At 65.2% G+C, this 57,039-nt stretch carries 52 protein-coding genes and 1 tRNA gene (2 of these 53 only partly in view); 33 read left to right on the top strand and 20 right to left on the bottom strand.

Annotated features, from left to right (window positions below; genetic code table 11):
• A protein-coding gene (locus ACIQLF_RS14020) for a YihY/virulence factor BrkB family protein (RefSeq protein WP_400299465.1) crosses the window boundary here: on the top strand, positions 1 to 825 show its 3' portion. It extends 309 nt beyond the left edge of the window; 825 of the gene's 1,134 nt are visible here — the last part of the coding sequence; its start codon lies off the left edge, out of view; the stop codon is at positions 823 to 825.
• A 207-nt stretch (positions 826 to 1,032) separates the two neighbouring features.
• Complete coding sequence (locus ACIQLF_RS14025; RefSeq protein WP_400299468.1) at positions 1,033 to 2,037, top strand: matrixin family metalloprotease; 1,005 nt, start codon at positions 1,033 to 1,035, stop codon at positions 2,035 to 2,037.
• 74 nt (positions 2,038 to 2,111) lie between these two features.
• Here the strand turns inward: ACIQLF_RS14025 and ACIQLF_RS14030 are convergent, their stop codons facing one another.
• From ACIQLF_RS14030 to sdhC, 4 genes are read right to left on the bottom strand one after another with little or no spacing between them, the layout of a single operon-like run.
• Positions 2,112 to 2,894, bottom strand: a complete 783-nt coding sequence (locus tag ACIQLF_RS14030; protein WP_400299470.1) for a succinate dehydrogenase iron-sulfur subunit — start codon at positions 2,892 to 2,894, stop codon at positions 2,112 to 2,114.
• Positions 2,894 to 4,681, bottom strand: coding sequence for a succinate dehydrogenase flavoprotein subunit (gene sdhA, locus ACIQLF_RS14035; protein ID WP_400299472.1), 1,788 nt, complete (start codon positions 4,679 to 4,681; stop codon positions 2,894 to 2,896). The genes ACIQLF_RS14030 and sdhA overlap by 1 nt, the downstream gene beginning before the upstream one ends.
• Before the next feature lie 53 nt (positions 4,682 to 4,734).
• On the bottom strand, positions 4,735 to 5,181 hold the full coding sequence (locus ACIQLF_RS14040) for a succinate dehydrogenase hydrophobic membrane anchor subunit (RefSeq protein ID WP_400299475.1): 447 nt from the start codon (positions 5,179 to 5,181) through the stop codon (positions 4,735 to 4,737).
• A 3-nt stretch (positions 5,182 to 5,184) separates the two neighbouring features.
• Entirely contained in the window at positions 5,185 to 5,580 is a 396-nt protein-coding gene (gene sdhC / locus ACIQLF_RS14045; protein ID WP_400299477.1) for a succinate dehydrogenase, cytochrome b556 subunit, read from the bottom strand.
• A gap of 251 nt (positions 5,581 to 5,831) precedes the next feature.
• Between sdhC and ACIQLF_RS14050 the strand changes: the two genes are divergently transcribed.
• The 19 genes from ACIQLF_RS14050 to ACIQLF_RS14140 all read left to right on the top strand — a co-directional run bounded on the left by ACIQLF_RS14050 (position 5,832) and on the right by ACIQLF_RS14140 (position 27,915).
• Positions 5,832 to 6,944, top strand: coding sequence for a mannose-1-phosphate guanylyltransferase (locus ACIQLF_RS14050; protein WP_400299480.1), 1,113 nt, complete (start codon positions 5,832 to 5,834; stop codon positions 6,942 to 6,944).
• A gap of 182 nt (positions 6,945 to 7,126) precedes the next feature.
• A complete protein-coding gene (locus ACIQLF_RS14055) occupies positions 7,127 to 8,353 on the top strand; it encodes an amidohydrolase (protein ID WP_400299482.1) in 1,227 nt (408 codons plus the stop codon).
• A 229-nt stretch (positions 8,354 to 8,582) separates the two neighbouring features.
• Positions 8,583 to 9,701 carry a BMP family protein gene (locus ACIQLF_RS14060; protein ID WP_400299484.1) on the top strand — a complete coding sequence of 373 codons (1,119 nt, stop codon included), beginning with the start codon at positions 8,583 to 8,585 and terminating at the stop codon, positions 9,699 to 9,701.
• A gap of 208 nt (positions 9,702 to 9,909) precedes the next feature.
• Positions 9,910 to 11,454, top strand: a complete 1,545-nt coding sequence (locus ACIQLF_RS14065; protein ID WP_400299486.1) for an ABC transporter ATP-binding protein — start codon at positions 9,910 to 9,912, stop codon at positions 11,452 to 11,454.
• The gene (locus ACIQLF_RS14070) at positions 11,451 to 12,734 is read left to right on the top strand and encodes an ABC transporter permease (protein ID WP_400299488.1); all 1,284 of its coding nucleotides are present in this window, start codon (positions 11,451 to 11,453) and stop codon (positions 12,732 to 12,734) included. The genes ACIQLF_RS14065 and ACIQLF_RS14070 overlap by 4 nt, the downstream gene beginning before the upstream one ends.
• Positions 12,731 to 14,023, top strand: a complete 1,293-nt coding sequence (locus ACIQLF_RS14075; RefSeq protein WP_400299490.1) for an ABC transporter permease — start codon at positions 12,731 to 12,733, stop codon at positions 14,021 to 14,023. Before ACIQLF_RS14070 ends, ACIQLF_RS14075 begins: the two co-directional genes overlap by 4 nt.
• Positions 14,024 to 14,030: 7 nt before the next feature.
• On the top strand, positions 14,031 to 14,432 hold the full coding sequence (locus ACIQLF_RS14080) for a cytidine deaminase (RefSeq protein WP_400299493.1): 402 nt from the start codon (positions 14,031 to 14,033) through the stop codon (positions 14,430 to 14,432).
• Positions 14,433 to 14,496: 64 nt separating this feature from the next.
• On the top strand, positions 14,497 to 15,810 hold the full coding sequence (locus ACIQLF_RS14085; protein ID WP_400299495.1) for a thymidine phosphorylase: 1,314 nt from the start codon (positions 14,497 to 14,499) through the stop codon (positions 15,808 to 15,810).
• Between the two features lie 192 nt (positions 15,811 to 16,002).
• Positions 16,003 to 16,719 (top strand): DedA family protein, encoded by a 717-nt coding sequence (locus ACIQLF_RS14090; protein WP_400299496.1) that lies wholly within the window; start codon positions 16,003 to 16,005, stop codon positions 16,717 to 16,719.
• A gap of 98 nt (positions 16,720 to 16,817) precedes the next feature.
• Complete coding sequence (locus ACIQLF_RS14095; RefSeq protein WP_400299834.1) at positions 16,818 to 18,017, top strand: adenosine deaminase; 1,200 nt, start codon at positions 16,818 to 16,820, stop codon at positions 18,015 to 18,017.
• 246 nt (positions 18,018 to 18,263) lie between these two features.
• Complete coding sequence (locus ACIQLF_RS14100) at positions 18,264 to 18,962, top strand: MazG nucleotide pyrophosphohydrolase domain-containing protein (RefSeq protein WP_400299498.1); 699 nt, start codon at positions 18,264 to 18,266, stop codon at positions 18,960 to 18,962.
• 98 nt (positions 18,963 to 19,060) lie between these two features.
• Positions 19,061 to 20,341, top strand: coding sequence for a phosphopyruvate hydratase (gene eno, locus ACIQLF_RS14105; RefSeq protein WP_400299500.1), 1,281 nt, complete (start codon positions 19,061 to 19,063; stop codon positions 20,339 to 20,341).
• A 145-nt stretch (positions 20,342 to 20,486) separates the two neighbouring features.
• On the top strand, positions 20,487 to 21,392 hold the full coding sequence (locus ACIQLF_RS14110) for a septum formation initiator family protein (RefSeq protein ID WP_400299502.1): 906 nt from the start codon (positions 20,487 to 20,489) through the stop codon (positions 21,390 to 21,392).
• A 33-nt stretch (positions 21,393 to 21,425) separates the two neighbouring features.
• Complete coding sequence (locus tag ACIQLF_RS14115; protein ID WP_400299505.1) at positions 21,426 to 22,130, top strand: DUF501 domain-containing protein; 705 nt, start codon at positions 21,426 to 21,428, stop codon at positions 22,128 to 22,130.
• A gap of 13 nt (positions 22,131 to 22,143) precedes the next feature.
• Entirely contained in the window at positions 22,144 to 23,094 is a 951-nt protein-coding gene (locus tag ACIQLF_RS14120; protein ID WP_400299507.1) for an exopolyphosphatase, read from the top strand.
• Between the two features lie 27 nt (positions 23,095 to 23,121).
• A complete protein-coding gene (locus ACIQLF_RS14125; protein ID WP_400299510.1) occupies positions 23,122 to 24,630 on the top strand; it encodes a S8 family serine peptidase in 1,509 nt (502 codons plus the stop codon).
• Between the two features lie 65 nt (positions 24,631 to 24,695).
• Entirely contained in the window at positions 24,696 to 26,069 is a 1,374-nt protein-coding gene (locus ACIQLF_RS14130) for an NAD(P)/FAD-dependent oxidoreductase (RefSeq protein ID WP_400299513.1), read from the top strand.
• 146 nt (positions 26,070 to 26,215) lie between these two features.
• Positions 26,216 to 26,297, top strand: a tRNA-Leu gene (locus ACIQLF_RS14135).
• Positions 26,298 to 26,634: 337 nt separating this feature from the next.
• The gene (locus tag ACIQLF_RS14140) at positions 26,635 to 27,915 is read left to right on the top strand and encodes an ABC transporter substrate-binding protein (RefSeq protein WP_400299514.1); all 1,281 of its coding nucleotides are present in this window, start codon (positions 26,635 to 26,637) and stop codon (positions 27,913 to 27,915) included.
• Positions 27,916 to 28,010: 95 nt separating this feature from the next.
• On the opposite strand, the gene ACIQLF_RS14145 is transcribed toward ACIQLF_RS14140, so the two are convergent.
• From ACIQLF_RS14145 to ACIQLF_RS14160, 4 genes are read right to left on the bottom strand one after another with little or no spacing between them, the layout of a single operon-like run.
• Positions 28,011 to 28,796 carry an ABC transporter ATP-binding protein gene (locus ACIQLF_RS14145; RefSeq protein WP_400299516.1) on the bottom strand — a complete coding sequence of 262 codons (786 nt, stop codon included), beginning with the start codon at positions 28,794 to 28,796 and terminating at the stop codon, positions 28,011 to 28,013.
• Positions 28,793 to 29,845 carry an ABC transporter ATP-binding protein gene (locus ACIQLF_RS14150; RefSeq protein WP_400299519.1) on the bottom strand — a complete coding sequence of 351 codons (1,053 nt, stop codon included), beginning with the start codon at positions 29,843 to 29,845 and terminating at the stop codon, positions 28,793 to 28,795. The genes ACIQLF_RS14145 and ACIQLF_RS14150 overlap by 4 nt, the downstream gene beginning before the upstream one ends.
• Entirely contained in the window at positions 29,842 to 30,822 is a 981-nt protein-coding gene (locus ACIQLF_RS14155) for a branched-chain amino acid ABC transporter permease (RefSeq protein WP_400299522.1), read from the bottom strand. Before ACIQLF_RS14155 ends, ACIQLF_RS14150 begins: the two co-directional genes overlap by 4 nt.
• Before the next feature lie 14 nt (positions 30,823 to 30,836).
• The gene (locus ACIQLF_RS14160) at positions 30,837 to 32,108 is read right to left on the bottom strand and encodes a branched-chain amino acid ABC transporter permease (RefSeq protein ID WP_400299524.1); all 1,272 of its coding nucleotides are present in this window, start codon (positions 32,106 to 32,108) and stop codon (positions 30,837 to 30,839) included.
• Positions 32,109 to 32,588: 480 nt separating this feature from the next.
• On the opposite strand from ACIQLF_RS14160, the gene ACIQLF_RS14165 reads away from it, so the two are divergent.
• From ACIQLF_RS14165 to ilvA, 4 genes are all read left to right on the top strand, one after another.
• The gene (locus tag ACIQLF_RS14165) at positions 32,589 to 33,404 is read left to right on the top strand and encodes a Bax inhibitor-1/YccA family protein (RefSeq protein WP_400299527.1); all 816 of its coding nucleotides are present in this window, start codon (positions 32,589 to 32,591) and stop codon (positions 33,402 to 33,404) included.
• 118 nt (positions 33,405 to 33,522) lie between these two features.
• Positions 33,523 to 33,681 (top strand): hypothetical protein, encoded by a 159-nt coding sequence (locus ACIQLF_RS14170; RefSeq protein ID WP_400299529.1) that lies wholly within the window; start codon positions 33,523 to 33,525, stop codon positions 33,679 to 33,681.
• Between the two features lie 122 nt (positions 33,682 to 33,803).
• A complete protein-coding gene (locus ACIQLF_RS14175; RefSeq protein WP_400299836.1) occupies positions 33,804 to 34,943 on the top strand; it encodes an AI-2E family transporter in 1,140 nt (379 codons plus the stop codon).
• A gap of 72 nt (positions 34,944 to 35,015) precedes the next feature.
• On the top strand, positions 35,016 to 36,266 hold the full coding sequence (ilvA, locus tag ACIQLF_RS14180) for a threonine ammonia-lyase (protein ID WP_400299532.1): 1,251 nt from the start codon (positions 35,016 to 35,018) through the stop codon (positions 36,264 to 36,266).
• A 259-nt stretch (positions 36,267 to 36,525) separates the two neighbouring features.
• Here ilvA and greA read toward each other — a convergent pair whose 3' ends face one another.
• Together greA and ACIQLF_RS14190 are read right to left on the bottom strand one after the other, a co-directional pair.
• Complete coding sequence (greA, locus tag ACIQLF_RS14185; protein WP_400299534.1) at positions 36,526 to 37,020, bottom strand: transcription elongation factor GreA; 495 nt, start codon at positions 37,018 to 37,020, stop codon at positions 36,526 to 36,528.
• Between the two features lie 250 nt (positions 37,021 to 37,270).
• Positions 37,271 to 37,672: a DUF4307 domain-containing protein gene (locus ACIQLF_RS14190; RefSeq protein WP_400299535.1), complete on the bottom strand. Its 402-nt coding sequence runs from the start codon at positions 37,670 to 37,672 to the stop codon at positions 37,271 to 37,273.
• A 113-nt stretch (positions 37,673 to 37,785) separates the two neighbouring features.
• Here ACIQLF_RS14190 and mca point away from each other — a divergent pair, with 113 nt between their 5' ends.
• From mca to ACIQLF_RS14205, 3 genes are all read left to right on the top strand, one after another.
• Positions 37,786 to 38,703 (top strand): mycothiol conjugate amidase Mca, encoded by a 918-nt coding sequence (mca, locus tag ACIQLF_RS14195; protein ID WP_400299538.1) that lies wholly within the window; start codon positions 37,786 to 37,788, stop codon positions 38,701 to 38,703.
• Between the two features lie 49 nt (positions 38,704 to 38,752).
• Complete coding sequence (locus tag ACIQLF_RS14200; RefSeq protein WP_400299539.1) at positions 38,753 to 39,025, top strand: hypothetical protein; 273 nt, start codon at positions 38,753 to 38,755, stop codon at positions 39,023 to 39,025.
• Positions 39,026 to 39,090: 65 nt separating this feature from the next.
• Positions 39,091 to 41,235: a thioredoxin domain-containing protein gene (locus ACIQLF_RS14205; RefSeq protein ID WP_400299541.1), complete on the top strand. Its 2,145-nt coding sequence runs from the start codon at positions 39,091 to 39,093 to the stop codon at positions 41,233 to 41,235.
• Here the strand turns inward: ACIQLF_RS14205 and ACIQLF_RS14210 are convergent.
• Positions 41,232 to 41,921 carry a hemolysin III family protein gene (locus ACIQLF_RS14210; RefSeq protein ID WP_400299543.1) on the bottom strand — a complete coding sequence of 230 codons (690 nt, stop codon included), beginning with the start codon at positions 41,919 to 41,921 and terminating at the stop codon, positions 41,232 to 41,234. The two genes, ACIQLF_RS14205 and ACIQLF_RS14210, sit on opposite strands and share 4 nt — an antisense overlap.
• A 173-nt stretch (positions 41,922 to 42,094) precedes the next feature.
• On the opposite strand from ACIQLF_RS14210, the gene ACIQLF_RS14215 reads away from it, so the two are divergent.
• Complete coding sequence (locus tag ACIQLF_RS14215; RefSeq protein WP_400299546.1) at positions 42,095 to 42,856, top strand: isoprenyl transferase; 762 nt, start codon at positions 42,095 to 42,097, stop codon at positions 42,854 to 42,856.
• Between the two features lie 114 nt (positions 42,857 to 42,970).
• Here ACIQLF_RS14215 and ACIQLF_RS14220 read toward each other — a convergent pair whose 3' ends face one another.
• From ACIQLF_RS14220 to ACIQLF_RS14235, 4 genes are read right to left on the bottom strand one after another with little or no spacing between them, the layout of a single operon-like run.
• Positions 42,971 to 43,702, bottom strand: coding sequence for an amino acid ABC transporter ATP-binding protein (locus ACIQLF_RS14220; protein WP_400299548.1), 732 nt, complete (start codon positions 43,700 to 43,702; stop codon positions 42,971 to 42,973).
• Positions 43,702 to 45,210: an ABC transporter substrate-binding protein/permease gene (locus tag ACIQLF_RS14225; RefSeq protein WP_400299549.1), complete on the bottom strand. Its 1,509-nt coding sequence runs from the start codon at positions 45,208 to 45,210 to the stop codon at positions 43,702 to 43,704. The genes ACIQLF_RS14220 and ACIQLF_RS14225 overlap by 1 nt, the downstream gene beginning before the upstream one ends.
• Before the next feature lie 6 nt (positions 45,211 to 45,216).
• On the bottom strand, positions 45,217 to 46,197 hold the full coding sequence (gene hutG, locus ACIQLF_RS14230) for a formimidoylglutamase (protein ID WP_400299552.1): 981 nt from the start codon (positions 46,195 to 46,197) through the stop codon (positions 45,217 to 45,219).
• A complete protein-coding gene (locus ACIQLF_RS14235; RefSeq protein ID WP_400299554.1) occupies positions 46,194 to 46,952 on the bottom strand; it encodes an IclR family transcriptional regulator in 759 nt (252 codons plus the stop codon). The genes hutG and ACIQLF_RS14235 overlap by 4 nt, the downstream gene beginning before the upstream one ends.
• A 631-nt stretch (positions 46,953 to 47,583) precedes the next feature.
• Here ACIQLF_RS14235 and ACIQLF_RS14240 point away from each other — a divergent pair.
• The gene (locus ACIQLF_RS14240; RefSeq protein ID WP_400299557.1) at positions 47,584 to 48,969 is read left to right on the top strand and encodes a PhoH family protein; all 1,386 of its coding nucleotides are present in this window, start codon (positions 47,584 to 47,586) and stop codon (positions 48,967 to 48,969) included.
• Positions 48,970 to 49,011: 42 nt separating this feature from the next.
• Here the strand turns inward: ACIQLF_RS14240 and ACIQLF_RS14245 are convergent, their stop codons facing one another.
• Positions 49,012 to 49,857 (bottom strand): hypothetical protein, encoded by an 846-nt coding sequence (locus ACIQLF_RS14245; protein ID WP_400299559.1) that lies wholly within the window; start codon positions 49,855 to 49,857, stop codon positions 49,012 to 49,014.
• Between the two features lie 139 nt (positions 49,858 to 49,996).
• On the opposite strand from ACIQLF_RS14245, the gene ACIQLF_RS14250 reads away from it, so the two are divergent.
• Positions 49,997 to 50,515 (top strand): prepilin peptidase, encoded by a 519-nt coding sequence (locus tag ACIQLF_RS14250; RefSeq protein ID WP_400299560.1) that lies wholly within the window; start codon positions 49,997 to 49,999, stop codon positions 50,513 to 50,515.
• A 53-nt stretch (positions 50,516 to 50,568) separates the two neighbouring features.
• A complete protein-coding gene (locus ACIQLF_RS14255; protein WP_400299562.1) occupies positions 50,569 to 51,039 on the top strand; it encodes an NUDIX hydrolase in 471 nt (156 codons plus the stop codon).
• Between the two features lie 76 nt (positions 51,040 to 51,115).
• Here the strand turns inward: ACIQLF_RS14255 and ACIQLF_RS14260 are convergent, their stop codons facing one another.
• Together ACIQLF_RS14260 and ACIQLF_RS14265 are read right to left on the bottom strand one after the other, a co-directional pair.
• The gene (locus ACIQLF_RS14260; protein ID WP_400299565.1) at positions 51,116 to 52,825 is read right to left on the bottom strand and encodes an MDR family MFS transporter; all 1,710 of its coding nucleotides are present in this window, start codon (positions 52,823 to 52,825) and stop codon (positions 51,116 to 51,118) included.
• Positions 52,826 to 52,890: 65 nt separating this feature from the next.
• Entirely contained in the window at positions 52,891 to 53,577 is a 687-nt protein-coding gene (locus ACIQLF_RS14265) for a TetR/AcrR family transcriptional regulator (RefSeq protein WP_400299568.1), read from the bottom strand.
• 209 nt (positions 53,578 to 53,786) lie between these two features.
• On the opposite strand from ACIQLF_RS14265, the gene ACIQLF_RS14270 reads away from it, so the two are divergent.
• A complete protein-coding gene (locus ACIQLF_RS14270) occupies positions 53,787 to 55,034 on the top strand; it encodes an FAD-dependent oxidoreductase (protein ID WP_400299570.1) in 1,248 nt (415 codons plus the stop codon).
• A 100-nt stretch (positions 55,035 to 55,134) separates the two neighbouring features.
• Here the strand turns inward: ACIQLF_RS14270 and ACIQLF_RS14275 are convergent, their stop codons facing one another.
• A complete protein-coding gene (locus tag ACIQLF_RS14275) occupies positions 55,135 to 56,547 on the bottom strand; it encodes a class II fumarate hydratase (RefSeq protein ID WP_400299573.1) in 1,413 nt (470 codons plus the stop codon).
• A 157-nt stretch (positions 56,548 to 56,704) separates the two neighbouring features.
• Positions 56,705 to 57,039 carry the 3' portion of a carbonic anhydrase gene (locus ACIQLF_RS14280; protein WP_400299575.1) on the bottom strand. The gene runs 304 nt beyond the window's last position, so the window shows 335 of its 639 coding nt (coding positions 305-639); the start codon falls outside the window, past its right edge; it ends in the stop codon at positions 56,705 to 56,707.

Genomic DNA, 57,039 nt, shown 5'->3' on the forward strand with positions numbered 1-57,039 from the left:
CTGTATGCGCGCCGCCGAGGCCCGTTGCTGGCCGCCGGGGGAGCCTACCGCATGTTCTTCTCGATCGCCGCGATGCTGGTTGCGGGATTTGCCGTGCTCGGCATGGTGGCAAGCGACAACCCGGTCTTGCGCGACGGCATCATCGAGATGGTCGCCGCCAGCACGCCGGGCCTGATCGACACCGGCAACGGCGGGCTGGCAAAGCCCGAGGACCTCCTGGGCCTGGGCGGCTTCGGGCTGACCCTCGTCATTTCGCTAGCCGCCCTGGTCTTCACTTCCCTGGGCTGGCTGGCCGGGCTCCGCGAGGGCATCCGCATCATCCTGGGGTTGAACCGGGACAGGTCCAACCCCGTGGTCTCCAAGCTGCGCGATGCGCTGTTGCTGATGGTGTTGGCCGTGGCCCTGGTGGCTTCCAGCGTGCTGGCCATTGCCAGCTCGTCCATGATCGATTCGCTGGCCGACCTGCTTCACCTCGGCAGCCTCTGGACGGGTGCACTGACCAAGATCGGCTTTGTGGTGGCGATGTTCGCGCTGGACTGCGCCACGGCCTGGGTCCTGCTGCGTGTCGCATCGCGTGTCGTCATGATCCGGGGCGCCCTCTGGCCCGCCGTGATGCTGGCGGGCGCCGGGGCCACCACGTTGCGCTTTTTCTCTGCCATGCTCCTGGCCTCGCTGACCAACAACGTACTGCTGGCGCCCTTCGCGGTGATCCTTGGCCTCTTCGTCTGGTTCAACCTGCTCAGCCAGGTGTACCTGATAGCGGCGGCCCTGGTCGGGGTGCGGGCCGCGGACCTCAAGCGCGAGCGCGCAAAAACCGCGGTCTAGGCCGGATCCGGGGAGGGCTCCGGGGCAAGGTACCGGCGGTCGCCGCTGAACCGCCCCGCGTGCGGTTTGCCGTGCGGGCAGGGCCACAGGTCCCGTGGAGCCGGGGTCGCACGAGCGTCGGGATCCCACTGCCCAAGCACCCGGAACTCGGATAGACTGCGGAAAACCGGTCCTTGGGGGACCGGCTGTCTGCACCTTGGGGGATGCATGCCAGACCAGACCAACGATCAATCGAACCACGGAAGCGCCCACGGACCCGGGTCCGAGCGCGCCTACGGGCAGTTTCCGGTCCCGCGTTCCGCCTCGGGCAGGGTCCCGCAGTGGGCCGTCGAGGAGGCCCGTCGGCGGCAGGATCCCGATTTCACGGTGCCAGCCGCCCCGGGCAAGAAGCCACGGCGCCGCAGGAATGCCGGGGCATGGCTCCGTCCGGGCGCGAGGCGCAATTTCATGGTGGGAGCGGGGATCGTGGTGGCCCTCTACTCATCCACCGTGGTCCTGGAGGACCACGTCATCCCGGTGCTGCAGTCGAACCTGCCATGGTCCGATGTTCCGCCGCGGGGCGTGGAGGCGGCCGCGAAGCCCCTGGGCACCCCGCCCGCGGCGCAGGATTCCACGGGATACCAGTTGCATCCGTCGCCGGACAAGAAGCAAAAATTCGTGGCCTACGATCCCTGCCGCCCGATCCACTACGTCATCCGCCCGGACGGGGCGCCGGCGAACGCCGAAAGGCTCGTCCACGAGGCGGCCGAGGCCGTGTCCGCGGCCAGCGGCCTCCGCTTCGTTTACGACGGCACCACCACCGAGGCCCCTTCCGCCCAGCGACCCCAGTACCAGCCCGAGCGCTACGGCAAACGTTGGGTGCCCGTGCTGGTGACATGGTCCTCGCCCGCCGAGATCCCGGCACTGGCGGGGGACGTCGCCGGGCTGGGTGGCAGTTCGTACATTTCGGCGAAGGGCACGCCGCTTGTCTTCGCTGCCGGCCAAGTCAATCTCGACGGGCCCGACGTGGCCGCGATGATGGGCCACCCGCAGGGAACGGAGCACGTGCGGGCCGTCATCATGCACGAATTCGGGCACGTGCTGGGACTCGACCACGTCAAGGACCCGAACCAGCTCATGTTCGAGGGCCCCAGCTACCGGACGAGCTTCGCCCCGGGCGACCTCGCCGGGTTGGCGAAGCTGGGCACCGGTGCCTGCGTTCCACAGCTGTAGCCAAGCCCGGGTAAACGAAGAGTGGTCCGGCTCCCCGAAGGGAACCGGACCACTGGCGCCAACCTAGTTGAAAACTAGATGGAGCGCGACAGGATTGCCTGCTTGACCTCGGCGATTGCCTTGGTCACCTGGATGCCACGCGGGCATGCTTCGGAGCAGTTGAAGGTGGTGCGGCAGCGCCACACGCCTTCCTTGTCGTTCAGGATCTCCAAACGCATGTCGCCTGCATCATCGCGCGAGTCGAAGATGAAGCGGTGTGCGTTTACGATTGCTGCCGGGCCGAAGTACTGGCCGTCGGTCCAGAAGACCGGGCAGGAGGAGGTGCAGGCGGCGCAGAGGATGCACTTGGTGGTGTCCTCGAACTTCGCGTGCTCCTCGGCGGACTGGTATCGCTCGGCCGAAGGTTCGTGGCCCTTGTTGACCAAGAACGGCATGATCTCGCGGTAGGACTGGAAGAACGGTTCCATGTCGACGATGAGGTCCTTTTCAAGGGGCAGGCCCTTGATGGCTTCAACGGTGATCGGCTTGGAGTGGTCCAGGTCCTTGAGCAGGGTCTTGCAGGCCAGGCGGTTGCGGCCGTTGATGCGCATGGCATCGGAGCCGCAAATGCCGTGGGCGCAGGAACGACGGAACGAGAGTGATCCGTCGTGCTCCCACTTGACCTTGTGCAGGGCATCCAGCACGCGGTCGGTGCCGTACATGGTCAGCTCGAAGTCTTCCCAGTAGGCGTCTGCGGTGGTCTCCGGCAGGTACCGGCGAACGCGCAAGGTGATGTTGAACTGCGGAATTTCTCCGCCGCCGCCAACACCGGGCTTCAGCTCAATCTTCGATGCTGGTTCCGGAAGTTCCGTGCTCATTAGTACTTACGCTCCATCGGCTGGTAACGGGTAAAGACAACGGGCTTGGTTTCCATGCGGATACCTTCAATGCCCTCGGTGGCTGCAGCCTCATCCTTGTAGCACATGGAGTGCTTCATGAAGTTCTCGTCGTCGCGATCCGGGTAGTCCTCGCGGTAGTGTCCGCCGCGGGATTCCTTGCGGTACAGCGCGGCAGCGGTCATGACCTCTGCCATGTCCAGCAGGAAGCCAAGCTCAATGGCCTCGAGCAGGTCGAGGTTGAAGCGCTTGCCCTTGTCCTGGACCGAAACGCTCTTGTAGCGTTCGCGCAGCTCTTCGATGACCACGAGGGCCTCGGTGAGCGACTTCTTGTCACGGAACACCTGGACGTTGGCGTCCATGATGTCCTGCAGCTGCTTGCGGATCGGGGCCACGCGCTCGGTTCCGGTGGAGGAGAGCATGGATTCGATCTGCGTGGTGGTGAACTTCTCCGGGTCTTCCGGAAGGTCCACGAACTCGGCGCCCAGTGCGTACTTGGCGGCCGAGATGCCTGCGCGCTTGCCGAAGACGTTGATGTCCAGCAGCGAGTTGGTGCCGAGGCGGTTGGAGCCGTGGACCGAAACACAGGCAACTTCGCCGGCGGCGAAGAGACCCGGGATGACGGTGTCGTTGTCCTGGAGGACCTCGGTCTGGACGTTGGTCGGGATGCCACCCATGGCGTAGTGCGCCGTCGGGTAGACCGGAACCGGATCGGTGAACGGCTCGACACCCAGGTAGGTGCGGGCGAACTCGGTGATGTCCGGAAGCTTGGCTTCGATGTGGGCCGGCTCCAGGTGGGTCAGGTCCAAGAGGACGTAGTCCTTGTTCGGACCGCAACCGCGGCCTTCGCGAACCTCGTTGGCCATGGCGCGGGCGACGATGTCACGCGGTGCCAAGTCCTTGATGGTCGGTGCGTAGCGCTCCATGAAGCGTTCGCCTTCCGAGTTGCGCAGGATGGCGCCTTCGCCACGTGCACCCTCGGTGAGGAGGATGCCCAGGCCGGCCAGGCCGGTCGGGTGGAACTGGAAGAACTCCATGTCTTCCAGCGGGATGCCGTTGCGGAAGGCAATGCCCATGCCGTCACCGGTGAGGGTGTGGGCGTTGGAGGTGGTCTTGAAGACCTTGCCGGCTCCGCCGGAGGCGAAGATCACGGACTTGGCCTGGAAGACGTGAAGCTCGCCGGTGGCCAGGTCGTAGGACACGACGCCGGCAACGCGCTTCTGCTTGTAGGCGGTTCCGTCTTCGCGGAATGCATCTTCCTCAACCAGCAGCAGGTCCAGCACGTAGTACTCGTTGTAGAACTCAACGTTGTGCTTGACGCAGTTTTGGTAGAGGGTCTGCAGGATCATGTGACCGGTGCGGTCTGCTGCGTAGCAGGCGCGGCGGACGGCGGCCTTGCCGTGGTCGCGGGTGTGGCCACCGAAGCGACGCTGGTCGATCTTGCCCTCGGGCGTGCGGTTGAAGGGCAGGCCCATCTTTTCCAGGTCGAGCACCGCGTCAATGGCTTCCTTCGCCATGATCTCCGCAGCGTCCTGGTCCACCAGGTAGTCGCCACCCTTGATGGTGTCAAAGGTGTGCCATTCCCAGTTGTCTTCTTCTACGTTGGCCAGTGCTGCACACATGCCACCCTGTGCCGCACCGGTGTGCGAACGAGTTGGGTAAAGCTTGGTGAGAACGGCCGTACGTGCGCGCTGGCCGGATTCGATGGCCGCGCGCATGCCTGCGCCGCCAGCTCCGACGATCACGACGTCGTACTTATGTACCTGCATACCTGATGCTCTCTTTTCTTGAATTCTTTACTTCAGCGAACGGGCGCCGAAGGTTACTTGCAAGCCGCGATTTCGGAACCGGCGATGCAAGGATCGAAGGTGAAGATCACCAGGGTGCCGAGAACGACAATGATGATGGTGGCGACGTAGAGGATGCCCTTGAGCCACACGCGGGTGGCAGGCTTCTCGGCGTAGTCGTTGATGATGGTGCGCACGCCGTTGGTGCCGTGGAGCATGGCAAGCCAGAGCATGGCAAGATCCCAGAACTGCCACACCGGGTCGGCCCACTTGCCGGCGACGAAGCCGAAGTCGATGGCGTTGATGCCATCGCCAACCATGAGGTTGGTGAAGAGGTGGCCGAAGATCAGGACGACGAGGGCCACGCCGGAAAGGCGCATGAAGAGCCAGGCAACCATTTCGAAGCTGCCGCGCGACTTGTTGGCGCGGGAGTACTTCGGGTCAAGACGCTGGCTGCGCGGGGCAGCGATTTGTGTCGACATGGATTAGTGACCTCCAAAGGCGATGGACAGGTGGCGAATGGAGAATGCCAACATGGTGATGACCCACAGGGCCAAGACGCCCCAGAGCATCTGGCGCTGGTACTTGGTTCCCTGCTTCCAGAAGTCCACCAGGATCAGGCGCAAGCCGTTGAAAGCGTGGAAGACGATGGCGGCGACAAGGGCGGTTTCACCCAAGGCCATGAGCGGGTTCTTATACGTGGCCATGACAGCGTCATACGCGTCCGGGGCAACCCGGACCAGAGACGTGTCGAGCACGTGAACCAGCAGGAATAAGAAAATAACGACACCTGTAATGCGATGCCCCACCCAAGACCACATGCCTTCGCGGCCGCGGTAGAGGGTGCCTGACGAAGTCTTCGACACTGAATTAACCTCCATGACTCGCAATGGCGCATGTGTATCTTCCACACAAAAAATTGACGCCGGAGTGCGAGCGTTCCTTGCCCGATCTTAGACCACCTAGGGCTGGCGTGCCCATTGTTTCCCTTTGTTGTGTGAGTAGGCTCACCGATCACGGTGATACATTGACAAAACCCCGGAGAATTGCGCGAATTAGAATAGGTTTTAGTGTCGTATTCCTGGCGGGCCTATCAGCGCATTCCCAGCCTTAATCAACTACCGTTAGTCGGATGAACGCTGAACTCTTGGCTCGATTCCACGGTGTGATTCCGGCAGGTGGAGTCGGAACACGACTGTGGCCGCTATCGCGTGCCGCAGCCCCCAAATTTCTCCACGACCTTACCGGGTCCGGATCCACGCTGATCCGCGCCACCTACGAGCGGCTGATCCCGCTTGCTGGCGGGAACATCATGGTTGTCACCGGCCGTGCCCACCGCACCGCGGTGATCGCCCAGCTCCCCGAAGTGAGCGACCTCGACCTTGTCCTTGAGCCGGAACCCAAGGACTCGGCCGCAGCCATCGGCCTGGCCGCCGCGATCCTGTACCGGCGCAACCCCGAAACCATCATGGGTTCCTTCGCCGCGGACCAGGTCATCCGCCCGGTCGAGGTCTTCCAGGAGGCGGTGCTCGAGGCCATCCACACGGCCGCCACGGGCAAGATCGTCACCATCGGCATCCGTCCGACGCTTCCCTCGACGGCCTTTGGTTACATCCGTGCCGGTGAACGACTGGATATTTCCGGGGCGCCGACCGCACGCGACGTTGTCGAGTTCGTCGAAAAGCCTGACGGGGACACCGCGCGCCGGTACCTTGCCGACGGGGGATACCTCTGGAACGCGGGCATGTTCGTGGCGCCGGTGTCGCTGATGCTCAAGCACCTCGAGCGCAGCGAACCGGAGTTGTATGCGGGCCTGACGGAAATCGCGGCAGCCTGGGAAACCCCGGCCCGCGACGAGACCATGGACCGCATCTGGCCCAACCTGCCCAAGACCGCAATCGACTACGCGGTTGCCGAGCCGGCCGCCGCGGCAGGCGACGTTGCTGTCATCCCCGGCGTCTTCGACTGGGACGACGTGGGGGACTTCGCGGCGATCGGCCGCCTGAACCCGGCCAGCGAAGAAACCGGCGTGACGGTGATCGGCGACGTCAAGCGCGTCTATTCGGACAACGCCACGGGCGTGGTGGTCACCGATTCCAAGCGCGTGATCGCGCTCATCGGCATCCATGACGTGGTAGTCGTTGACACCCCCGACGCGCTGCTGGTGACGACCAAGGAGCACGCGCAGTCCGTGAAGAACACCGTCGACACCCTGAAGAAGAACGGCGTCATGGACGTCCTCTGACCCGGGAGCACAAACGCAGCGGGAACCGGACCTCGGCAATGCCGGGGTCCGGTCCGTTTTCCGGACGCCCGCGCTAGCAAGGGTGGGGGCAGCGCACCGCCCGCCCCAACACGCAACACTGCAACATTTGCACGCAAAGCGGGATGCTGCAGACCCCAGCCAGTATTGTCGTTCATGTGCGCATGAGTATTGAACAAAACCAGCAGATTCCCTCGGTCAAGCCCTGGGTGGCCCCGCTCCTTGGCGAGCTGGTGGACTTCCGCCGCGAACTGCACGCCAACCCCGAACTTTCGTTCGTGGAATACAAGACCACCGAGCGCATCCTCGCCCAGCTGCGGGCCGTCGGCCTGGATCCCGTCGCGCTGGAGGAAACCGGTGCCTTCGTCGACGTCGGAACCGGCCCGATCGCGCTGGCCCTGCGCGCCGACATCGATGCCCTGCCGATCCTCGAGGAAACCGGGCTCGAGTACGCCTCGGTCGTCAACGGCGTGGCTCACTCCTGCGGCCACGACATCCACACCACGGTCATGCTGGGCGTCGCCAAGGTGCTCAAGTCCCTTGACGACGAGGGCAAGCTCAACGGCCGCATCCGCGTGATCTTCCAGCCGGCCGAGGAAAAGATGCCCGGCGGCGCACTCTCCGTCATCGCGGCGGGCGTCCTCGACGAGGTGCCGCGCATCCTGGCGCTGCACTGCGAACCGCGCATCGACGCGGGCAAGATCGGCACGCGCATCGGCGCGATCACCAGCGCCAGCGACACCATCAAGATCGAGCTCACCGGCCGCGGCGGACACACCTCGCGCCCGCACCTGACCGAGGACCTGGTCTTCGCGATGAGCCAGATCGCCATCAACGTACCGGCCGTGCTGGGCCGCCGCATCGACGTGCGTTCCGCCGTTTCGGTGGTCTGGGGGCAGATCCACGCGGGAAGCGCACCCAACGCCATTCCGGCGACCGGCTACCTGGCCGGAACCATGCGCTGCCTTGACGGCGAGGCGTGGGAGGGTGCCGGCGACCTGCTGGACGAGGTCGTGCGCCAGGTCGCAGCCCCCTACGGCGTCGAGGTGAAGCTCGAACACACCCGCGGCGTGCCTCCGGTGATCAACAACGAGGACGAAACCGACCTCATCGAGGATTCGGCCCGCGCCGAGATCGGTTCCGCAGCCATCGTGCTGACCCCGCAGTCGATGGGCGGGGAAGATTTTGCCTGGATGACAAACAAGGTCCCCGGATCCATGATGCGGCTGGGCACACGCACCCCCGGAGGGGAAACCTACGACCTGCACCGTGGCGACTACATCCCTGATGAATCGGCAATTGAGGTCGGCGTTACGGTCATGGCGGCGGCAGCGGTGAGGGCCATCGCCCAGCTGAACGGGGCGGTGGAGGGAGCTACGTCAAGCGCTTAGAGTGTTATGCGCTTGTAACATTTGGGGGCTCGAACGGGGCACTTTGGGCGCTAGGCTAGGTGGACGTGAAGTCGTCGTTTCCGAAACCCCGTTTCCGGGTTGCGGGACGGATGCGATTCACCACCCGGTGCCTAGCGGCAATGCAACAGACACGATTTCGTGTGGAACACAAGATATTTGCGTCCCCGGATCGTCACCCGTAGCTCGTAACCCAATGGAGGGAACCTACATGCGCAACATGAAGCGCAAGTCCGGAGTGGCCGCGGCCATTCTCGGCATTTCTGCACTCGTTTTGACTGGCTGCGGCGCGGCTCCGGAGGCTGCCCCCTCAGGTTCGGCAGCACCGAGCGCCGGCGGCTCGGCCGCGGCAACCGACTTCACCGGTTGCATCGTTTCCGACTCCGGTGGATTCGACGACCGTTCCTTCAACCAGTCCTCCTACGAGGGCCTGATGCAGGCGAAAGCCGATCTGGGCATCCAGGTGAAGAAGGCCGAGTCGAAGGCAGCAACCGACTTCGCCCCGAACCTGAACTCGATGGTCAAGGGCGGCTGTGACATCACCGTCACCGTCGGCTTCCTGCTCTCGGACGAGACCAAGAAGGTTGCCGCAGCGAACCCGGAGAAGCACTTCGCGATCGTTGACGACAACGCCATTGACGCCAAGAACGTCAAGCCGATCATCTACGACACGGCCCAAGCCGCTTTCATGGCCGGCTACCTCGCGGCAGGCATGTCCGAGACCGGCAAGGTCGCCACCTACGGCGGCATGAACATCCCGACTGTCTCCATCTTCATGGACGGCTACGCCGATGGCGTTGCCTACTACAACGAGAAGAAGTCCAAGAACGTTGAGGTTCTGGGCTGGGACGTTGCCAAGCAGAACGGCACCTTCACCGGTGACTTCGAGAACCAGGGTGCCGGCAAGAACACCACGCTGACCTTCGCCAACGAAGGCGCCGACGTGATCATGCCGGTTGCAGGCCCGGTCGGCCTGGGCACCATGGACGCCGTCAAGGACCTGAAGGCCAGCGGCAAGGACGTCAAGGTCATCTGGGTCGACGCCGACGGCTTCGAATCCCTGGCCTCGGGCAACGAATTCGTCCTCTCCTCGGTCATCAAGGAAATGGGCAAGTCCGTCGAAGACGTTGTCGCCTCCGACGTTGCCGGCAAGTTCGACTCCACCCCGTACGTTGGAACCCTCGAAAACGGCGGCGTCTCCCTCGCCCCGTTCCACGATTTCGATTCCAAGGTCCCGGCCGAGCTCAAGAGCGAGCTCGACCAGCTGAAGGCCGACATCATTTCGGGCACCGTGAAGGTCGAATCGCTTTCCAGCCCGAAGACCAAGTAACACAGCAACAAGGCAGCAAGCCAAACGCGCCGTTCCGGCCCTTTTCCCGCCCCTGCGGGAGAAGTACAGGACGGCGCGTTTGGTTGTGCCCATCAACGGCATTCCGCCTCAGGCCCGTTTTGACTAGGGTAGAGAGCGCGGGACCCACTTCAAGACGACACCCCCCGGCCCTTGTTGGGCCGGATGAGAAGGAAAACGGGTAGCAGACGTGAAACTCGAGCTTCGGGGCATCACCAAAAGATTCGGCAACTTCACTGCCAACGACCACATCGACGTCATCGTCGAGTCCGGCCAGGTCCATTCCCTGCTCGGTGAAAACGGGGCCGGTAAATCGACCCTCATGAACGTTCTTTTCGGCCTCTACGAGGCCACCGAGGGCCAGATCCTCATCGACGACAAGCCAGTGAAGTTCAACGGCCCCGGCGATGCCATGGCCGCCGGGATCGGAATGGTGCACCAGCACTTCATGCTCGTACCCGTCTTCACGGTCGCCGAGAACGTCGCCCTGGGTAACGAGGACACCGGCCCGGCAGGCATCCTGGACCTCGAGAAGACCCGCGCCCGCATCCGCGAGATTTCCGACCGCTACGGGTTCGGCGTCGATCCCGATGCCGTCATCGAGGACCTGCCCGTTGGCGTGCAGCAGCGAGTGGAGATCATCAAGGCACTGGTCCGCGACGCCAAGGTGCTGATCCTCGACGAGCCCACCGCGGTGCTCACCCCGCAGGAAACCGACGAACTGCTGAACATCATGCGGCAGCTGCGCAACTCCGGCACCGCCGTCGTCTTCATCTCGCACAAGCTGCGCGAGGTCAAGGCCATCTCCGACACCATCACGGTGATCCGCCGCGGCAAGGTCGTCGGCAAGGCCGATCCGGGCGCCTCGGCCTCCGAGCTCGCCGCCCTGATGGTCGGCCGTTCGGTCTCGCTGAACCTGGACAAGGACGCGCCGAAGCTCGGCGAGGAAACCTTCAAGATCACCGACCTTTCGGTGCTCGCCTCCTCCGGCCAGCTGCTGCTGGACTCCGTGAGCTTCGGCATCTCCCAGGGCGAGATCCTCGCCGTGGCGGGCGTCCAGGGCAACGGCCAGACCGAGCTGACCGAGTCCATCATGGGCCTGATGGACCACGTGAGCGGTTCCATCAAGCTCGGCGGCAAGGAACTCGTCGGACGCACCGTCAAGCAGATCATCAACTCCGGCGTCGGCTTTGTCCCCGAGGACCGCAGCACCGACGGCGTCATCGGCACCTTCACGGTCGCCGAGAACCTGGTGCTGAACCAGTACGACAAGGCGCCCTACGCCCGCGGAATGAACATGAAGCCCGCGGTGATGCTGAAGAACGCGCTGAAGAAGATCACCGAGTTCGACGTGCGCACCCAGGGTCCGGACGCCGAGGCCGGGACGCTTTCGGGCGGCAACCAGCAGAAGGTCGTCATGGCCCGCGAGCTTTCCCGCCCGCTGAAGCTGTTCATCGCCTCCCAGCCGACCCGCGGCGTGGACGTCGGATCCATCGAATTCCTGCACCGGCGCATCGTCGCAGAGCGGGATTCGGGCACCCCGGTGTTGATCGTCTCCACCGAGCTCGACGAGGTCGTCGAGCTCGCCGACAGGATTGCCGTGCTTTACAAGGGCAAGCTGGTCGGCATCGTCCCGGGGGACACCCCGCGTGACGTCCTGGGCCTGATGATGGCCGGGGCAAGCAACGAAGAAGCCGAATCCCAAAGCGCCACTGAAGGCAAGGAACGAGCATGAGCACCACTCCAGACCTGCCACCGGCAGAACACACCGACATCCTGGAGACGCCGCCACCGGCGCCCGTGGTGCACCACCACACCGAACCCGGCGAGCCGCTGCTCAAGCGCATCATGACAGGCAACGGCCTGGTCTCCGTGCTGGCCATCCTGCTCTCGCTGCTGGTCGGCGCGATCCTGATCGCCTTCACCGACGAGCGCGTCACCTCCACGGCCAGCTACTTCTTCAGCCGCCCCAGCGACATGCTGACCGCCGTGTGGGACTCGGTCTCCGAGGCCTACATCGCGCTGTTCCAGTCCAGCATCATCAACACCTCGGCCGAGAGCTTCTCCGACGCGATCTACCCGCTGACCGAGACCCTCACCATCGCCACCCCGCTGGTCCTGGCGGGCCTCGGCGTGGCCCTGGCGTTCCGCGTCGGCCTGTTCAACATCGGCGCCCAGGGGCAGATCATCCTCGGCGCGACGCTGGCCGGCTGGGTCGGCTTCACCCTTGACCTGCCGGTGGGCATCCACCTGGTGGTCGCGGTGCTCGCGGGCATCGTCGGCGGCGCACTCTGGGGCGGCATCGCCGGTTTCCTCAAGGCACGCCGCGGCGCGCACGAGGTGATCGTGACGATCATGCTCAACTACATCGCCGTGTACCTGCTGCTGTACCTGCTCTCCACCCCGGCGTTCCAGCGCGAGGGTTCCAACAACCCGCTCAGCGACCCGGTGGCCGAATCCGCCGCGTACCCGCTGATGTTCGGCGCGGACTTCCGCCTGCACTACGGCTTCCTGGTGGCGCTGGCCGCAGTGGCCTTCACTTGGTGGCTGCTGAACCGCTCCACCACGGGCTTCGAGATGCGCGCCGTGGGCGCCAACCCGGTCGCCGCGAAGACCGCGGGCATCAACGTGGGCCGCGCCTACCTGCTGTCCATGCTGATCGCCGGCGGCCTTGCCGGCCTGGCAGGCACCGCCCAGATCCTGGGCACCGAGCGTTCGCTCTCCGGCGGCATCGCGGCAAGCTTCGGCTTCGACGCGATCACCGTGGCACTGCTGGGCCGCTCCAACCCGATCGGCACGCTCTTCGCCGGGCTGCTCTTCGGCGCCCTGCGCGCCGGCGGCGTCGGCATGCAGGCCAACACCGGCATCCCGATCGACATCGTGCTGGTGGTCCAGTCCTTCATCGTGCTGTTCATCGCGGCCCCGCCGCTGGTGCGTTCGATCTTCCGGATCGGCACGTCCAAACCCAAGAACAAGAAGTCGGCCGCCAAGGCAGCCACCGGAGGTGCAGCATGAGCCACGCAACCATCGCCAAGGCGCCCGAGGCCGCCGCGGCACAGACCGCGGTGATCCGTTCCTGGGCCGCCCCGGCCACCTACATGGTGCTGGGCCTGCTGTCCCTGCTCGGGTTCGCCATCGGCAGCCCGAACGCCGACGCCCGCTTCCGCATCACTGACGGCTCGCAGAAGATCTCCGTCCCCGACATGGTGCTCGGCACCACGTTCGTGGGCTGGGCCGGCGCCGTGGTGATGCTCGGCATCGCCGCCTACGCGTTTGTCCTGGTGCGTGCCGGGCGCAAGCCCGCACGCTGGATGATGCCGGTCTTCGCGGCCGCCTTTGTCATCTCCTTCCTGGTCTGGGCGATCGGAAGCGCCGACACCCCCAACGTGTACCTCTCCGGCCTGATCGCCGGATCCTTCACGCTTGCCACACCGCTGATCTTCGGCTCGCTCTCCGGCGTGCTGTGCGAGCGGGCCGGTGTCGTGAACATCGCCATCGAGGGCCAGCTGCTGGCCGGCGCCTTCTGCGCCGCCATCGTCGGCTCGATGACCGGCTCGCTGTTCGCCGGCGTGCTCGCGGCGGTCGTCGGCTCGGTGCTGGTGTCCATGGTGCTGGCCGTCTTCGCCATCAAGTACCGGGTCAACCAGGTCATCGTCGGCGTGGTGCTCAACGTGCTGGTTGCGGGCCTGACCAGCTTCCTGTTCTCCACCGTGATGGTCACCGACCCGGAGAAGTACAACGAGCCCCCGGCGTTCTCGGTGATCCGCATCCCGCTGCTGGCCGACATCCCGATCTTCGGCCCGATCTTCTTCAACCAGACGATCCTGGGCTACGGCATGTACCTTGCCGTGTTCGTCGTCTGGTTCGGGCTGTTCAAGACACGCTGGGGCCTTCGGGTGCGCGCCGTCGGCGAGCACCCGAAGGCCGCGGACACCGTGGGCATCAAGGTCAACTCGCTGCGCTTCTGGAACGTGGTGCTCGCGGGCGTCGTCGCCGGCGTCGGCGGCGCGTTCTTCACGCTGGTCACCTCCTCGAGCTTCAACAAGGAAATGACGGCCGGACAGGGCTTCATCGCCTTGGCCGCGCTGATCTTCGGCCGCTGGAACCCGATCGGCGCGTTCTTCGCGGCGCTGCTCTTCGGTTTCTCGCTGAACCTCTCCTTCGTGCTGACGATCCTCGGCACCCCGGTGCCTAGCCAGTTCATGCAGATGCTGCCGTATGCGGTGACGATCTTCGCGGTCGCCGGACTGGTCGGCAAGTCCAAGGCGCCAGCGGCCGTCGGCGAACCGTATGTGAAGGAATAACGGGCCCATGGAACCGACAACCATCGACCCGGCCACCTGGGAAACTCTCCGGGTGGCTGCGGTCGCGGCCATGGAACGGGCCTACGCGCCGTACTCGAAGTTCAAGGTCGGCGCCGCGGCGCTGACCGAGGACGGGCGGATCGTCTCCGGCTGCAACGTAGAGAACGCGGCCTACGGGGTCACCCTGTGCGCCGAATGCTCCATGATTGGCGAGCTCTTCGCCACCGGTGGCGGCAAGCTGCGGGCCTTCTACTGCGTCGACGCGTCCGGCGGGCCGCTGATGCCGTGCGGCCGCTGCCGGCAGCTGCTGTCCGAGCACCGCGGGGACAACCTGGAACTGATGACCCCGCGCGGGATCCAGACCATGGACCAGGTGCTGCCCGACGCTTTCGGGCCGCACAACCTGTAAACCATTTGCCCCGTCCACCTCATGCGAGGCGGGCGGGGCAAACTCTTCACCCAAGGGAGCATTCATGAGCACGGAGAACTTTGACGCGGTCGACATCATCCGCATCAAGCGCGACCGCGGCACGCTCAGTGCCGAGCAGATCGACTGGACCATCGACGCCTACACCCGTGGCGTCATCGCCGAGGAGCAGATGGCCGCGCTGAACATGGCGATCCTGCTCAACGGCATGGACCGCGCGGAGATCTCCCGCTGGACCGCCGCGATGATCGACTCCGGGGAGCGCATGGACTTCTCCATGCTGCGCAACGCCGACGGCTCCGTGAAGCGGACGACCGACAAACACTCCACCGGCGGCGTGGGGGACAAGATCACCCTGCCGCTGGCCCCGCTGGTCGCGGTCTTCGGCGTGGCCGTCCCGCAGCTCTCCGGCCGCGGGCTCGGGCACACCGGCGGCACCCTGGACAAGCTCGAATCCATCGCCGGCTGGCGCGCGGAGCTGACCAACGAGGCCATGATGCGCCAGCTCAACGAGGTCGGCGCGGTCATCTGCGCCGCCGGCGCGGGCCTGGCCCCGGCGGACAAGAAGCTCTACGCGCTGCGCGACGTCACCGGCACCGTGGAGTCCATCCCGCTGATCGCCTCCTCCATCATGAGCAAGAAGATCGCCGAGGGCACCGGGGCCCTGGTGCTCGACGTGAAGGTCGGCTCCGGCGCCTTCATGAAGTCCCTGGTAGACGCCCGGGAACTTGCCCGCACCATGGTGAACCTGGGCACCGACGCCGGCGTGCACACCGTGGCGCTGCTGACCAACATGGACACCCCGCTGGGGCTGACCGCCGGCAACGCCATCGAGGTTGAGGAATCTATCGAGGTGCTCGCCGGGGGCGGGCCTGCCGACGTCGTGGAATTGACGGTCGCGCTGGCCACCGAGATGCTCGCCGGTGCCGGAATCCGCGACGCCGACGTGGCGGCCGCCCTGAAGGACGGCCGGGCCATGGACAAGTGGCGTGCCATGATCGCCGCACAGGGCGGCGACAACGACGCCCCGCTGCCGGTGGCCAAGGAATCGGACGTCGTCTACGCGCAGGCCGACGGCGTGCTCACCTCCCTCGACGCGATGGACGTGGGGGTCGCCGCCTGGCGACTGGGTGCCGGGCGCGCCCGCCGCGAGGACCCTGTGCAGGCAGGGGCGGGTGTGCGCCTGCACGCCAAACCCGGGGACATGGTGCGCCGCGGCCAGCCGCTGGCCACGATGCTCACCGACACCCCCGAGCGCTTCGAGCGGGCCCGCCCGCTGTTGGAGGGCGCGGCGGTCATTGCCCCCGCCGGAAGCCGCCCGAACATGGAACTGATCCTGGAACGGATTGCCGCTTCCTGATGCCCGCTGCGGGCGGGCCCCGGGGGTTGTCCCTGACTCATCCCCGGGTCCTGCCCCGGTTCATCCCTTGGATGGATTCACGAGGAGTCGATGCATGGGCGAAAATTGGTATTGAATGGTTGCAGGAGGGTTCTCCCCGACGCGCCGCCATCAGGAGCCAGCTCGGTAATTTCCAAGGAAAGTCGGTAAAAAGTGGATCTCATCAACGAGGCCATAGTCCACGCGGCAAACGCTTGGTGGATCCTGCCGATCGTCTACGTCTTCTGCCTCATTGACGGGTTCCTGCCGGTACTGCCGAGCGAAACCCTGTTGGTCGCACTCGGCGCCGTCGCTGCAAGCGCCGGGGAACCCAACGTCTTTCTGCTGATTCTGGTGGGGGCCGCCGGAGCCATCAGCGGGGACCAGATTGCCTACCGGATCGGGCGCCGCATCGGCACGGACAGGTTCGCGTGGATGCGCCGCAAGCGCACCACCAAGCTCTTCGCCTTTGCCCGGAAAGAGCTCTCGGTGCGCGGGGCCATGCTGATCTTCACGGCACGCTACATCCCGATCGGGCGCGTGGTGGTGAACCTGAGCGCCGGGGCAACCGGCTATTCCCTCAAGCGCTTCACCCTGCTCGATGTCATGGGCTGCCTGACCTGGGCAAGTTACTCGGTGGCGATCGGGGTCGTGGCCGGCGGCTGGTTCCATGACAACAAGATCCTGGGCATCGTACTGTCGGTGGCACTGGCCATCGCCCTGGGATATCTCATCGACAAGGTGATCCACGCGGTGCTCAAGCGCCTGGGCCGCCTGGGCACCGAACACGATTTCCCCGCCGAGGCCTTGGCCGTGGACGGCACGCCGGTGCTCGGGCAAATCCCCCTGCGCGTCCCCGGGGATTCCGAGCCCGGAGAGACCCACGCCTGAACCCGTGGCGACGGGGCGGTGAACAATTGCCCCGACTTCAGCACGGCCCACTGTCGGAACCAGGGGAGCCCCGATAGGCTGGGCAGGTGACTGACGAGATGATCCACATTGCATACGACCCATCCTTCGACTTCCGGGCCCTGCCCAAGGTTTCGCTCCACGACCACCTCGATGGGGGATTGCGCCCGCAAACCATCATCGAGCTGGCCGCGGAGGTGGGACACGAACTTCCCTCCACCAATGCCGAGGAACTCGGCGCCTGGTTCCGCGCCTCTGCGGACTCCGGTTCGCTGGAGCGCTACCTGGAGACTTTTGACCACACCATCGCCGTGATGCAGACCAAGGCCGCGCTCACCCGCGTGGCCCGCGAATTCGTCGAGGACCTCGTCGATGACGGCGTTGTCTACGGCGAGGTGCGCTGGGCGCCCGAGCAGCACCAGCGCGAGGGCCTGAGCCTTGACGACGTCGTCGAGGCGGTCCAGCGCGGGCTGGAGGAAGCCAGCGACGAGCTGACCGAGGCCGGCACCCCGATCCAGGTTGGCCAGATCATCACCGCCATGCGCCATGCCGACCGCGGCGTGGAAATCGCCGAGCTGGCCCTGCGCCACCGTTCGCGCGGCGTAGTCGGCTTCGACATCGCCGGCGCCGAGGACGGTTTCCCGCCCTCGCGCATGAAGGAAGCCTTCGACCTGCTGGCCGAGAACTTCTTCCCCACCACCGTGCACGCCGGCGAGGCCGCTGGCCTGGACTCCATCAAGGATGCGCTGATCACCGGTCGTGCGGTTCGCCTGGGACATGGCGTGCGCATCGCCGAGGACATCGAGATCCAGTTCGGCGGCGTGGACGACGACGGCGAAGAGGTCGGCGAGGACACCGGTCTGGTGAACCTGGGCCCCGTGGCAAACTGGGTCCGCGACCGCGGCATCGCCCTGGAAATCTGCCCGTCCTCCAACCTGCAGACCGGTGCCACTGCCGCATTCGGCGAGGGCATCGAATCGCACCCGGTGGACCTGCTGGTGCAGACGGGCTTCAACGTCACCATCTCCCCGGACAACCGCCTGATGAGCGGCACCACGCTGTCGGACGAATTTGAACTGCTGGTCGAGGCCTTCGACTACGACCTCGAGGACCTGCTGGACCTCACGCTCAACGCCGCAGAGGCTTCCTTCCTGCCGTTGGAGGAGCGCGAGGTCCTCGTCGACTTCATCAACGAGGCCTACGAGGCCATGTCGGATGGGGACGACGAAGAGTACGACGAAGAAGACGACGAGGAATACGACGAAGAGGACGAGGACTAACACCCGCGCCCCTCTTCGACCCCGCACTGCTGTGCTGCCGATGCCGGTGTTCCGCGTTCTCCTTCCGGGAGGGCGCGGAACACCGGCATCGGTGTTTTCGGGCGACGGTACTGTGAGCAACACCAAGGCCGCGGTCCGTCGGGAACGCACTTGTCACTCTCATATACTTGAACCCGGGCAACGATGCCCCAGGGTTTCCCGCCGCGATCGCGGCGTGAAACCCGAGGAACCCGGAAGGGAACGCGCGTGAGTGAGCAGGTCGACCGGCTCGTCGAAATCATGTCGCTGCTGCGCGCCCACTGCGCCTGGACAGCGGAACTCACCCACGAATCCCTGGTGCACTTCCTGCTTGAGGAATCCTACGAGCTCACCCACGCCATCGAATCCGGTGCCGACGATGCGGAACTGGCCGAGGAACTCGGCGACATCCTGCTCCAGGTCGCCCTGCATGCGGCCATCGGCGCCGAACGCGGTTCCTTCGACCTCGAGTCGATCGCCGCGGGGCTCAGCCGGAAGATGGTCCGCCGCAACAACCACATCTTCAACGCCGACGGCAGCCTGAAAGACGCATTCCCGGAGTCCATCGAGGAGATCATCGAATCCTGGGACCGGGCCAAGCGCGCGGAGAAGCCGCAGAACGAGGCGGCCGTCGCCGGCCTGCCCACGAATCTCCCGGCCCTGCTCTATGCCCAAAAATTCATCTCCCGCACCCAGCGCCACGCCGCGTTGGACGCCGTCGCGGGGGAATACCCACAGCCTTCTGTCCACCCCGGGAACCCGTTGGAAAACGCGGACCTGGATGATGAACAGAAATTGGGGGAGCACCTGCTTTCCCTCTGCGAACTGGCCCAAGCGCGCGGGCTCGATGCCGAACGAGCCCTGCGCACCGTGGTGCAACAACGCGTTGCCCGCACGGAACCCGGAACGCGCGACACAACTTCGTGAACTGGGCCTCACCCAAGCTAGGCTAGAGGCAGGCAACGGCGCCTGCGTCATGCAGTACACGTTTGACTAACATCCACACCTTGAAGGAGCACCTTCCCATGGCCTTGATCGATGCCATTCACGCCCGCGAAATCCTCGACTCCCGAGGAAACCCCACCGTCGAGGTAGAGGTTCTCCTCTCCGACGGTTCGATGGGTCGCGCCGCGGTTCCGTCCGGCGCCTCCACCGGTGCCTTCGAAGCCGCCGAGCGCCGCGACGAAGACCCGACGCGCTACCAGGGCAAGGGTGTCCTGGGCGCCGTTGCAGCAGTCATCGAGGACATCGCCGAAGCCGTCGAGGGCATGGATGCCTCCGACCAGCGCGCCATCGACTCCGTCATGCTGGACCTGGACGGCACGGCCAACAAGTCCAAGCTCGGCGCCAACGCCATCCTCGGCGTATCGCTGGCAGTGGCAAACGCCGCGGCCGAGTCCTCGAACTTGCCGCTGTACAAGTACCTGGGCGGCCCGAACGCCCACGTGCTGCCGGTTCCGCTGATGAACATCCTCAACGGCGGCTCGCACGCCGACTCGGACGTCGACATCCAGGAATTCATGATCGCCCCGCTGGGCGCATCCACCTTCTCCGAGGGCCTTCGCTGGGGCGTCGAGGTCTACCACAACCTCAAGTCCGTGCTGAAGGAAAAGGGCCTGTCCACCGGCCTGGGCGACGAGGGCGGCTTCGCCCCGAACCTGCCGTCCAACCGTGCGGCCCTGGAACTGATCATCGAGGCCATCACCCGCGCAGGCTACACCCCGGGCGAGGACATTGCCCTGGCCCTGGACGTTGCCTCCTCCGAATTCTTCGAGAACGGCACCTACCAGTTCGAAGGCAAGTCGGTCACCGCCCAGGAAATGAGCGACTACTACGCCCAGCTCGTCGCCGACTTCCCGATGGTCTCCATCGAGGACCCGCTGGACGAGGACGACTGGGAAGGCTGGAAGACCCTGACCGACGCCATCGGCGACAAGGTCCAGCTGGTCGGCGACGACCTGTTCGTCACCAACCCGGAGCGCCTGTCCCGCGGCATTGAGTCCGGCACCGCCAACTCGCTGCTGGTCAAGGTGAACCAGATCGGTTCGCTGACCGAGACCCTGGACGCCATCTCGATGGCCCAGCGTGCCGGTTACACCACCATCACCTCGCACCGCTCCGGCGAGACCGAAGACACCACGATCGCCGACATCTGCGTTGCCACCAACGCAGGGCAGATCAAGACCGGTGCCCCGGCCCGCTCCGAGCGCGTTGCCAAGTACAACCAGCTGCTGCGTATCGAAGAAGAACTCGGCGATGCGGCAGTTTACGCCGGCGCCGGCGCCTTCCCGCGTTTCGGTGCGTAACTAGCGCCAAAAGCACGTAGGCTCGTGGGGGAACCATTTTTGGTTCCCCCACGGGTTTCTTGCGTTTAACCAGGGGATCGTGGACCCAGGAACCACCACTTGGGGTCGTGAGGCACGCCCCCAAGACAACAGGGCAAGGAGTCAGATGGCCACGCGACGTCCTCCCATGCCACGGGCCGGGTCTTCGTCCGAGGACTCGCGCCGTGCCGCACCAATCCCGGAGGCCGCGCCGAGCCGGGCGCCCCAGGGCGCCGGAACCCCGAACCAGCGGACCGCACCGGGCAAGCCTCCGGCCAACGCAGCTCCCGTGCGCCCGCGAACCACGCGCGAACCCGACCGGCCGCCGGCGCAGCGGCGCGCTACCCAGCAAGCACCCAATGCCAAGGTGATCCCGCTGGGCCGCATCAACGACGCGGCACCCGATGCCCAGCCGGCCCCGAAACCCAAGGCGAAGCCCAAGGGCGACCACACCGCGGCAAAGTCGGCCAAGCCTGCCAAGGGTGAAAAGCCAGCCAAGGACAAGACAAACAAGAGCGAGCGACGAAAATCGATCGACTCCCAGCGGAGGATCGAGGACCGCAACCTGCTCTCCGGCGCCGTGCGCAAGGACGAGAAGGCGGCCAAGAAGCAGCCCAAGAAGGCTCCCGAGGGCCCGGCCAAGCCGATCCCGGCACGCAGCTTCTCCGGCCGCATCCTGGCGTTGAGCATTTCGCTGTCCGTCTTTGCCATGCTTTTGGTCCCCAGCATCGGCACCTATGCACGTCAGCGCGATGAAATCGCGGCGCTGGAGGCCGTCATCACGGCCAAGCAGGCCGAACAGGAAGGCCTCAAGGAACAGATCGCCCGGTGGGACGATCCGCTGTACATCAAACAGCAGGCACGAGACCGGATAAACTTGGTCATGCCCGGCGAGAGAAACTACATGGTTGTTGGCCGCAAACCAACAGACGCCCCGCCGGTGGAAGAAAACCACAGCCCCAACGAGATTCGTACGGATCTGCCGTGGGTCGACGCGCTATTCGACTCGGTCCAGCGCGCCGCCACGGATTGATCCACCCCCTGACACGAGGAGAAGTCCCCAACCGTGGACGCCGAAAACCCAAATCACGAAGCACTTGATGCCGCTGCGCGCGTGCCCAGCGAGCAAGACCTGGATACGCTCTCGCGCCAGCTGAACCGCCCGGTGCGCGACGTGGTAGAAATCGGCGCCCGCTGCATGTGCGGCAACCCGCTGGTGGCAACCACCGCCCCGCGTCTGTCCTCGGGCATCCCGTTCCCCACCACGTACTACCTGACGCACCCGGTGATCACCTCCGCGGTCTCCCGCCTCGAGGCTGCAGGCCTGATGATCGAGATGAACACCGAACTCGGCGAAGACGCGGACCTGGCACGGGCCTACGAGCTGGCCCACCATCACTACCTTGCCGTGCGCGACGCCATCGGCGAACGCTCCGGCACCGGCCCGGTCCCGGAAATCGCGGGCATCTCCGCCGGCGGCATGCCCACCCGCGTGAAGTGCCTGCACGTATTGGTCGGCCACTCGCTGGCGGCCGGCCCCGGCGTCAACCCGCTCGGCGACCGCGCGCTGGAAGGCATCGCCGAATGGTGGACCAAGGACAAGTGCTACTGCACCGGCGCCTGGGACACCGAGGGCCCGGCCCCCAGCCAGGACCGCTCGCGCCACGTGAAGACCCAGTCCGTGGACCCGGCCATCAAGCAGGCCGAGCGCGCAGCCGCACGCGCGGCCCGCGAGGCCGCTGCCGCCGACGAATCCGAAACCGGGAAGTAGGCAACACCCCTCCATGGCACGCGTTGCAGCAATCGACTGCGGAACGAACTCCATCCGCTTGCTCATTGCAGACATAGAGCAGGGCCCCGCGGGGCCGGTGCTGACCGATGTGCTGCGCCAGATGCGCGTGGTGCGCCTGGGCCAGGGCGTTGACGCCACCGGTGCGTTCGCGCCCGAGGCGCTGGAACGCACCTTCCTGGCGATCGACGAGTATGCGGCCATGATCAAGGAACACGGGGCCTCCAGGATCCGCTTCGTCGCGACCTCCGCCACGCGCGATGCCAAGAACCGCGGCGAATTCATCGACGCGGTCAAGGAACGTCTCGGCGTCGAACCCGAGGTCGTTGCCGGGGACGAGGAAGCAGCGCTGTCCTTCACCGGCGCCATCTCGGTGGCCCCACCGGCCCCGGGAACCACTGTCATGGTGGTGGACCTGGGCGGGGGATCCACCGAGTTCGTGCTCGGGGGAGCGGACGGCCCGCAGGCCGCCCTGAGCATGGACATGGGGTGCGTGCGGCTCACCGAACGCTTCTGGGGCCAGGAACAGCCCACCGCCGCGCAGATCGCCGCGGCCAGGGTGGAGGTCAACGGCATGCTCGACGTGGCGGCACGCACCATCGACTTCTCCGCGGTGGACCGCATCATCGGTGTGGCTGGAACCATCACCACACTCACCGCCGCGGCCCTGGGGCTGCAGGCCTATGATTCGACAGCCATCCACGGCGCCGAACTCGGCATCGAAAAGCTGCTCGAAGGCATCGAGTCCATGCTATCCGCGGACCGTGAAACCCGCGCCGCACTTGGCTTCATGCACCCGGGTCGGGTCGACGTCATTGCGGCGGGGGCACTGATCTACGGATGCATCCTTGAACGGGTGCGCGCGGCGACCAACGGGGCCATCGAGACGGCCACCGCGTCCGAGCACGATATTCTTGATGGAATTGCCTTGGGCCTCAGCGGATAAAGAACGTAGCTGTACCCGTAACGGAAAATGCTAGGAGAGCCCTTGAAGCGACGACTGCACCGCACCGGTGCCCTGATTCTCAGCCTCGGCCTCTTCGCGGCCATGGTGCTGGTTGGCGCTTCGAGCGCCAACGCGGACGCCGTGCGGGACAGCGAGTGGTGGCTCGAGTCATCGGGCATCACGAAGGCCTGGGAAGTTTCCAAGGGCAAGGGCGTGAAGGTCGCCGTCATCGACACGGGAATCGACACCAAGCACCCGGATCTCGTGGACGTCGTGGTCGGCGGCAAGGACGTCTCCGGCGCCGGCGAACCCGACGGTTCAAAGCCGCTGGGAAACCTGCCCGAACACGGAACCCTGGTGGCGACGCTGTTGGCCGGCCGCGGAAACAACTCGGTGGAGATCGACGGCGCGCGGGCCGACGCCGAGGCGCAGCAGATCGCCTATGACCGGGCCGTCCAGGAGGCGGAAACGGCGGGAAGGACCCCGCCGGTGAAGCCCGAGCCCATCGAGATCCCCGCGCCCGGACCGGGACCCGACGGAGTCGTCGGCGTGGCCCCGGAGGCCGAGCTGCTCTCTGTCTCCCTGTGGATGGGCACCGAAAACCCCGCCGGCATCAGCGTCGAGGACCAGGTCCCGGCAGCCGTCATCTGGGCCGTCGACAAGGGCGCCCGGGTCATCAACATGTCCCTGGGATCCACCCGACCCGAATGGCCGGTCAGTTGGGACCGGGCATTCAAGTACGCAGAGGACCACGACGTGGTCGTCGTTGCGGCCGCGGGAAACAGGGCCGGCGGCATGAACCAGGTCGGCGCGCCGGCGACGATCCCCGGTGTCCTGACGGTTGCGGGCATCGACCGCGAGGGCAAGGCCAGCGTGGATTCCTCGACCGAGGGCATCAGCATCGGTGTTGCGGCCCCGGCCGAGCCGCTGGTCGGCGGTCTGCCCGAAGGCGGCTACGCCAACTGGTCGGGCACCTCGGGCGCGGCCCCGCTGGTCTCCGGCGTTGCGGCGATGATCCGCGCCAAGTACCCGGACATGAAGGCCCCGCAGGTCATCAACCGCATCCTGTACACGGCGCGCGACGCGGGAAAGCCGGGAGTGGACAACCTCTACGGGCACGGCATCCTCGATGCCCACGCAGCGTTGACGGCGGAGGTGCCGATGGCCGCGGAGAACCCGATGAACACCATCACCGAATGGATCAGGGTCCACCGCCGCAGCGCGAAGCCGGACACCTCGCCAAGCATCGACCCCGGGGTGTCCACGGAGAAGTCCGACATCGCCCCCATCGCGGCCCCCAAGCCGCAGGCGCCCCCGGAGGACGGCAAGATCCTGCAGCCGGTGTTGGTGCTCGGGTTCGGTGCGCTGCTGCTCTTCACTGTCGTTGGCGGCTCCACCCACTACGTGCGTTCCTCGCGGACCAAGCGGCGTGCGGAAACGGCGGCTGTCGGCCCGGTCGCATCGTTGAAACTGGACGAGCCCGCCGGGGAACGGGACATCTTTGACGACCTGCCGGAGTCCGGCCCCAAACCCTGATTTGGCGTCCACCGAGCATTAGTGAACATTTTCACAAACGGTCTTTTTCGGGATAGCATGGACTCATGCCTATCACTGAACAACTTTCCGATCGCCCGCGCATTCTTGTAGTCGGCGGCGGCTATGTCGGACTCTACGTCGCGATGAAACTGCAGAAGAAGGTCAAGGACCACGGCGGCATCGTCACCGTCGTCGACCCGCTTCCATACATGACCTACCAGCCCTTCCTCCCCGAGGTTGCCGGCGGCCAGATCGAACCACGCCACGCCGTGGTATCGCACCGACAGCACCTCAAGCACGCCGAACTGATCAACGGCCGCGTCTCGGCCATCGACCACAAGAACAACAAGGCCGTCATCGTGCCCGTTGTCGGCGAGCCGTTCGAGATCGAGTACCGCGACGTTGTCATGGCCGCCGGTGCCATCACCCGCACCTTCCCGATCCCGGGCCTTGCCGACACCGGCATTGGCCTGAAGTCGATCGAGGAAGCCGTTGCACTGCGCAACAAGATCCTTGAGCGCATCGAATCCGCCTCGCTGATGACCGACGCCGTCGAGCGCAAGCGCGCGCTGACCTTCGTGGTCATCGGTGGCGGCTTTGCCGGCATCGAGACCATCGCCGAGATCGAGGACATGGCCCGCCACGCGGCCAAGCTCAACGGCCGCATCGAGAAGGGCGAACTGCGCTTCGTCGTCGTCGAGGCCATGGGCCGCATCATGCCCGAGGTCACCGAAGAGCAGGCGGTTTGGGTCGTCGACCACCTGCGCAGCCGCGGCATCGAGGTCATGCTCAACACCTCGCTGGCCAACGCCGAGGGCGGTGTCATGCAGCTGATCAACATGGCCGACAAGTCCCCGGCCGAGACCTTCGAAACCGACACCCTGATCTGGACCGCAGGCGTCATGGCCAACCCGATGGTTCGCTCCACCGATTTCCCGATCGAAGCCCGCGGCCGTGTCATGACCGGCACCGACCTGCGCATCACCGGCGAAGACGGCGTTGCCATCGAGGGCGCCTGGGCAGCCGGCGATGTTTCGGCAGTGCCCGACGTGACCGGCGGCCTGCCGGACGGCACCTGCGTGCCCAACGCACAGCACGCCGTGCGCCAGGCCAAGTTGCTGGCAAAGAACCTGTACGCCGCCCGCTACGGCGTCGGCCAGGTCAAGAACTACAAGCACAAGAACCTCGGCGCAGTCGCAGGCTTCGGCGCGCACAAGGGTGTCGCCAAGGTCATGGGCATCAAGCTCAAGGGCTTCCCGGCCTGGCTTGCACACCGCGGCTACCACGGCATGGCCATGCCGACGTTCGAACGCAAGTTCCGCGTGGTCGGCGGCTGGTTCAACTCGCTGCTCTTCCAGCGCGACACGCTGCAGCTGAACAACCTGGAAAACCCTCGCGCCACGTTCGTGGAGGCAGCAACCCCGAAGCCCCGCGTCTAAGGGACTACTGCTCCTCCTGCAACGGCCCAAGTGATAGGCAGGGTCGGTGCCGAAGGAGCCGAAACGTGGCCGTCCGGTGAACTTTTGGTTCGCCGGCGGGCACGTTTCACGCCAAAGCTCCCGATCGCGTACGCTTGATCGGGTAGGCCCCTATGGTGGAATTGGCATACACGACTGACTTAAAATCAGTTGCCGAAAGGCTTGTGGGTTCGAGTCCCACTGGGGGTACAGAATAACAAAATGCGGTTGTTGAAGGTTCCGAAAGGGATCTTCAACCACCGCTTTTTGCGTTTTTCGGACTGCTTTGGCTATTTCCTTTCTTTCCGTAGTCGGGCCCGTTTCGATTTGCCCCGGTGTTTCGATGCTTGCCGTTTGCAACGCAGCCCAATCTTCGGGTGTTGACAGAGACGCAAGTGAGGGGAGGGGTTTCCGCCGTCCGTTACGTTGCTGTAATCAAATACGCCTTATATTATTGTGTGATTTGCGTTACATTCCTTAATAGCCGGGGAGCCTCGGCTGCCCCTTGGGCGATAGCTTCGGGGGCATAATTTTGAGGAGAGCCAACATGGTCGCACTTGCACGATCGCGTTTTACTCGAGGAAGCCGTTTACTCGCGGTTGGAGCCGCAGTGGCCTTGACCGCAACCGCATGTGGAGGCGGCGGCGGAGGAGGTTCAACCAGTGAATCGCCAGGCGGGTCGGGTGCGCCGGCTGCTTCGAGTGATGGCCAGCTGAAGCTCGGCACCCTGCTGCCCAACACCGGTGCACTGAACTTCTTCGGGCCGCCGATGACAGCGGGCGTGAATCTGGCAGTCAAGGAGATCAACGCGGCCGGCGGGGTGAATGGGAAAGACGTGGCCACCATTAACCGCGATTCCGGCGACACCACGACGAACATCGCCACCCAGTCGACCACCGAAATGTTGGGACAAGGCGTTTCGGCAATCATCGGTGCAGCATCCTCCGGCGTGACAAAGACGGTGATCAACCAGATCACCGGCGAGGGAACGCTCATGATGTCGCCAGCCAACACGTCGCCGGACTTCAGCACGTGGGACGACAAGGGGCTCTACTGGCGCACCGCGCCCTCCGACGTCATGCAGGGCCGCATCCTGGGCAACGTCATGGTGGGCGACGGCGCTTCGACTGTCGGCATGATCGTGCTCAACGACGCCTACGGCACCGGCCTTGCCAAGAACATCAGGTCCGCCGTCGAAGGCGCGGGGGGCGAGATCGTGGCAGAATCCATGTTCAACGAGGGCGACTCGCAATTCTCATCCCAGATTGACGAGGTGGTGGCGGCGAATCCCGATGCAATTGCCATCCTGAGTTTCGACCAGGCCCGCTCAATCATTCCTTTGCTTATCCAGAAGGGTGTCCCGGCCAGCAAGATGTACTTTGTCGACGGCAACATCACCGACTACTCGAAGGACTTCGACAAGGGCACCCTGAAGGGTGCGCAGGGCACCCAGCCGGGTTCCTTCGCGAAGGACGATTTCAAGTCGCGTCTGGCGACAGTCGATGGCAAACTCCAGAACTGGAACTACGCCGCTGAGTCCTACGACGCCGCCACCGTAATTGCATTGGCAGCCACCGCCGCCAAGGCTGCCGACGGGAAATCAATTGCCTCGCAGCTCGAGGCGGTTTCGCGTGACGGCGAAAAGTGCAAGGATTTCGCCTCGTGCAAGAAGCTGCTCGACGAGGGCAAGGACATCGACTATGACGGCATCTCGGGTCCGCTCAGCTTCGACAAGAACGGCGACATCTCCGAGGGCATCATGGGCGTCTACAAGTACGACGACAACAATGTTCCGCAGCCGCTGCGTGAAGAGGCCGGTGCAGTCTAACGCCGGAAACGCACGCTAGCTCGAACGGGAAGAGGGGGTTGGGTTCATCTTGAACCCAACCCCCTCTTTACTGTTTCTTGTTTGGTCGTTTGCGTCTAGCTTCCGGGTGTAGGGTCCCGGTGCTGGTCCGCTTCCTCGCGTTCCACGGTCTCGGCAAGATTGCCGAGGTAGAGCTGGATGACCTTGGGGTCGTTGAGCAATTCCCTGCCGGTGCCCGTGTGAGCGTCGCGGCCCTGGTCCAGGACATAAGCGCGGTCGCAGATCTGCAGGCAGCGCCGCGCGTTTTGCTCGACCATGATCACACAGACCCCGGCGCGGTTGATCTCATGGACCCGCAAGAACGTCTCGTCCTGCTTGACAGGTGAAAGCCCGGCCGAGGGTTCATCGAGCAGCAACACTGCCGGGTCCATCATCAGGGCCCGGCCCATGGCCACCATCTGCCTTTCGCCGCCAGAAAGGGATCCTGCACGCTGGCTTCTGCGCTTGCCAAGCTCCGGGAACAGGGACGCGACGAAGTCAAAGCGTTCGGCGAAGTCCTTGGGGCGTTGGAAGAGGCCCATTTGCATGTTTTCCTCGATGGTCAGGGCTTGGAAAACATTGTTGGTCTGCGGCACGAAGCCCAGGCCGCGGGCCACCAATTTGTTGGCCTTCAACCCGGTAAGGTCCTCGCCATGCACCACAACTGTTCCCGAATGGACTTTGACCAGCCCGAACATTGCCTTGAGAAGTGTTGATTTGCCCGCGCCGTTGGGGCCGATGATGCCGATGAGTTCGCCCTTGCGGGCTTCCATGTTGCATCCGTTGAGGATGTTGACCCCGGGGATGTATCCGGCCACCAGGTCAGTGACGGTGACGACGGCCTGGCCGGCTGTTTCATTCATGGCTTCCCCTGGGTTTCGTCGGTTGAACCGGTTGGCTCCGTTGGATCGGATTGTTCGATGGGCGCCAGCAATTCGCCGGCGTCCTCCGTGCCGACCACTGACTCCTCATCCTCGCTGAGGGCATCTTCGAGCTTCGCCGCCCCGTCTGCGGTTCCGAGGTCGACATCGTGGTGCGCGCCCAGATAGGCGTCGATCACGGCGGGATCCTGCATGACGGCCTGCGGAGGGCCCTCGGCCACCACCTTGCCCTCGGCCATCACGATGACCCAGTCGGCAATGTGCCGGACCATGTGCATGTCGTGTTCAACGAAGAGCACCGTTGTTCCGGTGGCCTTCAGGTTCTTGATGTGATCCAGCAGCGATTGGGTCAGCGCAGGGTTCACGCCGGCCATGGGCTCGTCAAGCATGACCAGCTGCGGGTCGGCCATGAGCGCGCGGGCCATTTCCAGGAGCTTGCGTTGGCCGCCGGAAAGGGACGCAGCGTAGTCTTCACGCTTTTCGTGGAGCTTGAACTTCTTCAGCAGCACATCCGCGGTGGCGGTCAGCTCGGCTTCGCGCGCCTTCCACAGCCAGGGGAACATCGCCTTCCACAGGGATTCCCCGGGCTGGTCCTTGCCGCCCAGGCGCATGTTCTCGATGACGGTGAGCTTTCCCATGACCTTGGTCAATTGGAAGGTGCGCACCATGCCCATGCGGGCCACCCGGTGGGGAGGCACCCCTGAGAGGCTGTGCCCATCGAAGGTCCAGGAACCGGCATTGGGCGAGTCGAAGCCCGTGAGCAGGTTGAAGAGCGTGGTCTTTCCTGCTCCGTTGGGTCCGATCAAGGCCGTGATCTTGTGTCTGGGAATCTCCACGTGGTCCACGTCGACGGCGTGCAGCGCGCCAAACGTGCGTTGCACGCCGTCGACGACAATGATCGGATCCCGTTTGGCGCAGCCTGGCTCCGCCGGGCCCAGAGCAATCGGTCGAGTGTCGTGGACGTATGGGTTCTCGGTCTCGGGGGATACGTCCGTGGAAGGTGAGTCCGCGAACTGTTGCGCATCGGTCATGAGAATGCCAGTTCTTTCTTGTTGCCCAAAATTCCTTGGGGACGGAAAATCATGAGCAGCATCAGGGCGACGCCGACCAGGATGTAGCGAAGCTGGCCTGCCTGGATGCTGGTAAGGAACGTGATTGCCCCCGATTCGATGAGTCCGAGGAGGATGCCCTGGGTCAGCGAGAGCACAACCCAGAAGATCATCGCGCCGAGTATGGAGCCGAACACGGTAGCCATGCCGCCGAGCAACAACGCCGTCCACAGGAAGAACGTGAGTTCGGTTCCGTAGTTGGCAGGTTGAACGGCTCCCGTTGGCAACGTGAAGATGATTCCGGCCAGCGAGCCGAAGATTCCGCCGATGATCAACGCTTCCATCTTGTAAACAAAGACGTTCTTGCCAAGTGAACGCACGGCGTGCTCATCCTCGCGAATGCCCTTGAGCACCCGGCCCCACGGGCTGCGCATCAAACCCCAGACGATGCCCGCACACAGAAGCACCAAGGCCCAAGCGACAATGGATATCCAGAGGGTCCTGTCGTTGTATTGCAGCGGGCCAATCTGGTAGTTCCCCGGCGGGAACGGGTTCAGCCCGTAGAAGCCGCGTTCAAAGGTCGCCAGGCCGTTGGCCGAACCCGTGACCTTGGTCAGCGAGTTGGTGGTCACGACATACCTGACGATCTCGGCCGCCGCGATGGTCACGATTGCCAGGTAATCGGCGCGCAAGCGCAGCGTCGGGATGCCCAGCAGGAGTGCAAAAAGCACCGAGGCGGCGATGGCCGTCAAGACCGCCAGCGGCAGGGGCGCCCCGAATGTCAGGGTAGATATGGCAAAGCCGTAGGCGCCGACCGCCATGAATCCTGCCTGGCCGAAGTTCAGCAGCCCGGCGTATCCGAAGTGCACGGCCAGACCGAGGGCGGCCAGTGCGTACGAAGCGGTGATCGGGCTGACGATCTGGGTCAGCGCGTTGGTAAAGATCGTTGCGAAGTCCATGTCCGTTATCTCCCTTAACCCACACGCTCGCGACGGCCCAGGATGCCCTGGGGCCTGAACAACAGCACCAAGATCATGACGGCCAGGGCTCCCACGTACTTTAGGTCAGCCTCGAGCCAGATCGTGGAGATCTCGACCATCAGGCCGACCAGTACGGAGCCGATGAGGGCGCCGAACACGGTTCCCAGACCGCCCAGTGTGACGCCGGCGAAGATCAGGAGCAGGATTTGTTGCCCCATGTTGAAGGTGACGCCGGGGCGGTAGTACGCCCACAGGATGCCGCCCAGGGCGGCCAGCATGCTCCCAACCACCCACACCATCCGGATGACCCGGTCTACGTCGATGCCCGAGGCTGCGGCCAGGGCGGGATTGTCGGCCACGGCGCGGGTTGCCTTGCCGAACCGCGTCTTGAGCAGCAGCAGCGCCACGGCGATGATCACCACCAGTGAAACCACCAGCGAGACCAGGGTGTTGCGTGAGATCGAAATTCCCGCGAACTTCAGCAGCGGACTCTGGGCTCCCGGCAATTGTTCAGTGGTTCCGCCGAAGAAGAATAGGATTATGTAGCGCATGGCAAGCGCCAGGCCGATGGAAACAATCATCATGGGCACGAGTGCCGACCCGCGGCGCCGCAAGGGCTTCCAAAGGCCCCAGTCCTGGACCCACCCGAGTGCACCGCCCAGCAGCACCGCCACGATGAGAGCGGCCCATACCGGGAACCCCCAGGCGGAAAGCCCAAACGCGGCCACGGCACCGAACGTCACCATCTCGCCATGGGCGAAGTTGGTCAGGCCCGTGGTTCCGAATACCAGCGAGAGCCCGACCGCGGTCAACGCCAGCAACAAGCCGAAGCTCAGTCCCGCGACGACACGCTCGGCCACGATGGTTCCGAATGATGTGACGGGCGGGGCAATGTTTTCGCCCACCTTGAAAATGACGCCCATGTTGGAGGACGTGCCAAACTCGACAATCCGGGGATTGGGTTCCCCGCTGGCCAACGGCTTGTCCGGCGGCAGGGTCGAAACATCCAGCAGGACCTCGTAGGTCCCCTTTTCCGGAACGACGATGACCCATCGACCGTCCTTGTCGGTGACGCTCTCGGCGGTGAACCCGTTGATGGAGGTCGCCGTGATGCGGACCCCGACGACGGGCTCCTTGCCGTCGCGCAAGGTTCCGCGGATCGTGAACTCCTGCGATTTCATGGGTGCCTGGACCTGTGCCGGCATCGGCCGGTCCATTGCGCTGGCGGCCGACGGGGGGAGCAGTGACGCGAACAGCACGCCCATGAACAACCCCACGATCACGAATAAATGGCCAGTTGTTGATTTGGCTTGACGAAGCACGGTGCGAGCCCTCTCGTCGCTTTCAGCCCGAATTCCAAGTAATTCAGGTTCTGATGTGGCATGGGTCACTATATGTTTGATCATCGTAGTGCCAAAAAGGACGAAAAATGCAAGCTTCGGACCGTGAAGTGCTCGATTCCCATAACGGTCCGGTAAATGCGAGGGTTTCCGGGTCGCGATTCGCCTGCCGGAATTGTGCGCCACGGGCTCCGGCGGTTCTGGATGCGTTGTCGCTACCGGACGTGACGGAATTGCGGGCGTGGCCGCAGGTGATGGCCGGTGGGCGCCGGAATGTCCGGGGGTCGGAAACCGTACCCCGTTCAGAATTCTTGAAGAAAGGTGGTCGGATCGGGATTTATTGCTCGTGCTCGGTCGTTGTATCAACGTAGGCTATTAACTGACAACCTACCAAGGAGAAACACCATGGCCCTGGGCGGAAACCCGGTCTTCAATTCCAAGAACTATCGCGAGCAGGCCCGTGCGACCGGCGCCACGGGTGCCGCGTCCACGACGTACGCTGGGCAGAACATGAGCCCTCAGGCCTTGCAGGACCTGTACTCGCAGCCATCCGCATCCGGGATGCAGATGGGACGCCTGACCTACACCGAGGTCATCAACAAGACCGCGCTGTGCCTGGGTCTGGTTGTCATCGGTGCGGCCATTGGCTGGCAGCTGCCGGCACTGATGCTGGTCGGCGCTTTGGTTGGCCTGGTCCTGGGCCTGGTCAACTCGTTCAAGCGCGAACCGTCGCCGATCCTGATCATGCTCTACGCGGGCTTCGAAGGGCTCTTCCTCGGTGGCATCTCTTCCTTCTTTGAGACCATGTACCCGGGAATTGCTGTCCAGGCAGTGCTCGCCACCTTCTCCGTGTTCGCGGTGACGCTGGTGCTGTACCGCTCGGGCAAGTACCGTGCGACCCCGAAGATGACCAAGATGTTCATGATTGCGTTGATCGGCTACGGCCTGTTCTCGCTGCTGAACTTGGTCCTGATGCTCACCGGTGCTGTCGGTGGCGAATTCGGCATGCGCTCGGGCGGGCTCGGCCTGGCCATCGGCGCCTTTGCCGTCCTGCTTGCAACCTACGCGCTGGTCATGGACTTCACCTCCGTCTCCGAGGGCGTCCGCAATGGCGCGCCGGCGAAGATGGCCTGGTCCGCGGCCTTCGGCCTGACCGTGACGCTCATCTGGCTCTACGTCGAGATTCTGCGCATTCTGGCTATCTTGCGTGGCAACGACTAGTCAATCTGCCGTGTAACCGCGGGGCAGCACCCACTATTTGGGTGCTGCCCCGCGGTTTTTCTGCAATATGGGCGTCATCTATGAGGCGCACCGAACTTTCAAGGGATACCGTATGTTCATGAGATTCATCGGCAGCGCCACCGCAGGGAGCCACGCCATGCCTTGGGGCATGCGCACGGCTCCCCGAACGCTGCCGTCGATGGCAGGCCTGTCGGCCGCCGAAACTGCCGCCTCACAGCGTTGCGCGCCGCGCAGCGGAAACGGGGCCTCGGCATGAGATTGTCGGGCTTCTTTAATCGCAGCACGCAGAACGACCACGGGTTGGCGGCAAATGCGGCAAGTGCCGGACTGGCCGGTTCGTCCGCGGCGCCGGCGGTGGACCATCGCGAGGCTGAGGACATGCCGTACGGCGTGCGCATCGCGGCGTCCTGGAGCTGGCGGCTGATTGTCATTGTGGTGGCCGTCGGCATCGCCGTCTGGCTGCTCTCGCAGATTTCCCTGCTGGTCATCCCACTGATGATCGCAGCGCTGCTCGCCGGGCTGCTGAGCCCCGTCGTCCACTTCCTGCACGAAAAAGCCCGCATGCCCAAGGGGCTGGCCGTCGGAATCACCATGATCGGCTTCCTGACGCTGGTCATCGGGGGACTCTCCGTGGTCGGACAGCGGTTGGCCTCGGGATTCTCCAGCCTCTGGGCCCAGGCACTGACCGGCGTGACCCAGATCCAGCACTGGCTCTCGGTGGGACCGCTGGCAGTCAGCAACGAAGACCTGGACACGTGGATCCAGGATGCGCTGAACCAGCTGAAGAACAATTCCTCGAGCATCCTCTCCGGCGCACTTTCCTGGGGCACAACGCTCAGCCATCTCGTAGCCGGCTTGCTTTTGGTGCTCTTCTCGCTGATCTTCCTGCTGCTCGACGGCCCGCGGATCGGCAAGTTCTTCGTGAACGTGCTGCCCCGGCGTGCGCGCCCGGCTGCCGAGGGCGCCGGCAAGCGCGGCTGGGCCTCCATGGTGATCTACGTCCGGGTGCAGCTCTTTGTCGCCTTCATCGACGCGGTGGGCATCGGTGTCGGTGCGCTGATCCTCGGCGTCCCGCTGGCCCTGCCGCTGGGCGTGCTGGTCTTTGTCGGGTCGTTCATCCCGGTGATCGGTGCCATGGTGACCGGCGCCGTGGCGGTGCTGCTGGCGCTGGTGGCCAACGGACCTGTCAACGCGCTGATCATGTTGCTGGTCGTACTCTTCGTCCAGCAGGCCGAATCCCACATCCTCCAGCCGCTGATCATGGGCAAGGCGGTGAGCCTGCACCCGCTGGCCGTGGTCATGGCCGTGGCCGGCGGCTCAATGGTCGCGGGAATCCCCGGGGCGCTCTTCGCCGTTCCGACGCTTGCCGTTGCAAACACCGTGGTGAAGTACATTTCCAACCGCGGTTGGGAAAACGACCCGGCGTTGGACATCCCCGCACGAATTATCGAGCCGGTCCGCAACCCGGAACCGGCGCCCGCCGATCTTGACGGCGAAGAACCCGCCCGCGGGTCCTGAGCCCCGTCGACCGGCCAAAACCCCCTCAAACAGCATGACCCCGCGTCGTGACGCCCAGCAGAAAGTCGTTCAATGATCCAGCAGACCAAACTCCCGGTAAGCCTCGCCGACATCGAACATGCCAGGACAATCCTCGACGGCGTCATTGCGCAGACCCCGGTGGAGCATTCCCGTGCGCTGTCCCTGGCCATCGGGTCAGAGGTGTTCCTCAAGTGCGAGAACCTTCAGCGGGCAGGTTCCTTCAAGGTGCGCGGCGCCTACGTGCGCATGTCCAAGCTTTCGGCAGAGGAACGCGCCCGCGGCGTGGTTGCGGCCTCGGCGGGCAACCACGCGCAGGGCGTGGCCCAGGCCGCGCGCCGGCTGGGCATCAAGGCCAGGATCTACATGCCGTTGGGCGTTGCGCTGCCAAAGCTCACGGCAACCCGCGACCACGGCGCGGAGGTCGTCCTGCACGGGCACAACGTCGATGAGGCGCTGGCCGAGGCAGAACGCTACGCCACGGCCACCGGCGCCGTCTTCGTCCACCCCTTCGACAACCCTGACATCATTGCCGGGCAGGGCACCATCGGGCTGGAGATCCTCGAACAGCTCCCGGACGTCGACACCGTGCTCATGGGCGTGGGTGGCGGTGGCCTGTTGGCCGGCGTCGCCGTGGCCCTCAAGGCCAAGGCCGCGGAAATGGGCCGGGAAATCAAGGTCATCGGCGTGCAGGCCGAAAACGCCGCGGCCTACCCTCCTTCGCTCGCCGCCGATGCGCTGGTTCCGCTGGACACCGTGCGCACCATCGCCGACGGCATCGCCGTGGGCCGTCCGGGGCAGCTCCCGTTCCAGATCATCCGCGAACTCGTCGACGACGTCGTGACGGTCTCCGAGGACGGCCTGGCCCGTGCCCTGGTGTTCCTGCTGGAACGCTCCAAGCTGGTCGTTGAACCGGCAGGCGCAGTGGGCGTCGCGGCGCTGCTGGAGGGCAAGCTCGAAGAACTGGGCATCAACCCGACCAAGACTGCGGTGATCCTCTCCGGCGGCAACATCGACCCGCTGCTCATGCTCAAGGTCATCCAGCGAGGACTCTCGGCCGCCGGACGGTACCTGACGGTGCGCATGATGCTCGATGACCGCCCGGGCGAGCTGGCCACCATCTCGCGGGTCATCGCGGAATCCGACGCTAACGTCACCCGGCTCGACCACACGCGCGTGGGCGGCTCGCTGTCCATGGGCGACGTGGCCATCACGATCGACATGGAAACCAAGGGCCACGCGCACTCGGAGCAGGTGCTCAACAACCTGCGGGCAGAGGGCTTCCAGCCCATGGTCATGGGCTAGCCGGACCGGCAAGCATCCGTTCCCGCCCGGCGCCGACGGTGCCGCACGGGAACGCAGCGGGGCCCGGGTTTTGTCGCCAACGCGACGGAACCCGGGCCCTCCATTTTGCCGTGTGTCCGGTGCCGCCGGTCCGCGGGAACCACGGGCCGGTTTGGCGCTTAACGAGCGATGGCTGCCGGCTCTTCCCCGGCATCGGCGGGGGAGTAGCAGGCAGCCATCGGCAGCGGGCGGTCGCGCTTGCGCACGACCCGGCGTCTGATTAGGCGCTGTAAGGCTTGCAGGAAACGATCTCGACGGAGATTTCCCTGCCGTTCGGGGCCGAGTAGCTGAGCTTGTCGCCGGACTTGGCGCCGTGCACTGCAGCACCGATCGGGGACTTTTCCGAGTAGACCTCGAGGTCAGTGTCGCCTGCAACCTCGCGGCTGCCGAAGAGGAAGGTGGTCTTGTCGCCGGCGATGATCGCCTCGACAAGCATGCCTGGTTCGACGATTCCGTCGTCGGCCGGGGCCTCGCCGACGTGGGCGCGGCGCAGCAGGTCCTTCAGGTAGGAGATGCGTGCCTCTGCCTTGCCCTGTTCTTCCTTGGCTGCGTGGTAGCCACCGTTTTCCTTGAGGTCACCCTCGGAACGAGCCTGCTCGATGCGATCGACGATCTCAGCGCGGCCGGGGCCGGCAAGGTGGTCGAGCTCGACGGTCAAACGATCGAAGGCCTCTTTGGTCAGCCAGACGACTGGTTCGTGGTTGGTGGTAGTCACGGTGGTACTCCTTGTGTAATCAGGGCGGTTGCCCCCGCAAGGGAGCAACATGCCGAGACGGTCCCTGCCGATGATGCGACGAACATCCTGCAAGCAAAGACCCCGCACAGATGGGTGATGAACTTCGTCCGTCACGTTCTGTAGCGGGGCATAACGTATTAGAAAGATATTAGCCGTCGATGGGCTTTTACCCAAGAGTTTGAGCTTTTGGCGTACTGGGCGAGTCGCCGCAGGATCCGTCTTCCGGGGGTCAGGAAGCCTTGACGATCTTGCATTCCTCGATGCCGACGGTGGTGGCCAGGGACTCGGTGCGGAGCTTGACATCGAAACGCGTGGTTTCCCTGCCCTTGCCCTCGCTCGGACCCACGGTCAGTGTCTTCCAGCCGACGATTGCGTAGGACTCGTTCATGGCCCTGACCTCGCATTGCGCGGTCTGGCCGGCGTCCTTGGAGATGTCCACGACGGCACTGGCCTGCGTCGGGGAGCTGACGACGAAGGACTGGTCCTTGAAATCGACACCGCTCGTCGTTGCCCACGTAAGGTAAAGCGCGCCGATGACTCCCAAGGACAGGCCGCCGATGATCATGTTCCGGCGTGTCTTTTTGGCAAGGCGTCGCTTGGGCGAACCGTACCTATTAGTTAAGCTGGACAAGGGCGCCTCTTTCGGATTCATGGGCGTCGCGGCCGGGGAGAAATCATCCCTACCAGTCTAAGCCTTGGCCAGGGGGATCCCCTTACCGAGCATATGGAGTTGGAGTTACACACGTGGAAGATCACAACGCGGGGCGGATCGCTCCTTCCCAGGGCCTACGTTTGCTGGCAATCCATGCCCACCCGGACGACGAATCCTCCAAGGGCTCGGCGACCATGGCTGCCTATGTCGCCGCGGGCGCGCGCGTCATGGTGGCCAGCTGCACCGGCGGCGAGCGCGGGGACATCCTCAACGCCGCGGTCGGCGAACTAGCCCACGCACACCGCGACCTCGCGGGGGTGCGCCGCCGGGAAATGGCCGAGGCCGCAGAGGTCTTGGGCATCGAGCACCGATGGATCGGCTTCGTGGATTCCGGGCTGCCCGAGGGCGACCCGCTGCCGGACCTTCCCTTCGGCGCCTTCGCGTTGCAGCCGCTGGAGACCGCCGCGGCGCCGCTCATCAAGCTGATCCGCGAGTTCAAGCCCCACGTGGTCATCGCGTACGACGAAAACGGCGGATACCCGCACCCGGACCACATCCAGGCGCACAAGGTGGCCGTGCACGCGTTCGAGGAGGCCGGCAAGGCCGCGAGCTCCCCGGAGCTCGGCGAAGCGTGGGAGACCTCCAAGCTGTACTACGACCGCGCTTTTGCCCCCGAGCGCTTCAGGACGCTGCACTATGCAATGCTCGAGGCCGGCATTGATTCCCCGTACGCCGAGCGCATCGCCGAGTGGGAGAAGCACCCCGACCAGCAGATGTTCGGGTGGGTTTCCCCGCACAAGACCACCACGCAGATCCACAGCGCGGACTTCTTCAAGCACCGCGACGCCGCGTTGCTGGCCCACCGGACCCAGATCGACCCCCAGGGGTTCTTCTTCGCAGTGCCCGAAGCGATCTACGAGAGGGCCTGGCCGTGGGAAGACTTCACCCTGGTGAAGTCCGCGGTTCCCACGGAGCTGCCGGAGAACGATTTGTTTGCCGGACTAAGATAGATAACGTGCCGGTTCTCCCGGCTGCCAACTTTTAGAAAGAGCCTCGCGCGTGTATTCGTTCCTGCAGTATGCAGCCTCCGTATCGCCTTCCCCCGTTCCGATCGCCCCGCCGGGCGATGCGGCCCAGTCCATCGGCCCCGGTTTCGCCGGGTTCGTTGCGACGGCAGCCCTGGTCATCGTCACCATCTTCATCATCCGCGACATGACCCGCCGCATCCGCCGCGTCCGCTACCAGGGCGAGGCCGAGGCCCGCCAGCAGGACCTCGTCGAGCGCGGCAAGAAGATCCAGCCCGACGAGCCCGGGGACAAGCCGGCTCGCTAGGCCCCGCGCGTTGGCACCGGCCGGTTCCGGTGCCAACGCAGACACGCCTGGAGTAGGCTCGCCACATGGGTCAACGAATCGCCGGCAGCGCCTCGGCCTACCTGCGCCAGCATGCGCACCAACCTGTCGACTGGTGGCCGTACTCGGATGAGGCATTCGCCGAGGCCGCGGCACGGGATGTCCCGGTCTTCCTGTCGATCGGCTATGCGGCCTGCCACTGGTGCCACGTGATGGCCCGCGAGTCGTTCGACGACCCGGGAATCGCCGCTTACCTGAACGAGCACTTCGTGCCGATCAAGATCGACAGGGAAGAGCACCCCGCCGTCGACCAGATCTACATGGCAGCCACCCAGACCCTCACGGGCGCCGGCGGCTGGCCCATGAGCGTCTTCACGCTCCCCGACGGGCGGACGATTCACGCCGGCACGTACTTCCCGCCGGTTCCGCGGCCCGGAACGCCGTCCTTCGGCCAGGTGCTGGAGGCCGTGAACGACGCCTGGGTGAACCGGCGGCCCCAGCTTGTCCAGCAGGCCACCGCCCTGGCCGACCACCTGGGCTCGGTGGCCGCCGGGCAGGCCAAGATGTTCTCCCGTTCGCTGCCGCTTCCCGTCTCCTCCGACGAGCCGCTGCTCGCCCCGGTGGTGGCCGCCGCCGTTGACCGGCTCGCCGCGCTCGAAGACCCCACCGGAGGCTTTGCCCCCGCGCCGAAATTCCCGCCCTCGGCGGTGCTTGATTTCCTGCTGCGCGCCGGGCTCGGCCCGGGCCCCTCGGCGGTACGGGGAACGGAACTGGCCGCGCGGACCCTTGGCACGATGGCGCGTGGCGCACTGGCCGACCACGTCGGTGGAGGATTCGCCCGCTACTGCGTTGACGCGGGCTGGAAGATCCCGCACTTCGAGAAGATGCTCTACGACAACGCCCAGCTGCTGGGCGTCTATGCGCGTGCCGGCGTGCAGCTGCCGGAGGCCCAAGACCGCGAACTCGCGCGCCGGTCAGCGGCGGGCATCGGGGCCTGGCTGGAGCGGGAAATGCTGCTCCCCGGGGGCGGCTTCGCTTCCTCACTCGACGCGGACACCGTGATGCCCGACGGTATCCACCGCGAGGGGGCGACCTACACCTTCAGCCGCACCGAGGCCGCAGCGCTGGTTCCCGACCGCGGGAACATCTTCTGGGCCCTCTGGGACGGTCGCGCGGCGGAGGAGCCCGGACCCGAGGAACCGCAACTGACGATTGCGCTTTCGCGCACCCCGGCCCCGGGGGAGTGGGCGGCCCTGGATGCGGCATTCGCCGCGTTGGGGGAGGCCCGTTCGCTGCGGATCCAACCCTCGCGGGATGAAAAGGTCGTCGCCGGGTGGAACGGGCTCATGGTGCAGTCGCTTGCCGAGGCGTCGGCGCTGCTGGACGACCCGGCCCTGCTGCGTCTGGCCGGCGATGCGGCCGACTACCTGTGGAGCACCCACTGGGATGCCGCCGGCAGGTCGTTGCGCCGGGTGAGTTACCGGGGCCAGGCAAACACGGCGATCGCCGGCGTGCTCGAAGACTATGCGGGTGTGGCGCTGGGATTCCAGGCCCTGGCCGTTTGCGGCGGGGAACCTGCGTGGATCGGGCGGGCGAATGCGGTCCTTCGGGCCGCTCTCGAGAAGTTCCTGCCCGGCGGGCAACCCTTCGACGCACCCGATGACGACCCGCGGGTGCTGGCCAGCAGGGCCGGCGCACGCACCGCCGAGGCGCTTGACGATGCGGTGCCCTCTGCCACCTCGCTGCTTGCTTCGGCGCTGCTGAACCGGGCGGGGTTGGCCCAACTGGCAGGAACGGACCCCTACGACGCCGGGATCGAATCGGACCTGGACCTGGTGCGCCGGCTCGTGGGTTTTGTGCCCGCCATTGCAGACAAGGCCCCGCATGCCGCTGGCAGCGCGCTTGGCGTCGCAACGCGATTTGTGCACTCCTCGAGCGCCGAGTTGGCCGTCGCCGGAGGAACGCCGGCGGAACGCCGTTCCGCGATGCGGTTGGGCATCCTGGCGGGCGTCTCCCAATGGGGCGAGATGCCCCGGCCTGGCTCCGCGTCAACCGGCTATCCGCCCGGGCCCGGTGGGGCGCTGCGGCTCTACGTGTGCCGCGGCGGAGTCTGCCATGCCCCGGTCGGCGACCTGCAATCCCTTGCCTCGTTGCTCCTGCCGGGCCTGGTCCAGGCAGCCCTAGACGCTTAGGCGGTGCCCAGCACCGCCATGATGATGGCGATGAAATGGCAGGTGAACCCGGCAACCGTGAATGCGTGAAAAAGTTCGTGGAATCCGAACCAGCGTTCGCTGAGGTTGGGCCGCTTCATTGCGTAAAAGACGGCTCCCGCAATGTAGAAGGCGCCGCCGGCGCAGATCAGGATCGCCGCTGCCGGGTTTGCGGCGTAAAAATCGCCGATGAAAAGCAACGCGCCGAGGCCCAGCAAGACGTAGACCGGGGTGTAGAGCCAGCGCGGGGCATCGGTGTAAAAGATCCTGAACCCTACCCCGGCCAGTGCCCCGATCCAGATGGCAAGCAGTAGGATCGTTGCCTTGTGTGGCGGAAGGAGCGCCCAGGCCAGCGGGGTGTAGGAACCTGCAATGAGCAGCATGATGTTGGTGTGGTCCAGGCGCTTGAGGACGCGTTTCACCATGGGGGACCAATTGCCCAAGTGGTAGATGGCGCTGATGGTGAACATCAGCACTCCGGTGAATGCGTAGATGGCGCTCGTGGTTTTCGCGCCCCCGGGAGGGGCCAGCATCACGAGCATAGCTCCCGCAGCCAGTGCAATGGGTGCCATCACGGCGTGGATCCAGCCACGCAGCAACGGTTTGTGCTCCGGGACGGCCGTGATGGTTGGCATGCTTGCGGACTGGGGGCGTGGTGCCTTGGTCATGGCCCCATCCTATACCTACGGTTTGGTAAGTTACTTGAAAGTAATGAATTTTTCGCAGCAATTTCACACCCGTCCGCACCGCGTCATGCCACCACGAGGTGCCCCCAAAAGGTAGCGTTGGGTATAGGGTGTGGCAATCGCCGCACCGGCCAGATTAAATGCGGGAGTATGCGGTGGAATTACCGGGTTTCGTCTATCGACTCTATGAGCGGAAGATTCGACGTTCGCTGAGCCCGGAAAAGCTTCCGACGCACATCGGGGTGCTGGTGGACGGCAACCGCCGCTGGGCCAAGCTCGCTGGTGCCACCACCGCGACCGGACACCAAGCCGGTGCCGACAAGATCCTCGAGTTCCTTGGCTGGTGCCGCGAACTCGATATCAACATGGTCACCCTCTACATGCTTTCCACGGACAACATGAGCCGTTCCAGCCAGGAGCTGGACGACCTCATGGGCATCATCGCCAACACCCTTGACCGGCTCGGTGAAACGAAAACTATTCGGGTTCACCCGGTGGGAGCCCTGGAACTGCTTCCGGACTACCTTGCGGACAAGCTCCGCGAGCTCGAGGCCTCCACGGTGCACATCACAGGCATCCACGTGAACGTGGCGGTCGGCTACGGCGGTCGCCGGGAGATCGTCGACGCCGTCAAGGCGTTGCTGCTCGAGGGTCAGTCCAAGGGGCTTGACGCGGCACAAATCGCCGCGGACCTGGATCCGGACCAGCTGGCCAAATACCTTTACACCAGCGGACAGCCCGACCCGGAGCTGGTCATCCGGACTTCCGGGGAACAGCGCCTTTCCGGCTTCCTCACCTGGCAGAGCGCCTACTCGGAGTTCTACTTCTGCGAGGCACTCTGGCCCGATTTCAGGCGCGTGGACTTCCTGCGGGCCCTGCGCGACTTTTCCGACCGCCAACGCCGCTTCGGTTCCTAGCGGGACTTGGCCGGGCGGCAGGGTTCGCCGGGCTGGCCACGATGCCACAAGAGGCCGCCCCGAACGCGACTGCGTCCGGAGCGACCCCTCCAATGCCATTGGTTAGGCGGACCCCTAGAGGACCTTGTCCAGGAATGCGCGAACCCGGGGGTTGGTGTTGGTGTCGGAGAAGAACTCGTCCGGTGCCATGTCCGCGGCGATGACGCCACCGTCGACGAAGACCACGCGGTCGGCCACCTTGCGGGCGAAGCCCATCTCGTGGGTCACTACCACCATGGTCATTCCGTCCTTGGCCAGGTCGGTCATCACGGCAAGGACGTCGTTGACTACCTCGGGGTCCAGGGCGCTGGTGGGCTCGTCGAAGAGCATCAGCTTCGGGCTCATGGCGACGGCGCGGGCAATGGCGATGCGCTGCTTCTGGCCGCCGGAGAGCTGGCTCGGGTAGGCATGGGCACGGTGCGTCATGCCCACCTTCTCCAGCAGCTCAAGGGCGTGCTTCTCGGCGTCGGCCTTGCTGGTGCCCAACACGTTCATCTGCGGGAGCATGATGTTTTTCAGTGCCGTCATGTTGTGGAACAGGTTGAACTGCTGGAACACCATTCCCATGCGGGAGCGGAGCCGGTCCAAGTCGACGTTGGGGGCCAGCAGGTCCTCGCCGTCGAAGATGACATGGCCGGAGGTGGGGGTTTCCAGCAGATTCAGGCAGCGCAGGAACGTGGATTTTCCGCCGCCGCTGGGGCCGATGACCGCAACCACTTCGCCGGGTTCGATGATGAAGTCGATGCCGTTGAGCACCTTGAGGCTGCCAAAGGTCTTGGTGATTGCCGTGGTCTGCAGGAGTGCCATTAGATGTAAACCGCCAGTTTCTTCTCGAGGCGGTTTGCAACCAGCCCGATGATGTTGGTGAGGATGTAGTAAACCAGACCGATGAACAGGTACACGGTCAGTGCGTCAAAGGTGCGGGAGATGATGGTCTGGCCAACCAGGAACAGCTCGCTGATGGTCACGAAGGACACCAGCGCGGAGTTCTTGGTCAGGGAAACGAACTCGTTGCCCAGCGGCGGAAGCATGCGCAGGAACGCCTGCGGAATGATCACGTGGCGCAGTGCCGAGCCGGAACTCATGCCGCACGAACGCGCGGCTTCCATCTGTCCCTTGTCGACGGACTGGATGGCGCCGCGGACGATCTCCGTGACGTACGAACCGCTATACAGGCCCAGGGCGAGCACGCCGGCCACCATCGGCGGAAGCTGGAGGCCCAGCTGCGGCAGGCCGAAGTAGATGAAGAAGAGCTGGACGATGAACGGGGTGCCGCGGATGACGGAGACATACACGGTGCCGATCCAGCGGATCGGACGGATCTTGGAAAGCCTTGCGAAACCGCCCAGCATGCCGAAGCCCAGGCTCAGGCACAACGACATGCCAATGATCTGGAGTGTTGTCATCAGCCCGTTCCACAACGGCCCGGCGGAATTGGTGATGGATGAGATGTTGATCAGGCTGTGCTTCTTGGCGCCTTCCGTCGGAGCGTCGACCACGTCGCCGAACCACTGCGTGGTGAGCTTGTCGTAGCCGCCGTTGGCGTGGAGGTCCTTGAGCGCGGTGTTGAATGCGTCCCTGATGGCGGTATCGCTCTTTTGGAACGCGTACCCGTAGTTTTCATTCGTCAGGCGGTCGCCCACCTGCTTCAGGCCGCCCTGCTCGTGGATGAAGTAGCGTCCGCCCGGCTGGCCGGTGACAACGGCGTCGGCCTGGCCCAGCTTCACTGACATGAACATCTGGTCGTTGGTCTGGACCTGGATCAGTTCGGCCTTGGGCTGGTTCTGTTCCAGCCATTCGACGGACTTGGTTCCCACCTGGACGGCGACCTTCTTGCCGGCCAGGTCGGCCAGTGAATTAACCGACGTGTTCGAGTCGGAGACGAAGATTCCCAGGCCGCCCGGGTAGTAGACGTCGGAGAAGTCGACGGCCTTGGCCCGCTCGGAGCTGATGTAGATGGCCGATGCGCCGACGTCGATCTGGTTTGCCTGCAGCGCCGGAACGATGTTGCCAAACGGCATTTGCACGAACTCGACGTGCTTGATGCCCGCCTTGGCGGCGAGCTGGTTGACCATGTCGATGTCAAAGCCCATCTTGTCGCCGTTGGCATCGGTGAACTCGAACGGCGGGAAGGTGGCGTCGGTGCCGACCTTCAGGGTGGTCTTGCCCGATTGAAGGTCAGCGAGCTTCGTCGACGTCGGGGCAGGCGGAGGAGTGGTTTCGGCGCTCGCCGGCTGGGCGGCAAATCCGGTGATGGCCAGCACGGAGGCCGCGGCAACGGCCCACATGCGGGAACGGGTGAATAGTTTCTTCATTGGAGCTCAATTCGCGGGATGGATCGGTGATGCCGGGACGGTTCGGCGGGTGTTTGCGTGCGCTGCCGCAATCGTGTGGATCAGCCGGGCAGCGGCGCGGGCGGTTCTGTTGTCTGTGTCAAAGCGGGGGTTGAGCTCAACGACATCGACGTGGACCAACTTGGGAGTGTTGGCCACCAGCTTGCACACGGCTAGAACGACTTCGAAGGGAACGCCAAGGGCCGCAGGGGCGCTGACGCCCGGGGCAAGGTGCCCGGGAAGCACGTCCAAGTCGATGGTGAGGTAGAGGGCGTCGACCTCACTGAGGAAATCGGCGACGAACGCCTTGACGGATTCGACGTTCGCGAGACCGCATTCCTCGTCGCGCAGGTACTTGACGTTGAATTCGGCTGCCGAGTCAAAGAGTTTGGCGGTGTTGTTCGGTTCGCTGATGCCGACAACCCGATACTCAAGGTCACGGCCCTCGGCGGTCTCGGCGACTGCGATTTGCAGGAACGGCGTCCCGGATGACGGAACGGGATCCGAACGCAGGTCAAAGTGCGCATCAAGGTTGAGGATGCCCAGCTTCTTTCCGGCCATGGTCGAACTGGATCGCAGACCCAGGTAGCTGCCGTAGGCGGTTTCATGTCCGCCTCCCAGCACGATGGGCAGGTTCCCGGAATCGATGGCTGCGGCGATTGCGGTCCCCAAGGTCCGCTGTCCGGATTCCAGGTCTCCATCCGCCACAGCGATGTCGCCCAGATCCGTGGCCACCAGGGACGAATCGGCAGACAGGGACGACAGCGCCGTCCGGATGGCGGCGGGGGCATCCGCCGCGCCGACACGCCCGTTGTTGCGTCGGACTCCCTCGTCGCTGCGGAAACCGAGCAAGGCAATGCCGGCTTCCCCCGTCGTCGGGGAGTTCACTGCATGGTGCCAGCGTCGGTGCTGGGGCCCGGGGCCGTCATCCCGTCCGGTCCAGGGGAGCGGGCTGAATTCGGTGGTCATGAAATTCCTTTGTCGTTGGGATTGAAGGTGAGGGCCGCGGTACGGGTCAGCCCAATGAGTGTTTTCTCGTGTCGAATGGCCCGGGCACTGGGGGCCATGGTGCTGACTGCGCCGGCGAGCTGCCCGGCGGCATCGAAGACGGGAAAGCTGACGCCCCAGACTCCCGCATCCACGGACCCCTGGCTTACCGCGAATCCACGTGCGACGACGATGCGCAGCTCACGGCGCAAGGCGTCCTGTTCGGCAGCCCCCAGGTCCAGTCCGGCGATGATCTGCGTCTGCCTTTCCTCCGGCAGGTGAGCCAGCAGGGCCAATGCACTTGCCCCGCGGTGCAGCGGGTGTGCCAGGCCGGCGGAGTAGCTGCAGCGCAGCATCTGCGGACCTTCGATGGCTTCCACGCAAAGCGCCTGGTCGCCGCTGACCACCAAGTAAGCGGCCAGTTCCTGGGTCTCGTCGGAGAGCAATTGGAGGTGGGCGCTGATATGGCTCTTGATGACGGCCTCTTGGCGGAAGTTTGCCGCGAGCCTGAGTGATTCCGGGCCGGCACTGTATTGGCCCCGGCGTGGGGTCGGTGCGACCAGGCCGGAGTGGACCAGCGCCGTCAGATGCCGGTAGACGGCACTGACCGGGATGCCTGTCATCTTGGTGATCTGCGCCGCCGTCAAGGTGCGGTGTCTGGCGAACTCCAGCAGGATGTCAACAAAACGCGAAGCGCCGCTGTCCGCTATCACGGAAGCGGTCGATTCTCTAGTCATGACACCGATTTTAGGGGCAGATTCCATGGCGGGAATCATTAAATTCCCACTATTTGGGAATTTAATTTCCGTGGAGTGGGAATCGACCGGATCCTTCGGGGATGGATGGATTCCCTAAGCGCGCCCTGATTAGGTCGAATCCATGGCTTGAGGGCTCCGGATGCTGGCTGCACTCAAACATGGAGCAGCCGCCGGGGTCGATGGAGCGGATGGCCGCTTGGTCGCGGGTGGGTGTCAACAGCCTGAATCCGACCAGCGAGGCCAAGACGATGCTGCGGTCCGGGTGCGGTTGTGTCGCGAAGTTCCCGCGCCGGTTCCGGCATCCACCAGGTGCACGGCCGCACCGACCGCCACCGCCGCGGAAATGACGGAACGCTACCGGCATTCGGCGGGGATTTCCGGCGGTCCGGAGCCCGCCGTGCCTTGCCCTTCGGCCGGAAGTTTCAGGTGTTTGCGCGCCCGACCCCTTCCGTTCAAAAAATACCCGGTGACTAGTTCACTCTTAGGGCGTAGGTTGGTCTTGACGGACAATGAATCCGTCATTGTCCGGCAGGGCGGTTCCGAGGGGAGGAAGCCGGATGGGCGATACTGCGAAGCATTCGTCGATACTGGTCACCATGCTCCCCGACGGATGCCTACCCACCTACAACCGTTGCAGGGGATTTTGCCCCGATGGGAGTCAAAAGTGGTAGCAAACCAGAAGCAGTCGACCCAAACCGATATCGAGCCAACGCGCACCTTCGTGCTGGACACCTCGGTACTGATTGCAGACCCCCACGCCATGCTGCATTTTGCCGAACACCACGTGGTGCTTCCGCTGATCGTCATCATGGAGCTGGAACACAAGCGCAACGACCCGACGATCGGCTTTTTCGCCCGTGAGGCCCTGCGCACCCTTGATGAAATGGGCCGGAAAGCCGGCGGCATGGCAAACGCCATGCAGGTGGGAAATGCCGGGGGAACGCTTCGCATCGAGGTGAACCACATTTCCCCCGAGGTTCTGCCCGTCGGATTCCGCAACTCGGACAACGACTCCAAGATCCTGGCCGTTGCCAAGTCCCTGCTCGATGAGGGCGTCGATGTCACGCTCGTGTCCAAGGACCTGCCCATGCGCGTCAAGGCCTCGGTGATGGGGCTGAATGCCGAGGAATACCGCAACGAACTGGTTGCCTCCTCCGGATGGACGGGCGTCGCTGAACTGAGCATCGGCGAAGAGGACATGACCGCCCTGTATGCCGCCGAATCCCTGGAAATCCCGGAAGTTGCCGACCAGCCCTGCAACACCGGGTTGGTGATCCATTCCCCGCGCGGCTCCGCGTTGGGCAGGGTCGACCGGAACCACCTGGTCCACCTGGTGCGCGGGGACCGCGAGGCATTCGGGCTGCGCGGACGCTCGGCCGAACAGCGGCTGGCCCTTGACCTGTTGCTGGACAAGGAGGTCGGCATAGTCTCGCTCGGCGGGCGTGCCGGAACAGGAAAGTCGGCGCTGGCGTTGTGCGCCGGGCTGGAGGCGGTCATGGAACGCCGCGAGCACCGCAAGATCATGGTGTTCCGCCCGCTGTATGCGGTCGGCGGCCAGGATCTCGGGTACCTGCCGGGCGCCGAGAACGAGAAGATGAACCCCTGGGCGCAGGCGGTCTTCGACACGCTCGGCTCGGTGGTCTCCAAGAACGTGGTCGACGAGGTGCTCAGCCGCGGGATGCTGGAGATCCTGCCGTTGACCCACATCCGCGGTCGCTCGCTGCACGACGCCTACGTGATCGTCGACGAGGCCCAGTCCCTGGAACGCAATGTGTTGCTCACTGTGCTCTCACGCATCGGACAGAACTCCAAGGTCGTGCTCACCCACGACGTGGCCCAGCGCGACAACCTGCGAGTGGGGCGCCACGACGGCGTCGCCGCGGTGGTCGAGCTGCTCAAGGGGCACCACCTCTTCGGGCACGTCACACTCACCCGCTCCGAGCGTTCGGAGATCGCCGCGCTTGTCACGGTGCTGCTGGAAGAGAAGTTCAGCTAGGGGCCGGCGGCCGGCACGTGAACCCGAGTGCCGGCCGCACGGCTAGCGCTGGTGTCGGCCCGGCGCGTGGGTTCCCGGCGACGGGATCGGCCACAGCGGCGCCTCGCGCACGTCGGACAGCGAGGCCTTCGGCTGGGTGAAGAGGCCGTCGATCATGTACTGGTCCACGGCCAGGATCTTCACGTGGTGCTCGGCACCGGCGTCCTCGCCGGTGAGGATGGTGCGCTCGACGCACAGGCCGGTGGCCCTGTCGAGGCGCAGCCGGGTGACGCCCGTGCCAAGCAGCGGGGCATCCGGAACCACGGGGGAGTATGAATGGCCGCGCGACAGGTCCGCCTCGAGGCAGGGTCGGCCCGCCTCGTCGCGCATCTCACGCAGCGCATGGATGGTGCTGGGGTGCGGGAACGGCAGGTCGGCGGGCCCGGGGGCGAAGCCGGCGATTTCCACCGGGTCCAGGAAGGCGTTCCACATGCCCACCGGCATGAGCGCGTTGACGTATGCGGCTTCCGGGCGGCGGGAGACGAGTCCGTCGTCCCCGTAGACGGGGGCGAGCAATTGCGGAGGCAGCAACCACGACTTCCGGGTCGCGGCGACAAACGATGCGGACTTGGAGTCGTTGATGGTGTCGGTGCGGAACAGGACCTTGCCCGTCGGGTCCTCCACGCGGACCGCGTCGGGGCGCCGGATCAGCACCGTGAGCCTCTCCGGCTGGTTCTCCGCGGCGAAGCCCACGGCCCGGTGCTCGGGATCGTGGGCGCTGATCTCGATCTGGATGGTCTTCCAAAGCCAGGGGGAGGAGCGGGCAAGCCGCCGGAAATGCCCCATCAGCTCCTTGCTGGGAGCCCGGTCAGGGTCCGGGAACACTGCCGCGCCATTGAGCTGGTCCATGGGATCAGTCTAGCGAGGATCGACCCGCTTGCCGACGAATGCCGAGGAAGCGTTCCGATGCAGGTGGAGCCCCGGTTTTATGAACAGCCGGGGCGCGCCTTTCGGACGCGGGGTCGGCTTTGCGCATAGTGTGTGGCCTATGCCAGTACAAATTTGGGGTTGGCTCACCACGCAGAGCCCGATGATGGTGGCGGCAGGAATATTGGCTGCGTGCGCGGTCCTGCTCTTCGCCGTCAACGCGGTCAGGCTCACGGCCATCGACTTCCGTTCGCACCTGCTGCCCAACCGGATCCTCTGGCCGTGGTTCCTGGCCGCGGCGGTACTGCTCGGGGCGGCGGCCCTGCTGGCGGGCGACCCGGCCATGCTGCTGCGGACGCTTTTGGGCGGGGTCATCCTTTTCGCCGGCTACATGGTGTTGCATCTGATCGCACCCGCCGGAATGGGCCTGGGCGACGTGAAGCTCGCGGCGGTGCTGGGCCTCTACCTGGGGTTCGTGTCCTACTCGCACCTGCTCATGGCCACCGCGCTGGCCTTCATCCTGGGGGCGCTGTGGTCCGGCGTGCTGTTGCTGACCGGCAAGGTGACGATGCGTTCCTCGGTGGCCTTCGGCCCGTTCATGCTGGTGGGTGCGGCGATTTCGCTGGCCGTGGCCGGCTAGCATTCGTTCCGGCGGATTCGTGGGACCGGGCGGTGCATGGCAGGATGAAAACCATGGCGACCCCCGACTTCATTCTCGAGCTCCGCACCAAGATCGGCACCGGCCCGCTCTGGCTCCCCGGGGTCAAGGTCGTGTTGTTCCGCGAGGGCAGCGTCCTGTTGGTCCGGCGCGCAGACAATGGGCGGTGGACGCTTCCCGCCGGAATCCTCGAGCCGGGGGAGGAACCCGCGATCGCGGCGGTGCGCGAGGTGTTCGAGGAAACGGGAGTGCACTGCAAGATCACCCGGCTGGTCGGCGTCGCAACCACGGACCCGGCCCTCTACCCCAACGGCGACCGCGCCCAGTACCTTGACGTCATCATGGAGGCCGATTATCTGGGCGGCGAGGCCCGCGTGAACGACGACGAAAACCTCGAGGTCCGCTGGTTCGGGCTCGACGCGCTGCCCGGCCTTCCCCCGAAGCATGCACGGGCGATCGAATGGGCCCGGGAGCCACGGGCCGAGGGCCACTTCATCGCCGAATGACAAAAGCACCCCCTTGCCTTGCGGCCACCCGAAACCGGGGCGGCTGCAAAACAAGGGGGTGCTTCCGGCTGTCAGGCTAGCGGGAGTCGTTTCCCGTTTTCCCGTCGGCGTTCGACCCGGAAATGTCCGACTTGACCTCCACCGACCCGGCATTGACCGACTCGGCGGACACTCCGGTGCGGGCCTCGGCCTCGAGCGCCTCGGCCTCGGCGCCGCCGATGGCCTCGCCGCGGGCCACCATTCCGGCGGTGTCGGAAAGCGGCACCTGCTTGAGGAGGAGCGCCAGCACGAAGGCGATGAGGATGAACGGGATCAGGTACCAGAACACCGGTGCCAGCGAATCGGCGTAGGCGTTCACGATGCCCTCACGCACGGCGTCCGGAAGCTGAGCCATGGTCTGCGGATCCAGGGTTGCCGTGGCGCTGCCGGCCTCGGCGGCCCCGGCCCCGGCCCCGGTGAAGACCTCGGTGAGCTTCTCCGAGAGGCGGTTGGTGAACATCGCACCGAAGATCGCCACGCCCAGGGACGCGCCAACCTCGCGGAAGTAGTTGTTCGTGGAGGTCGCGGTGCCCACCATCGAGGGATCGACGGCGTTCTGAACGACGAGCACAATCACCTGCATGATCAGGCCCAGACCGGCTCCGAAGACGAACAGGTAGACGCAGATCAGCCACAGGGGAGTGGTGGCGCCGAGCGTGGTGAAGGCCAGCATGGCGATGGCGGTGACAACCGCACCGGCGATCGGGTAGCCCCTGTACTTGCCGGACTTGGTGATCGCGATGCCCGACCAGATGCTGGTGCCCATCAGGCCGACCATCATCGGCAGCATCAGCAGGCCGGAGACGGCCGCGGAGGTGCCGGAGGACATCTGCAGGAACGTCGGAACGAACGCGATGGCCGCAAACATGCCAAGGCCCAGCGTGAAACCGATCGCCGTGGCGTTGACGAAGACGCGGTTCTTGAACAGCGACAGCGGGATGATCGGGTCCTCGGCGCGCGCCTCGGCGATCACGAACAGCACGATCGCGGCCAGCAGGCCAAGGCCCCAGCCCCAGGTCTCGATGGCGCCCCAGCCGTGGTTCTTCGATCCGCCGAAGTCGGTGAAGAAGATCAGGCAGGTGGTGGCGATGGAGAGCAGCAGCACGCCCAGAAGGTCGATCTTCTTGGTCGCCTTCTTGTTCGGGATGGTCAGCGCGAACCAGGCGATGGCGAATGCGGCGATGCCGATCGGGATGTTGATGTAGAACGCCCACTGCCAGGTCATGTGGTCGACGAAGAATCCGCCGAGCAGAGGTCCGGCAACCGCCGACAGGCCGAAGATGGCGCCCAGCGGGCCCATGTATTTGCCGCGCTCGGAGGCCGGAACGATGTCGGCGATGATGGCCTGCGAGAGGATCATCAAGCCGCCGCCGCCCAGACCCTGCATGGCGCGGAAGACCACGAACATCCAGAAGCTGCCCGCGAAGGCGGCGCCGATCGAGGCCAGCGTGAACAGCGCGATGGCGATCAGGAACAGGTTGCGCCGGCCCAGCACGTCACCGAACTTGCCGTAGATCGGCATCACGATGGTGGTAGCCAGCAGATAGGCGGTGGTGATCCAGGCCTGGTGCTCGACGCCGCCGAGCTGGCCCACGATGGTGGGCATGGCGGTGGAGACGATGGTCTGGTCCAGGGAGGAGAGCATCATTCCGGCGATCAGCGCGGAGAAGATGATCCAGATGCGCCGCTGGGTCAGCAGCAGGGGCGCGGCGCCCGGCGCGGGCCGGGAAGCGGTGGCGGTGGACATAAGGGTTTCCTTGGGATCGTGACGGGAGAATCAGTGTGGAAGTCGCCGGGCGGGGGAGTGCCTGGCTAGGCCGGCGGGACGGTGCCGGGTTTGTCGCGGAACAGCGGCTGGGCGAAAAGTTCTTGGGTGAGCCTCATGAGGTCCAGGAATTCTTCCTCTAGCGAGGTCTTCCGCGATGAGGCCACGTAGCGCTGGACCGCCTGGTGTGTTGCGAACTTGATGTTGTGCACGAGCAGGCCCAGCCCCGGGTGGTCGGCCGCGACCCCTTCGCGCCGGGCCACCAATGCCATGAACTCCTTCATGCGTTCCGGGCCGACCTCGACCATCTTGGCCAGCAGCTCCGGCTCGCGGTGCACGGCCTCGAAAAAGCCGTGTGCGCTCAGGATTTCTTCCTCGTCGCGGCGCAATTGCGCCACGATGAGCTCCACGAGATCGGCGAGCAGCGTCGGGGAGATCCCGACGATCCCTGCGGGCCGGGCGTCCATGAAACGAGCCAGCGACTCGGCGGGGAGGCCGTCGTCGATGTGCCCGAAGACGGCATCGAGCTTTGTCGGGAAGTAGTTGAAGAAGGTCCGCCGTGAAATGCCGACCCGCGAGCACAGCTCCTCGATGGTGAACCCGGAGAAGCCGTGTTCGGCGGTGAGCTCGCGGGAGCACCGGGTGATCGCCAGGCGCGTTTTCTGCATGCGCGCGCTGCGGGTCGGCGGGGCCGCCGCCGTTTCACCAGATGAGCTAATTGCACTTTCGTTCATATAGTGCAGTTTTACACTTTTGGTTGCAAGGTGCAACTTTTGTGTTCCGGCTCACCGGACGGTCAGGGACTTCGACACAGTGGCGGCAAGCCTGCCGCAACGAGGTCCCCAGGGGGCCGGCTTTGGTCTTCCGGATGGGGGCTCCGCGGGGTCCGCTTACGACCCGAAAGCGCTGCCTCCCTGACCGGCGCGGGCGTAGCATGGGGGGCATGGAGACTACCGGATGTGCGGTGGTCGGAGGCGGCCCTGCCGGCATGATGCTGGGTCTGCTGCTGGCCAGGGCCGGGGTGCGGGTGACGGTGCTGGAGAAGCACGGCGACTTCCTGCGGGACTTCCGCGGCGACACGGTGCATCCGTCCACCATCCGGCTGCTGGACGAGCTCGGCCTGGGCGACGAATTCCGCAGGCTTCCGCAAAGCCGCCTGCAAAACGTAGCCTTCCCCGTGCGCGGAGGTCGATTGGTGACGCTGGGTGATTTCTCGTTGTTGAAGCCGCCGTACAACTACGTGGCCATGATGCCCCAGTGGGACTTCCTGGACTTCCTGGCCCGCGCCGCCGCGCTGGAGCCCACGTTCACCCTGCTGATGGAGCACACCGCGACGTCGTTGGTGTCCGACGGCCGCCGCATCACCGGCGTCCGCTACCGGAGATCCGACGGGAGCGAGGACACGCTTCGCTCGGACCTCGTCGTCGCCACGGACGGAAGGCACTCCGTCTTGCGCCGTGCCGCGGGACTGCAACAAAGGGACTTTCCGGTGCCGTTCGACACCTGGTGGTTCCGGCTGCCCCGTTACCCGACCGAGCCGGGGGAGGTCGCCGGGATCGTTCCCTCCTTCGGGAACGGCGAGGGCGTGATTGCCCTGTTCCGGGACGACTACTACCAGATGGGCTACTTCGCCCCCAAGGGCTCGGACGCGCGCCTTCGCAGCGAGGGGGTGGAGCGCTTCCGGCAGCGGATCGCCTCCGCCCGGCCGGACCTCGCGGACCGCCTGGACGCCATTGCCTCGATGGATGACCTGCACATGCTTGACGTGCGCCTGGACCGGCTGCGGCGCTGGTACGTGGACGGGCTGCTGTGCATCGGGGATGCCGCCCATGCGATGTCGCCCGTGGGCGGGGTGGGCATCAACCTTGCCATCCAGGATGCCGTGGCCGCGGCCACCAGGCTGGCGCCCGCCCTGCTGCGCGGCACCGTCACGGTGAAGGACCTTGCGGCGGTCGAACGCAGGCGCCGGTTCCCCACCAACCTCATCCAGGGCGTCCAACGGATCATGCACCACGAGGTGTTTGCCCCGCTGTTCACCGGGAAAAGGTCCGGAGGTCCGCCGGCAATGCTGTTTTGGGCCCGGCACGTTCCGGTGGTGCGGACAATCATGCCCCGGCTGATCGGCCTCGGCCCCCGGCCCGAACACGCACCCGGCTTCGCAAGGCGCCCGCAGCGGACGACGTCGCACTAGCAGGGGCGTCCGTTGCGTGGTATCGGTGCGGGCCGGTCCTGCAACCGGATTCCCGGCCGCGGGGACCGGCCCGCACAGCCGACCCCCCTGGAATCAATCTCTAGTGCTTGCCCGTCATGGTGGTGACATCGAGCAACTCGTCGAGCTGTGCCTCGGTGAGCTCCCCGCGTTCCACGAAGCCAAGCGCGATCGTCGCTTGGCGCACCGTCAACTGCTCGGCCACGGCCTTCTTGGCGATCTTCGCGGCGTTCTCGTAGCCGATGTACTTGTTCAGCGGGGTGACGATGGAGGGGGAGGCTTCGGCGAGGAAACGTGCGCGCTCCACGTTCGCCGTGATCCCGTGGACCATCTTCTCGGCCATGACGCGGGTGGTGTTGCCCAGCAGGCGGATGGATTCGAGCAGGTTGGAGGCCATCACCGGGATGCCGACGTTCAGCTCGAAGGCCCCGTTGGTGCCGGACCACGCGATCGCGGTGTCGTTGCCGATCACCTGGGCGGCGACCATGATCGCGGCCTCGGAGATCACGGGGTTGACCTTGCCCGGCATGATCGAGGAGCCCGGCTGCAGGTCGGGGATCGCGATTTCGCCGAGCCCGGTGTTGGGCCCGGAGCCCATCCAGCGCAGGTCGTTGTTGATCTTCATCAGCGAGATCGCGATGTTGCGCAGCTGCGCGGAGGCCTCGATCAGCCCGTCGCGGTTGGCTTGGGCCTCGAAGTGGTTGCGGGCCTCGGTGATCGGCAGCCCGGTGTCCTGGGCCAGCAGCTCGATGACGCGCTCCGGGAAGCCCTCCGGGGTGTTGATGCCGGTGCCCACCGCGGTGCCGCCCAGCGGGACCTCGGCGACGCGCGGCAGCGTGGCCAGGATGCGTTCGACGCCGTAGCGCATCTGCGCCGCATATCCACCGAACTCCTGGCCCAGGGTCACCGGGGTGGCATCCATCAGGTGGGTGCGCCCGGACTTCACGACGTCCGCGAACTCGGCGGCCTTGGCTTCCAGCGCCCCGGCCAGGATCTCGAGGCCGGGGACCAGGTCGCCCAGCAGACCCGCGGTCGCCGCCACATGCACCGAGGTGGGGAACACGTCGTTTGAGGACTGCGACGCGTTGACGTGGTCGTTCGGGTGCACGATCGTTGCGGAGCCGGCGGCCGCCAGTGCGCGGGTGGCCAGCTCGGCAAGCACCTCGTTCATGTTCATGTTCGAGGAGGTGCCGGACCCGGTCTGGAACACATCGATCGGGAAATGTTCGTCGTACTTGTTGTCCGCAACCTCGTCCGCGGCCGCGACGATCGCCAGCGCACGCTCGGCATCAAGCACCCGGAGCTCCAGGTTGGCCAGTGCGGCCGCCTTCTTCACCTGTGCCAGGGCGCGGATGTGCGCGGGCTCGAGCTTCTTGCCGGAGATCGGGAAGTTCTCCACGGCCCGCTGGGTCTGTGCCCGGTAGAGGGCCGCGGCCGGAACCCGGACCTCGCCCATGGTGTCGTGTTCGATGCGGAAGTCAGCAGAGTTGTCCATGGGCTCCACGGTACGCCCGCATGCGGCCCAACGGCAGGTCATCATGCAATCGGCGAAAACGGGAATAGAACCGGCGTCCTGGGCAACCGACTGCCGTGCGCAACGCAAAATGCGTGTGCGGGAAACAATCCCGCACACGCATCAAGTCGCCGTCCGTCTAGAGGACGCCGAAGCCCGAGACCATCTCGGCCTTGCCCTCGGCCAACCGGTAGGTCACGCCGATGACAGCCGTCTGGCCGTCTTCCACGGCATCGGAGATGATGCGGGACTGCTCAACCAGGCGGTGGGTCGTCTGCTGCACGTGCTCCACCACGGTGGTGTTCACGTCGTGGATGCCGTTTCGGCGGGCGGCGATGACCGAGGGGGTGATGTGCTCGACGAGGTCGCGGATGAAGCCGGGGGGCATCTTTCCGGTCTGGACGGAATCGATGGTTGCCGTCACCGCGCCGCAGGAGTCGTGGCCCAGGACCACGATCAGCGGGACGTTGAGCA

The sequence above is a fragment of the Paeniglutamicibacter sp. NPDC091659 genome (genome assembly GCF_044756805.1).
GTDB lineage: Bacteria > Actinomycetota > Actinomycetes > Actinomycetales > Micrococcaceae > Paeniglutamicibacter.

Bases quoted from the DNA above. Each gene is read 5' to 3' on its own strand.
- ACIQLF_RS14025 (WP_400299468.1), top strand. From the start codon at position 1,033: ATGCCAGACCAGACCAACGATCAATCGAACCACGGAAGCGCCCACGGA.
- ACIQLF_RS14030 (WP_400299470.1), bottom strand. From the start codon at position 2,894: ATGAGCACGGAACTTCCGGAACCAGCATCGAAGATTGAGCTGAAGCCC.
- sdhA (WP_400299472.1), bottom strand. From the start codon at position 4,681: ATGCAGGTACATAAGTACGACGTCGTGATCGTCGGAGCTGGCGGCGCA.
- ACIQLF_RS14040 (WP_400299475.1), bottom strand. From the start codon at position 5,181: ATGTCGACACAAATCGCTGCCCCGCGCAGCCAGCGTCTTGACCCGAAG.
- sdhC (WP_400299477.1), bottom strand. From the start codon at position 5,580: ATGGAGGTTAATTCAGTGTCGAAGACTTCGTCAGGCACCCTCTACCGC.
- ACIQLF_RS14050 (WP_400299480.1), top strand. From the start codon at position 5,832: ATGAACGCTGAACTCTTGGCTCGATTCCACGGTGTGATTCCGGCAGGT.
- ACIQLF_RS14055 (WP_400299482.1), top strand. From the start codon at position 7,127: ATGAGTATTGAACAAAACCAGCAGATTCCCTCGGTCAAGCCCTGGGTG.
- ACIQLF_RS14060 (WP_400299484.1), top strand. From the start codon at position 8,583: ATGCGCAACATGAAGCGCAAGTCCGGAGTGGCCGCGGCCATTCTCGGC.
- ACIQLF_RS14070 (WP_400299488.1), top strand. From the start codon at position 11,451: ATGAGCACCACTCCAGACCTGCCACCGGCAGAACACACCGACATCCTG.
- ACIQLF_RS14075 (WP_400299490.1), top strand. From the start codon at position 12,731: ATGAGCCACGCAACCATCGCCAAGGCGCCCGAGGCCGCCGCGGCACAG.
- ACIQLF_RS14080 (WP_400299493.1), top strand. From the start codon at position 14,031: ATGGAACCGACAACCATCGACCCGGCCACCTGGGAAACTCTCCGGGTG.
- ACIQLF_RS14085 (WP_400299495.1), top strand. From the start codon at position 14,497: ATGAGCACGGAGAACTTTGACGCGGTCGACATCATCCGCATCAAGCGC.
- ACIQLF_RS14095 (WP_400299834.1), top strand. From the start codon at position 16,818: ATGATCCACATTGCATACGACCCATCCTTCGACTTCCGGGCCCTGCCC.
- eno (WP_400299500.1), top strand. From the start codon at position 19,061: ATGGCCTTGATCGATGCCATTCACGCCCGCGAAATCCTCGACTCCCGA.
- ACIQLF_RS14110 (WP_400299502.1), top strand. From the start codon at position 20,487: ATGGCCACGCGACGTCCTCCCATGCCACGGGCCGGGTCTTCGTCCGAG.
- ACIQLF_RS14120 (WP_400299507.1), top strand. From the start codon at position 22,144: ATGGCACGCGTTGCAGCAATCGACTGCGGAACGAACTCCATCCGCTTG.
- ACIQLF_RS14125 (WP_400299510.1), top strand. From the start codon at position 23,122: ATGCTAGGAGAGCCCTTGAAGCGACGACTGCACCGCACCGGTGCCCTG.
- ACIQLF_RS14130 (WP_400299513.1), top strand. From the start codon at position 24,696: ATGCCTATCACTGAACAACTTTCCGATCGCCCGCGCATTCTTGTAGTC.
- ACIQLF_RS14140 (WP_400299514.1), top strand. From the start codon at position 26,635: ATGGTCGCACTTGCACGATCGCGTTTTACTCGAGGAAGCCGTTTACTC.
- ACIQLF_RS14145 (WP_400299516.1), bottom strand. From the start codon at position 28,796: ATGAATGAAACAGCCGGCCAGGCCGTCGTCACCGTCACTGACCTGGTG.
- ACIQLF_RS14150 (WP_400299519.1), bottom strand. From the start codon at position 29,845: ATGACCGATGCGCAACAGTTCGCGGACTCACCTTCCACGGACGTATCC.
- ACIQLF_RS14155 (WP_400299522.1), bottom strand. From the start codon at position 30,822: ATGGACTTCGCAACGATCTTTACCAACGCGCTGACCCAGATCGTCAGC.
- ACIQLF_RS14160 (WP_400299524.1), bottom strand. From the start codon at position 32,108: ATGGGCGTGCTGTTCGCGTCACTGCTCCCCCCGTCGGCCGCCAGCGCA.
- ACIQLF_RS14165 (WP_400299527.1), top strand. From the start codon at position 32,589: ATGGCCCTGGGCGGAAACCCGGTCTTCAATTCCAAGAACTATCGCGAG.
- ACIQLF_RS14170 (WP_400299529.1), top strand. From the start codon at position 33,523: ATGAGATTCATCGGCAGCGCCACCGCAGGGAGCCACGCCATGCCTTGG.
- ACIQLF_RS14175 (WP_400299836.1), top strand. From the start codon at position 33,804: ATGCCGTACGGCGTGCGCATCGCGGCGTCCTGGAGCTGGCGGCTGATT.
- ilvA (WP_400299532.1), top strand. From the start codon at position 35,016: ATGATCCAGCAGACCAAACTCCCGGTAAGCCTCGCCGACATCGAACAT.
- ACIQLF_RS14205 (WP_400299541.1), top strand. From the start codon at position 39,091: ATGGGTCAACGAATCGCCGGCAGCGCCTCGGCCTACCTGCGCCAGCAT.
- ACIQLF_RS14210 (WP_400299543.1), bottom strand. From the start codon at position 41,921: ATGACCAAGGCACCACGCCCCCAGTCCGCAAGCATGCCAACCATCACG.
- ACIQLF_RS14220 (WP_400299548.1), bottom strand. From the start codon at position 43,702: ATGGCACTCCTGCAGACCACGGCAATCACCAAGACCTTTGGCAGCCTC.
- ACIQLF_RS14225 (WP_400299549.1), bottom strand. From the start codon at position 45,210: ATGAAGAAACTATTCACCCGTTCCCGCATGTGGGCCGTTGCCGCGGCC.
- hutG (WP_400299552.1), bottom strand. From the start codon at position 46,197: ATGACCACCGAATTCAGCCCGCTCCCCTGGACCGGACGGGATGACGGC.
- ACIQLF_RS14235 (WP_400299554.1), bottom strand. From the start codon at position 46,952: ATGACTAGAGAATCGACCGCTTCCGTGATAGCGGACAGCGGCGCTTCG.
- ACIQLF_RS14240 (WP_400299557.1), top strand. From the start codon at position 47,584: ATGCCTACCCACCTACAACCGTTGCAGGGGATTTTGCCCCGATGGGAG.
- ACIQLF_RS14245 (WP_400299559.1), bottom strand. From the start codon at position 49,857: ATGGACCAGCTCAATGGCGCGGCAGTGTTCCCGGACCCTGACCGGGCT.
- ACIQLF_RS14250 (WP_400299560.1), top strand. From the start codon at position 49,997: ATGCCAGTACAAATTTGGGGTTGGCTCACCACGCAGAGCCCGATGATG.
- ACIQLF_RS14255 (WP_400299562.1), top strand. From the start codon at position 50,569: ATGGCGACCCCCGACTTCATTCTCGAGCTCCGCACCAAGATCGGCACC.
- ACIQLF_RS14260 (WP_400299565.1), bottom strand. From the start codon at position 52,825: ATGTCCACCGCCACCGCTTCCCGGCCCGCGCCGGGCGCCGCGCCCCTG.
- ACIQLF_RS14265 (WP_400299568.1), bottom strand. From the start codon at position 53,577: ATGAACGAAAGTGCAATTAGCTCATCTGGTGAAACGGCGGCGGCCCCG.
- ACIQLF_RS14270 (WP_400299570.1), top strand. From the start codon at position 53,787: ATGGAGACTACCGGATGTGCGGTGGTCGGAGGCGGCCCTGCCGGCATG.
- ACIQLF_RS14275 (WP_400299573.1), bottom strand. From the start codon at position 56,547: ATGGACAACTCTGCTGACTTCCGCATCGAACACGACACCATGGGCGAG.